Origin of the sequence: Sorangium sp. So ce406 (genome assembly GCF_051474675.1) — a bacterium.
GTDB lineage: Bacteria > Myxococcota_A > Polyangia > Polyangiales > Polyangiaceae > Sorangium > Sorangium cellulosum_G.
Genome location: NZ_CP150340.1, coordinates 3,054,960 through 3,112,630, shown reverse-complemented (window position 1 = coordinate 3,112,630; position 57,671 = coordinate 3,054,960). Strand labels below are relative to the sequence as shown.

Here is a 57,671-nt window from a genome sequence, read left to right as displayed (position 1 = left end):
CCTCGCGTACGTCATCTTCACGTCCGGATCGACCGGCGCGCCCAAGGGGGCGATGGTCGAGAACCGGGGGATGCTCAACCACCTGTTCGCGAAGGTGCGCTCCCTCGGGCTCGGGCCGTCGGACGTCGTGGCGCAGACGGCGCCGATCAGCTTCGACATCTCGGTGTGGCAGCTCCTCTCCGCCCTGCTCGCGGGCGGGGCGTGCCGGCTCGTGCCGGACGAGATCGCGACCGATCCCGTGCGGCTGCTCGACGCCGTGGGGGACCTCGGCATCACCGTCCTCGAGGTCGTCCCGTCGCTGCTGCGCGGCGCGCTCGACGAGCTGGAGTCGCGCCCGGCGTGGCGGCCGCGCCTCGACGGCCTGCGGTGGCTCATGCTCACCGGCGAGGCGCTCGCGCCGGATCTCGCGCGCCGGTGGCTCGCGCTCTACCCGCAGATCCCGCTGATGAACGCGTACGGCCCGACGGAGTGCTCGGACGACGTCGCCCAGCACGTCATCGCCGAGCCCCCGCCGGAGGACGCGGCGTACGTGCCGATCGGGCGCCCGATCCAGAACACGCAGCTCTACGTGCTGGATCGGCGGCGTCAGCCCGTGCCGCTCGGCGTCGCCGGCGAGCTGTACGTGGGAGGCGACGGCGTCGGCCGGGGGTACCTCCACGACCCGGAGCGCACGGAGGCGGCGTTCCTGCCGGATCCGTTCTCCCGCGCGGCGGGGGCGCGCCTCTACCGGACGGGCGATCTGGTGCGGCGCCTGCCCGGCGGCGAGCTCGTGTTCCTGGGTCGGATCGACCACCAGATCAAGCTCCGCGGCTTCCGCATCGAGCTCGGCGAGATCGAGTCGGTCATCGCGCGGTGCGCGGGGATCCGCGACGTCGTTGTCGTCGCGCGCGAGGACGCGCCGGGAGATCCGCGGCTCGTCGCGTACGTCGTGCCCGAGGCCCCCGCGTTCGATCCGGGCGCGCTCAAGGAGCAGCTCGCGTCGCGCCTGCCGGGCTACATGGTCCCGGCGGCGATCGTCCCGCTCGACGCCCTCCCGCTGAGCGCGAACGGCAAGGTGGACCGCAAGGCGCTGCCCGCGCCCGCGTGGACCGCCCCCGGGGAGCTCGCGGCGCAGACGGCGCCGCGCACCGGCCTCGAGCAGGCGATCAGCGACGTGTGGCGCGCCGTCCTCGGGGTCGAGCGCGTCGGCGTGCACGACGACTTCTTCGCGATCGGCGGGCACTCGCTGTCGGCCACGCGCGCGGCGGCCCGCCTGCGCGACGTGCTCGGCGTCGACGTCGCGGTGCGGTCGCTCTTCGAGGCGCCGACCGTCGCCCGGCTCGCCGCGCAGCTCGAGCGAGCGGCGCGGGGGGGCGCGCGCCCGGCGCCGCGGCCGCTCTCTCCGGCGCCGCGCGGCGCGGAGGCGCCGCTGTCCTTCGCGCAGCAGCGGCTCTGGTTCCTCGATCAGCTCGAGCCGGAGAGCGCCACGTACAACGTGCCCGCGGCGCTCCGGCTGCGCGGCGCGCTCGACGTGGAGGCGCTCGCGGCCGCGATCGCGGAGGTGGTCCGGCGGCACGAGGTCCTGCGCGCCACGCTCCACGCCGTCGACGGCCGCCCGGTGCAGCGCTTCCAGGCCGCGCCGGACGCGTGGCCCCTCCCCCTCGTCGACCTCGCGGCGCTCCCCGCGCCCGAGCGCGAGGCGGCCCTGCAGCGCCTCTCGTCGGAGGAGGCCGCGAGGCCGTTCGATCTGGAGAAGGGGCCGCTCCTGCGCGCGTCGCTGTTCAGGCTCGCGCCCGAGGAGCACGCGCTCGTCATCACGCTCCACCACATCGCCTCGGACGGGTGGTCGCTCGGCGTGCTCGCGGGCGAGCTCACCGCGGCGTACGCGGCGTTCGCGCGGCGGGAGGCGCCGCGGCTGGCCCCCCTGCCCGTCCAGTACGCCGACTACGCCGCCTGGCAGCGGCAGGAGCTCACCCCGGACGTGCTCCAGGCCGAGCGGGAGGTGTGGCGGCGCAGGCTCGACGGCGCGCCGCCGCTCGAGCTCCCCACCGACCGCCCCCGCCCCGCGACGCCGTCGCGCCGCGGGCGCACGCACCGGTTCGAGCTGCCGCCCGACCTCGCCGCCGCGCTCCGGCGCCGTAGCCAGGAGCTCGGGGCCACGCTGTTCATGACGCTCCTCGCCGCCTTCGAGGCGCTGCTCCACCGCTACAGCGGCCAGGAGGACTTCTGCGTCGGCACGCCGGTGGCCGGCCGCGGGCGGACCGAGATCGAGCCGCTCATCGGGCTGTTCGTGAACACGCTCGTCCTGCGCGCGCGGCTCGACGGCGAGCCGACGTTCGCGGAGCTCGTCGGCCGCGTGAAGGCCGACGCGCTCGAGGCGTACGCCCACCAGGACCTGCCGTTCGAGGTGGTCGTCGACGCGCTCGCCGTGGAGCGGGACCTCAGCCGGAACCCGCTCTTCCAGGTGATGTTCGCGCTCCAGAACGTGCCCCCGCCCGCGCTCGCGCTGCCGGGCGTCGAGGTGTCGCCCGTCGCGCTGGAGACCGAGCAGGCGCGGTTCGATCTGACGCTCTTCCTCACCGAGTCCGGCGAGGCGATCGAGGGCGCCATCGAGTTCGATCTCGATCTGTTCGACCCCGGGACCGTCGCGCGGCTCGCGGGGCATTACGAGACGATCCTCCGCGCCGCCGCCGCGGATCCGGGCGGCCGCGTCGCCGAGCTCCCGCTCCTCACGCCGCGCGAGCGGCGCGAGGTGCTGATCTCGTGGAACGAGACGAGCACCCCGCCGCCGCCCGCCGCGTGCCTGCACGAGCTGCTCGACGCGCAGGCCGAGCGGTCGCCCGAGGCGGTGGCCGTGGCGTCCGACGGCGGCGAGCTCACCTACAGCGAGCTCCGCCGCCGCGCCGACGCGCTCGCCCTGCGGCTGCGCGCGCGCGGCGTGCGGCCGGAGACGCGCGTCGGCCTGTGCGTGCGGCGGACGCTCGACATGGTCGTGGCCATCTGGGCCATCTTCAAGGCCGGCGGCGTCCACGTGCCGCTCGACCCGGGCTACCCCGCCCAGCGGCTGGCGCTCATTCTCGAGGACGCGGCCGCGCAGCTGCTCATCACCGAGCGCGCGCTCTCGACGCTCGTGCCGGCCGGGTCGGCCGAGGTCCTCCTGCTCGACGAGATCGTCGCCGACGCGGCGCAGGACGAGGCGCCCGCCGCGCTGGAGGCGGGCCGGCCGGACCAGGCGGCGTACCTCATCTACACCTCCGGCTCGACGGGCCGGCCCAAGGCCGTCGTGATCGAGCACCGCCAGGCCGTCGCGCTCGCGTGGTGGGCGCGGCGGGCGTTCTCGGACGAGGAGCTCGCCGGCGTCCTCGCGTCGACGTCCACGTGCTTCGATCTCTCGGTCTTCGAGCTGATCGTGCCGCTCTGCTGGGGCGGCAAGGTCGTCCTCGCGGACAACGCGCTCGCGCTGCCCGCGCTCCGGCGCGCCCGCGAGGTCACGCTCCTCAACACGGTCCCGTCCGCCGCGGCCGCGCTCCTCGCGGTCTCCGGTATCCCCGCGTCCGTGCGGACCGTGTGCCTCGCCGGCGAGCCGCTCCGCGCCTCGCTCGCGCGCGACGTGCTCGCGCTGCCGCACGTCGCGCGGCTCTTGAACCTCTACGGCCCCAGCGAGACCACGACGTACTCGACCGAGGCGACCGTGACCGCCAAGGCGCGCCCGACGATCGGCAGGGCCATCGATCACACGCAGGTCTACGTGCTCGACGCGCGGCGCCAGCCGGTGCCCGTCGGCGTGGCCGGCGAGATCTACATCGCCGGCGCGGGGGTCGCGCGCGGCTACCTGGGGCGCGACGAGCTGACGGCCGAGCGGTTCGTCCCCTGCCCGCTCGACGAGGCCAGGGGCGCGCGGATGTACCGCACCGGCGACCGCGCGCGCTGGCTCTCGACCGGCGAGCTCGAGTACCTCGGCCGGCTGGATCACCAGGTGAAGATCCGCGGCTTCCGCGTCGAGCCGGCGGAGACCGAGGCCGCGCTCGCCGCGCACCCCGACGTCCGCGAGGCGCTCGTGCTCGCGCGGGACGACGGCCCGTCCGGCCCCTGGCTCGTCGCCTACCTCCTCGCCCGGCGGCCGCTGGACGCGCAGGCGCTGCGGGCGTTCATCGCCGAGCGGCTGCCCGAGCCGTTCGTCCCGTCCGCCTTCGTCGAGCTCGACGCCTGGCCGCTCAACGCCAACGGCAAGGTCGACCGCAAGGCGCTCCCGGCGCCCAGCCGGGAGGACGTCGCCGGCGAGGGCCGGCGCGCGCCGTCGACCCCGACCGAGCAGGCCCTCGCGGGCGTGTGGGGCGAGGTCCTTGGCCGCGGCGGGATCGGGGCGACCGACGACTTCTTCGCGCTCGGAGGCCATTCCCTCCTCGCCGTCCAGGTCGTCGCGCGCGCGCGGCGGCTGTTCGGCGTCGAGCTGCCGCTGCGCGCCGCCTTCGACGCGCCGACGGTCGCGGCCCTCGCCGAGCGCATCGATCGCGCGCGGCGGGACGGCGGCCGCGGCGCCCTCCAGCCGCTCGGCCCGGCGCCCCGCGGCGCGGAGGCGCCCCTCTCCCCCGCTCAGCAGCGCCTCTGGTTCATCGAGGAGCTCCAGCCCGGCACGGCGGTCTACAACATGCCGATCGGCCTCCTGCTCCGCGGCCCGCTCGACCGCGCCGCGCTGGCGCGGAGCCTCGATCAGCTCGTCGCGCGCCACGAGGCGCTGCGCACCCGGTTCGAGCTGCGCGGCGGCCAGCCGGTGCAGGTCGTGATCCCCGAGGTGCGCCTCGATCTGCGGCTCGTCGACCTGTCCGGCGTCCCCGAGCGCGAGCGGGAGCGCGCCGCGCGGCGCACCGCCGAGGACGAGGCGCGCCGGCCGTTCGACCTCGCCTCGGGCCCGCCGATCCGCGCGGCGCTGCTCCGCCTCTCCGACGAGGCGCACGTGCTCCTCGTCACGGCGCACCACATCGCCTGCGACGGCGGCTCGATCCCCGTGCTGTTCCGCGACCTGTCCGCGCTCTACGAGGCGGCGCGCGCGGGCCGCGCGCCGGATCTGCCGCCCCTCCCCGTGCAGTACGCCGACGTCGCGATCTGGCAGCGCGCGCAGGCCGACGCCTGGCGAGGGCAGCTCGAGTACTGGAAGCGCGCGCTGTCCGACCTCGAGCCGCTGGAGCTCCCCACCGACAGGCCGCGCGGGAGCGCCCTCTCGCACCGCGGCGACACAGTCCCCGTGAGCCTGCCCGCGCCGCTCGTCGAGGCGCTCCGCGCGCTCGGCAGGCGCGAGGGGGCGACGATGTTCATGCTGCTCCTCGCCGGCTTCGTCGCCCTGCTGCACCGGTACACGGGCCGCGCCGGCGTCGCCGTCGGCTCGCCGACCGGCGGCCGCACGCAGGTCGAGATGGAGCCGCTCGTCGGCTTCTTCGTCAACATGCTCGTCCTGCGCGTCCGCGTCGACGACAACCCCACGTTCCTCGAGCTCGTGCGGCGCGTCCGGCAGGTCACGCTCGAGGCCCAGGAGCACCAGGACGTCCCGTTCGAGCAGGTGGTGGACGCCTTGCAGGTCAAGCGCGACCTCGGGCGCACGCCGCTCTTCCAGGCGGCCTTCGCGTTCCAGGGCGCCCCGGAGCGGCCGCGGGCGCTCGGGGAGCTCGACGCGTCGCCGTTCGCCGTCGACACGGCGACAGCGAAGTTCGACCTCCTGCTCGCGCTGGAGGAGGGCGACAAGGCCGTCTCCGGCGGGATCGAGTTCAGCGCCGACCTGTTCGATCGCGCCACGATCGAGCGCTGGCGAGGCCACCTCGAGGCCCTGCTCGAGGCGAGCGCCGCGCGGCCGGAGCTGCGGGTCGGCGATCTGCCGCTGCTCGGGCGCGAGGAGCGCGATCTCGTGCTGCGCGCCTTCGGCGCCGGCCCCTCGCAGCCCGCCCCCGGGGCCGCGTGCGCGCACCGCCTGTTCGAGGCGCAGGCCGCGCAGGCCCCCGAGCGGACGGCGCTCCTCTTCGAGGGCGCGCCGGTGAGCTACGGCGAGCTGAACCGGCGGGCCAACCAGCTCGCGCACCACCTCCGCGCCCGCGGCGTGGGTCGCGGCGCGCTGGTCGGCGTGTGCATGCCGCGCTCGCCGAACATGATCGTGGCGCTCCTCGCGGTGCTCAAGGCCGGCGGCGCGTACGTCCCGCTCGACCCGACCTACCCGCGCGACCGGCTCGCCTTCATGATCGAGGACGCGCGCCCCGCGCTGCTCATCGCCCAGGCCGAGCTCCTCGCGGCGCTGCCCGCGGCGCTGCCGCCCGTCGTGCGGCTCGGGGAGAGCGAGCCCGCCTTCGCGCACGAGCGGGCCGACGACCCCGACGCCGGGGCGCTCCCCGACGACCTCGCGTACGTCATCTACACCTCCGGCTCGACGGGGCGCCCGAAGGGCGTGCTCATCGAGCACCGCTCGCTCTCCGCGTTCGCCGAGGCGCAGCGCAAGCTGCTCGGCGTCGAGCCGGGGACCCGCGTCCTCCAGTTCACGCGCCTCAGCTTCGACGTCTCGGTGATGGAGATCTTCGTGCCGCTCTTCGCCGGCGGCGTCGTGTGCCTCGCGCGCGCCGAGGCGCTCATGCCCGGGCCCGGGCTCGTCGATCTCCTGCGGCAGCAGCGGATCCAGATGGCGATGCTGACCCCGTCGGCGCTCATGGCGGTGCCGTTCGACGCGCTCCCCGACCTGCGCGTGCTGTGCGTCGCCGGCGAGGTGTGCCCGGCGGAGCTGCCGCGGCGCTGGGCGAGGGGCCGGCGCTTCCTCAACGGCTACGGCCCCACCGAGGCCACGGTGCTCGCGACCTCGGCCGAGTACGCGCCCGACGTCGCGCGGCCCACGATCGGCCGCCCGCTGCCGAACACGCAGGTCTACGTGCTCGACGCCCACGGCCAGCCGGCGCCCATCGGCGTCCCCGGAGAGCTCCACATCGGCGGGATCGGCCTCGCGCGCGGCTACCTCAACCGCGACGACCTGACCGCGTCCCGCTTCGTGCGCGCGGCGTTCCCCGAGGCGCAGGGCGCGCGGCTCTACCGCACCGGCGACCTGGTGCGGTGGCTGCCGGACGGCGAGATCGACTTCCTCGGCCGGCTCGACGAGCAGGTCAAGATCCGGGGCTTCCGCATCGAGCTCGGCGAGATCGAGGCGGTGCTCGCGTCGCACCCCGACGTGGTCGAGGCGGCGGTGGTCACCCGGCAGCACGCCCCGGGCGACGTGCGGCTCGCGGCCTTCTTCATCCCACGCGGCGGGCGCGCCGACGCCGGCGCGCTGCGCAGGTTCCTGTCCGAGCGGCTGCCCGACTACATGGTCCCGCCGGTCCTCGCGCCGCTCGAGCGGTGGCCGCAGACGCCGAGCGGCAAGATCGATCGCCGGGCGCTCGCGGCGTCGGCGCCCGCGGCGCTCGCCGCAGGCGCCGAAGGAGCGCGCGTCCTGCCGAGGACGAGGGTCGAGCTCGAGCTCTGCGCGCTGTTCGAGGAGCTCCTCGACGCGGGCGGCGTCGGCGTGACCGACGACTTCTTCGCGCTCGGAGGGCACTCGCTCCTCGCCGTGCGGCTCATGGCCGAGATCCGCGCCCGCTTCGGCCGCGATCTCCCACTCACCAGCCTGTTCCGCGCGCCCACGGCCGAGGGCCTCGCGGCGCTCCTGCGCGAGCAGCAGGGGGCGCCGCCGGGACGCGCCTCCGTCGTCGTCCCGCTCCACGCGCCCCACGTCGGCGGCGCGCGCGCGCCGCTCTTCTTCGTGCACCCCGTGGGCGGCAACGTCCTCTGTTACGCCGACCTCGCGCGCGCGCTCGGGCGGGATCGCCCCTTCTACGGCATCCAGTCGTTCGGGCTGGAGACCCCGCCGCGCGCGCTCGGCAGCCTCGGCGAGATGGCCGAGGCCTACTGCGACGAGCTCCGCCGCGTCCAGCCCGAGGGGCCCTACCTCCTCGGCGGCTGGTCGATGGGGGGCGCCGTGGCCTTCGAGATGGCCCGCGTCCTCGAGCGCGGCGGGCGGCGCGTCGCCGCCGTCGTCCTGCTCGACGCCTACCTCCCGCCGTTCGACGAGCCCGGCGACGATCTCCCGCCGATCGCGCAGTTCGCCGCCGATCTCGCCGGCATCTCGGGCGCGTCGGCCGCCGCGGAGCTCGCCGGGCTGGGCGACGGCTATCTCCATTCCGCGTGGCTGCTGGAGCGCGCGCAGGAGCTCGGCGCGCTGCCACGCGAGACGACGCTCGGCGAGCTGGAGGCGCTGCTCGACGTGTTCCAGCGGAACGCCGCGCTGCTCGCGCGCTACGCCCCCGGCGCGGTGCAGGCCCGGGTGGAGCTCTTCCGCGCCGAGGGCTCTCCGCGCAGGGATCCGCGGCCTGCCTGGGCCCGGTGGGCCCCCGGCCTGCGGAGCCACGTCGCGCGCGGCGATCACTACACGCTGCTCCGCAGGCCTCACGTCGAGTCGCTGGCGGAGCGCATCCGCGCAGCGCTGCTCGAGGCGGACGGCGGTGACGCCGGGAGCACTCCGCCGCCGGCGTGACCGCCGCGGCTCGCCGCGCGCCGCCGCGCGCCGTCGCGCGCCGCCGTCAACCAAGGTTCTTCAGACGACTCGGCTCGATTCCATCAACCGCATCCAAGAGGAAGTCCCATGCCCAACATCGCCGTGCTCACCAACGACCTTCAGTACGAGTTCATCGACAAGATGCCTGGAGGTCGCGAGCTCCTCGCCCGGGTGGCGCCGCAGTTCAACATGTTCCTCGGCGCCATCCGCGCCCTGGGGCACACCGTCGTCCACCTCCAGCTCATCAACGATCCGTCGGACCCCCAGATCCAGCGCCGCTTCCGCGGCAAGGAGATCCCCGCGATCAAGGGGACCCCCAACGCGGAGCTGATCAAGGACTTCGTCCATCCGACCGACCTCGTGATGGTCAAGCACCGTGACAGCGGGTTCTACGAGACGCCCCTCGACGACAAGCTGAAGGAGCTCGGCGTCAAGACGGTGCTCGTCACGGGCATCCAGACCCAGATCTGCGTGCAGACCACCGCGGCGGACGCGTTCTTCCGCGGCTACAAGGTGTGGGTCCCCGAGGACTGCGTGTTCTCGCTCAAGGAGGAGGACAAGAAGCGCTCCCTCGAGTGGATGGCGTCGTACTGCGCCGCGATCGCGCCCGGCGCGGAGATCATCAAGCGCCTTCGCCAGAGCGACGACCTGCCGAGCCGGGAAGAGCTGCTGGCCTGACGAACCGGGACGACGAGGCCGAGGAGCCGGGCGGCCTCGTCTCCCTCACGCACCCTCACCGAAGACGCTGCGGAGCCACCCCTGGAGCTTCACATGACAAGAGAGCACGCCAACGAGAATGAAGAGGTCGTCCTCGACCACGGGACCGGCGCCCGCCTGAGCCGGGAGCTCGTCGAGCGCATCGCCGCGACGCTCGGCGACACCTACACCGGCGCGATGGAAGACAGCGCGATCCTGGAGGTGCCCGCGGGCCGGATCGCCGTCACAACGGACTCGTTCGTCGTCACGCCGCTGTTCTTCGGCAACGGCGATATCGGGAAGGTCGCTGTCTGCGGCACGGTCAACGATCTCGCGGTCAGCGGCGCGAGGCCGCTGTACCTGACCCTGGGCCTCATCATCGAGGCGGGCTTCCCGATGTCCTCGCTGATCCGCGTCCTCGAGTCGGCGCGCGACGCCGCGAGGGAGGCCGGCGTGAAGATCGTCGCCGGCGACACGAAGGTCGTCGGCAAGGGCGAGGCCGACCGGCTCTTCCTCAACACGACCGGCGTGGGCGTCTTCGAGCGCCCGCCGCTCGTGAGCCGCGCCGTGCGGCCCGGCAACAAGATCATCGTGAGCGGGTATCTCGGCAACCACTCCATTCACCTGCTGTCGGTGCGCGAGGGGCTCGGCTTCGAGAAGCGGGTGCAGAGCGACTGCGCGCCGCTCAACGGGCTCATCGACGCGGTCCTCCGGGGCGTGCCCGGGGGCGCGGTGACGGCGATCCGCGACGTGACCCGCGGGGGCCTCTGCGCCGTCCTCCACGAGTTCGCGCGCGCGTCCGGCGCGGAGCTCTCCTTCGCGCGCGCGGCGCTGCCCGTGCTGCCGGAGGCCGTCATGGCCGCGGACATGCTCGGCATCAACCTCATCCACCTCGCCAACGAGGGGTGCCTCTGCCTGTTCGTGGAGGCGGACAAGGTGGGTGACGTGCTCGGGATCCTCCGCGCGCACCCGTACGGCCGCAACGCGGCGGTCATCGGCGAGGTCAAGAGCGCCCCGGCGCCGGCCGTCTCGATGATCGAGCCCGATGGCACTCAAACCCTGCTCGAGGAGCTCTATGGCGCCGAACTCCCCCGACTCTGCTGACGCCCGGCCGGCCGTGACCCGCCGCTTCCGGGTCTCGGGCATCGTCCAGGGCGTCGGCTTCCGGCCCTTCGTGCACCGGCTCGCGCGCGCCGTCGGGGCGCGCGGCTGGGTCCTCAACGACTCTCAGGGCGTGCTGCTCGAGCTGCAGGCCGGAGACGACGAGATCCAGACGTTCCTGCGCGCGCTGGTCGAGTCGCCGCCGCCGCTCGCGCGGATCACGAGCGTCCGCGAGGAGGCGCTCGCCGAGCCCGCTCCCCGCCACGACGACTTCCATATCCGCGGCAGCGTCGATCTCCGCTACACGGACACGCTCATCCCGCCCGACTCGGACGTCTGCGCCGACTGCCTGCGGGAGCTCCGGGACCCGGCCGACCGCCGGCATCGCTATCCGTTCATCAACTGCACGCACTGCGGGCCGCGCTACTCGATCATCTGCGACATGCCGTATGACCGGTCGCAGACCACGATGCGAACCTTCCCGATGTGCCCCGCCTGCGCGCGCGAATACGAGGACATCGAGGATCGGCGCTACCACGCGCAGCCGAACGCGTGCCCCGCGTGCGGCCCCCGGCTCACGCTCACCGACCGGCTCGGCGCGCCCATCGACGCGGCAGATCCGGTCCGCTTCGCGATCGAGCGGCTGCGCGAGGGCGCGCTCTTCGCCGTCAAGAGCCTCGGCGGGTTCCACCTCGTGGCGGACGCCCGCAACGAGGCGGCGGTGAAGGAGCTGCGCCGGCGCAAGCGCCGCGACGCCAAGCCGTTCGCGATCATGGTGGCCGACTGCGAGGCGGCGAGCCGCCATGTCGAGCTCAGCCCCCCCGAGCGCGCGCTGCTCGAGAGCCGGCAGCGCCCGATCGTGCTCCTGCGCCGGCGACCCGGCTCCCTGCCCGACGCGATCGCCCCCAGGAACCCGAGCTTCGGCGTCATGCTGCCGTCGACGCCGCTGCACCACCTCCTGCTCGAGGACCCGGCGCTCGACGTCCTCGTGATGACGAGCGGCAACCTCTCCGGGCACCCGATCGCGTACGACAACGACACGGCGCTCTCGCAGCTCCGCGACATCGCGGATTACTTCGTGCTGCACGACCGGGATATCCGCACCCGCGTCGACGACTCGGTCGTCCGGCTCACCGAGGCAGAGGGCCTCGACGCGCCGCTCCTCTCGTTCATCCGGCGCTCGCGCGGCTACGCCCCGTACCCGATCCACCTGGCGCAGGGCGTCGGCGCCGTCGTCGCCCTCGGCGGCGAGCTGAAGACCACCGTGGCCGTCGGCAAGGACAACCAGGTGTTCATCAGCCAGCACATCGGCGACCTGAAGAACGACTCGACGTTCAGCGCGCACGTCGACTGCTCGTCGCACGTCCAGCGGCTCCTGTCCGTGCAGACGGACACGGTGGCGTGCGACATGCACCCTGCGTTCCGCTCGACGCGGGCGGCGAAGCACCAGGGCGGCGCGCAGGTCGCCACGGTGCAGCACCACCACGCCCACATGGCCGCCTGCATGGCGGAGAACGGGCTGAACGAGCGCGTGATCGGCGTCATCTTCGACGGCTCGGGCTACGGCCTCGACAACACGATCTGGGGCGGCGAGTTCCTGGTGGGCGACTACCGCGATTTCATGCGCGCCGGGCACCTCCGGCCGATGTACCTCCTCGGCGGCGACAAGGCGGTCAAGGAGCCCATCCGCGTCGCCATCTCGCTGCTCGTGGAGACGTTCGGCGACGAGCTCGGCGGGCTCCGCGTCCCCGCGCTCGCCGACCTCGCGGACGAGCGCCGCGAGGTGTTCGTGAAGATGGCGCAGCGCCGGCTGAACGCGACGCCCACGACGAGCATGGGCCGGCTGTTCGACGGCGTCTCGTCGCTCCTCCGCGTCTGCCACGAGGTCGAGTACGAGGCGCAGGCCGCCATCGAGCTCGAGGCGCTGCTCGATCGGGACTTCCGCACGGCGGCGCCTCTCCGCTACGGCATCGACGAGCGCGACGGCCGCCTCGTCGTCGACTACCGGCCGCTGGTCCGGGACCTCCTTCGCGCGCTCGACGAGCCGGACGCCACGCCGGCGCACCTCAGCCGCCGGTTCCACTCGACGGTGGTGGACGCGATCGCCGCCGTCTGCCTGCGGCTCGCCGAGCGGTACGACGTGCGCCGCGTCGTCATGAGCGGCGGCGTCTTCATGAACGAGTTCGTCCTGATCAACGCGCTCCGGCGCCTGAAGCAGGAGGGCCTCACGCCGTATTGCCACCGGCTGGTCCCGCCGAACGACGGCGGGATCTCGCTCGGTCAGATCCTCGTCGCGGCCGCCCGCGTCCCGTCGGACCGGGGGCAGCGCCCCGCCACCACCGAGCATCCATGAAGCTGCTCTCCTTCGTCGCCGGATATTCCCGGCGGATCCTCGTCCTCGCGGTCCTCGCGGGGGCGCTCTGCGGCGCCTGCAACACGGCGGCGCTCGTGCTGATCAACCGGTCGCTGCAGGGCGACCGCGGCGCGGTGATGTGGTCCTTCGCCGCGGTGTGCCTGCTGCTCCCGTTCGCGCGCTACCACTCGGAGGTCCTGCTCACGCGCCTCAGCCAGGGGGCGCTCTTCGATCTCCGGGTGCGGATCTGCCGGAAGATCCTCGGCGCGCCGCTCCGCCAGCTCGAGGAGATCGGCACGCCGCGGATGCTCACGGTGCTCACGGACGACGTCCCCGTCATCACCACGGCGCTGCAGCAGATCCCGATCATCTGCATCAACCTCGTCGTCGTGGTCGGCGGCCTCCTCTACATGGGGTGGCTGTCGCCCGTCATGCTGGCCTCGGTGGTCGCGCTCATCGCCCTCGGCGTCATCGGGTATCAGCTCCCGATGGGCCGGGCGACGCGCCATTTCCGCCGCGCGCGCGAGGCGACCGACGAGCTGATGAAGACCTTCCGCGGGCTCACGCGCGGCGTGAAGGAGCTGAAGCTCCACGCCCGGCGCCGCGAGGCGTTCCTCGCGACGTCGCTCGAAGGGGAGGCCGGGGCCGTCCAGGAGAGCAACGTGCGCGGCATGGTCGCGCTCACCGCCGCGAACGGGTGGGGACAGGGGGTGGTGTTCACCATCATCGGCGTGACGCTCTTCGTCTTGCCGCTCTTCCAGGTGGCGAGCCCCGAGGCGCTGATCGGCTATTCCCTCATCCTGCTCTACCTGATGACGCCCATGCAGGTCCTCATCGGCGCGCTCCCGGCCCTGAGCCGGGCGGGCATCGCCGTGAAGAAGGTCGAGGACCTCGGCGCGAGCCTCAAGGTCGACGCCGGCGAGGCGCAGGCGACGGCCCCGCTCCCCGAGAAATGGAAGCGGCTGGAGCTCGCCGGCGTGACGCACGCGTACCGATCCGACGGGAAGGACGACACCTTCACGCTCGGCCCCATCGACCTCGGCGTGCGCCGCGGCGAGATGATCTTCATCGTGGGCGGCAACGGCAGCGGCAAGACGACCCTCGCGAAGCTGCTCACCGGCCTTTACGAGCCAGAGGCCGGCGAGATCCGGCTCGACGGCGAGGCGATCACGGACCGGAACCGGCACGCGTACCGGCAGCTCTTCTCGGTGGTGTTCTTCGACTTCCACCTGTTCGAGCGCCTGATCGGGCTCGACGCTCCCGAGCTGAACGTCCGGGCGCGCGCTTACCTCTCTCGCCTTCAGCTCGATCACAAGGTGTCTGTCGAGGGGGGCGTCCTCTCCACGACGTCGCTGTCGCAAGGCCAGCGGAAGCGCCTCGCGCTGCTCACGGCGTACCTCGAAGACCGGCCGGTCCTCTTGTTCGACGAGTGGGCGGCGGACCAGGATCCCGTCTTCAAGGACGTCTTTTACCGCCAGATCCTCCCGGAGCTCAGGGCCAGCGGCAAGACGATCATCGTCATCAGCCACGATGACAGGTACTTCGGGGTGGCGGATCGCGTCCTCAAGATGGACTTCGGTCAGCTCGTCGGCGAGGCGCCGGTTACAGCGCGAATGGACGAGACACGTGCCAGCGCCTGAACTAGAACCCGGCGCGTTCGTCATCTGACGGCGAGCCCCCGGGAGGTGTGATGGAACCGCTGGTCTTGTATCTAGGTACGAAGACGTACTCGACGTGGTCGCTCCGCGCCTGGCTCGCGCTGAGGCACACCGGCGCTCCGTTCTCCGAGGAGGTCATCGCCCTGTACCAGCCGGGGTCGCGCGAGGCGCTCCTCCGGCGCTCCCCCTCGGGGCGGGTGCCGGCGCTGCGGCACGGCGACCTCGTCCTCTGGGACTCCCTCGCGATCTGCGAGTACGTCGCCGAGCTCTTCCCCGAGGCGCGGCTCTGGCCGGACAATCGCGCCGCGCGCGCGCTCGCGCGGTCGGTGTCGAGCGAGATGCACTCCGGGTTCACCGCGCTCCGCAACGCGATGTCCATGGATCTGCGCCGGGAGATCGCCCCGATCGCGCCGGACGACGCGGTCGAGGCGGACATCGCCCGCGTGACGGCGATCTGGGCCGAGTGCCGGCGAGCGCACGGCGACAAGGGCGAGTACCTCTTCGGCCATTTCACGATCGCCGACGCGATGTTCGCGCCGGTGGTCACGCGGTTCCGCACGTACGCGGTCCCGCTCGCGGGCGCCGCGGCGGAGTACGCCGAGGTGATGTGGCGCCACCCGGGCCTCGCGGAGTGGGTCGCCGCGGCGCAGGCGGAGCCGCTGCCCGGCTAGAGCCCCCCTCGCTCAGGCTCCTCCCTGCTCCGCGCCGCCGCGGGCCCCCGGGCGAGGGCACCTCGCCGGGGGCCGGGCCGCCCCGGAGGACCCGGGCGACGGCTACAAGGCCTTGCGCGACTTCGGCGCCTTGCTGCTGACCTTCTTCTTCGTGTTCGTGCCCTTGCGATCGAGGAGCCGCAGCACCGCCACGGAGCGGTCGACGAGCAGGTAGCGCTCTCCCCCTGCCCTGGCCGGCACCGTGCGCGCCGGCTCCCCGGCGGTGCGCGTGTCGACGAGCACCTCCCAGCGCTCGCCGAGCTCGATCGCGGGCAGCACGAACTCGAGCGGCGAGTGGTTCGCGTTGATGAGCACGAGCAGCGTGTCGCCCGTGATCATCTCGCCGCGCGCGTCGGGCGTGCAGATCGCGTCGCCCCCGAGCAGGTAGCCGATCGCCCGCGCGTTCGGGTGCGTCCAGTCCTCCGGCGTCATCTCGCCGCCGTCGGGGCGGAACCACACGATGTCCTTGAGCCCGCTGCCGTGCACGTAGCCGCCCGAGAAGAACGTCCGCCGGCGCAGGACCGGCTGGCTGCGCCGGAGGGCGATGAGGCGGCACGTGAACTCGAGGAGCTGCTTGCGCCGCTCGTCGAGGTCCCAGTCGTGCCACGACATCTCGTTGTCCTGGCAGTAGGCGTTGTTGTTGCCGTTCTGCGTCTTGCCGATCTCGTCGCCCGCGTTGATCATCGGCACCCCCTGCGAGAGCAGCAGCGTCGCGAGGAGGTTGCGCTTCTGCCGCTCGCGCAGCTCGACCACCGCCGGGTCGTTCGAGGGCCCCTCGACGCCGTGGTTGTAGCTGTGGTTGTTGTTCGTGCCGTCCCGGTTCCCCTCGCCGTTCGCCTCGTTGTGCTTCTCGTTGTACGAGACGAGGTCGTTCAGCGTGAACCCGTCGTGCGCCGTCACGAAGTTGACGCTGGCGTACGGCCTCCGCCCGCTCGACGCGTAGAGATCGCTCGACCCGGTGAGCCGGTAGCCGAGGTCGGCCGCGAGCAGGTCCCCCTTCCAGAAGCGGCGCACCGAGTCGCGGTAGCGATCGTTCCACTCCGTCCAGAGGACGGGGAAGTTGGCGACCTGGTAGCCGCCCTCGCCCACGTCCCACGGCTCCGCGATGAGCTTCGTGCGCGAGAGGACCGGGTCCTGGTGGATGATGTCGAAGAACGAGCTCAGGCGGTCGAAGTCGTGGTGCCCGCGCGCGAGGGCCGACGCGAGGTCGAAGCGGAAGCCGTCGACGTGCATCTCGGTCACCCAGTAGCGCAGGCTGTCCATCACGAGCTGGAGCGTCTGGTAGTGGCGCGTGTTCACCGTGTTCCCGCAGCCCGTGAAGTCCATGTAGTAGCGCGGGTTGTGCGGGACGAGCCGGTAGTAGGTCCAGTTGTCGATCCCCTTCAGCGAGAGCGTCGGGCCGAGGTGGTTCCCCTCCGCGGTGTGGTTGTAGACCACGTCGAGGATCACCTCGATCCCGGCGGCGTGGAGCGCCTTCACCATCGCCTTGAACTCGGTCACCTGCTGGCCGAGCCGCCCGCTCGACGAGTACCGGCCGGCGGGCGCGAAGTACGAGAGCGTGTTGTAGCCCCAGTAGTTGATGTGCCCGCGCTCCCAGATCTCGCGCTCGCTCGCCATCTCGTGCACGGGGAGCAGCTCGAGCGCCGTGACGCCGAGCTTCTTGAAGTGGGCGATCGCCGCCTCGGACGCGAGCCCCGCGTACGTGCCGCGCAGGTTGGCGGGGACGCCCGGGTGCCGCTGGGTGAAGCCCTTGACGTGCACCTCGTAGATGACCGTGTCCTGCCAGCGCGTCGCCGGCGGCCGGTCGCCGTCCCACGCGAAGCGGTGGTCGACGACCACGGACTTCGGCGCGCCCCACGCGCTGTCGTGGTGGCAGATCTCGAGGTCGTCGAGCGCCGCCGGCGCCGGCGGCGGCGGCGGCGGCGCGACGCTCTCCTTCGCGCGCGCGTCCGCGGCGCGGCGGTCGCTCGCCGTCTTGCCCGCGCGCCCGCCCTCTCCCGCGGCGCCGTCGCCCTTCGCGGCCTTGCCCGGCACGCTCTCGGGCGGGTGCTCCCCGCGGTCGTACGCGTAGAGCGGCGCCTTCCAGTTCGGCTCGCTGGAGAGCGCGTACGCGTACGGATCGACGAGCAGCTTCGCCGGGTTGAAGCGGTGCCCCGAGCGCGGGTCGTACGGCCCGTGCACCCGGTAGCCGTAGAGCTGGCCGGGCTTGAGCCCCGGCACGTACCCGTGGAAGACGTGGGCCGTGCGCTCGGAGAGCTCGATGCGCACGCGCTCCACGACGTCGTCGACGGCCTCGAAGAGGCAGAGCTCCACCTTCGTGGCGGACTGCGAGAACAGCGCGAAGTTCACCCCTTCGCCGTCGTAGGAGGCGCCGAGGGGGGTCGGCGCGCCGGGCCATATGCGTCTGGTCATCGGAAAATCCTGTGGAGCCGCGTATTCGCGAATTTGGCGCCGCTGTCGAGACACAAGCGCGTCCGGCGCGGTTTTTTCGCGCGCCGGGGGCGCGTCCAGGGCCGCCCGTCCGCTCGGGCGGCGCCCGGCCGACGGTCGGGCGGCGCCCGTGTGGCCTCCGGTCGCGCTCCGAGCGCGCGCGCGATCGCCACACTGCGCGCGCGGCTCGGCGCGCGATCGCCCCGCGATCGCGGGCGTTTCCGCGATGATCGCGCGGAAGGAGCATCGCGAAGCCGCGCGACCCGGGATAGACTCCGCCCCCGAACGCCTGGAGCCAAGTCAAGAACGCACATGTCTTCCCCCTCTGCTGAAAACCAGTCCCAGGGCTCGTCCCAGAGCTCACCCTCTCCTTCCGGCGCGCGCCGTCGCATCTCCGGCGTGACGGTGCCGCTCTTCTCGCTGCGCAGCGATCGCTCGTGGGGCATCGGCGAGATCGGCGATCTCCCCGAGTTCGCCGCGTGGATGCAGCGCGTGGGGCTGCGCCTCGTGCAGCTCCTGCCGCTCGGCGAGGTGTCGGGCGGCGAGACGTCGCCGTACATGGCGCTCTCCGCCTTCGGGATCGATCCGATGTACATCTCGCTCTCGGCCGTGCCCGAGCTCCCGCCGGAGCTGGTGGGCGAGGCGCTCGGCGAGGACGTCGAGGCGCTCGAGCGCGCGAAGCAGAGCCCGCGCGTCGACTACGATCTCGTGCGCCGCGTGAAGGGGCGGGCGCTCCGCTTCGCCTTCGACAGGTTCGAGCGGGAGCACCACGCGAAGCAGACGCCGCGCGCGGCCGAGCTGGCCGCGTTCGTGAAGCGGCAGTCGGACTGGCTGCCCGACTACGCGCAGTTCCGCGCGTTCAAGGACGGCTTCCAGGGCATCGCGTGGTGGGACTGGCCCGAGGAGATCCGCCAGCGCAGGCCCGAGGCGATGGAGGGGCTGCGGCGCGAGCGCGCGCGCGACATCCTCTATTACGAGTACGTCCAGTGGCTCGCGCACACGCAGTGGGAGGCGGCGCGCGCGGCGCTCCGGGACAAGGGGATGGAGATCATGGGCGATCTCCCGTTCATGGTGTCGCGCGACAGCGCCGACGTGTGGGCGCACCAGGACGAGTTCCGGCACGACATGTCGGTCGGCGCGCCGCCGGACCAGTTCAACACGGAGGGGCAGAACTGGGGTCTCCCGCCGTATTTCTGGGCCAGGATGCGGGAGAACGACTTCGCGTGGCTCCGGCGGCGGTGCCGCTACACGGGGCTCTTGTACGATCGGTTCCGGATCGATCACCTGGTGGGCTTCTACCGGACGTACATCTTCCCGGAGAACAAGGGCCAGGGGGGCGAGCGGCCGAAGGCGACGTTCGATCCGGCGGAGGAGCCGGCGCAGCGCGAGCACGGCGATCGCGTGATGCGGGCGATGCTCGAGGGGGCTGCGGAGACGGGGGCGCAGCTCATCGCCGAGGATCTCGGCGCGGTGCCGCCGTGGGTGCGGGCGTCGCTGACGGCGCTCGGCGTGCCGGGCTACAAGGTGCTGATCTGGGAGAAGGACGACGTGGTGTTCCGCGATCCGGCGGAGTACCCGGAGCTGTCGGTGGCGTGCTTCGGGACGCACGACACGGACTCGGTGGTGGTGTGGTGGGAGTCGCGGGACGAGCGGGAGCGCGCGGGGGTGCTCGATCTGCCGCAGCTCGCGCCGCGTCGGCAGGAGTTCGGCCGGGAGTTCACGAACGAGACGCACCGCGCGCTGCTGGACCTGATCCACGGGTCGAAGAGCGAGCTCGTGCTGCTGCTCGTGCAGGACGTGCTCGCGACGCGGGAGCGGGTCAACACGCCGGGGACGGTGGGGCCGGAGAACTGGTCGCTGCGGCTCGCGGCGCCGCCGGCGGAGATGGAGCGGGATCCCCAGGTGCAGGGGGCGCTCGAGCGGGTGCGGGAGAGCATCAAGGCCAGCGGGCGCGGCTGAGAACTGCCCGGCCCGAGGCGGGGGGGTTCGTGGGGCGGTGCGGGGGCCCCGCCGAACTCGCCTGAGCCATGAGCCATCCGGCTTCGCCGGATAACTCATGGCTCAGGCTCAAACATCGGCCCATCCCCCGCACCGCCCCACGAACCCCCCCGCCTCGGGCCTACCCACGTTCCACGTTGGGACGTGAGCTGGAACGGACATCGGTCCACGAACACGCCTCGGGCTTGCCGTCCTGACGGGCGACCTCGCCTGGCTTGACATGCAACCGATTGGTTGCATAATGCTCCGGTGAGCGCCGGCTCGATGGACAAGGTCTTCAAGGCGCTCGCCGATCGGAGCCGGAGGAAGCTGCTCGACCGGCTGCATGCCGAGAGCGGGCAGACGCTCGGGCAGCTCTGCGAAGGGCTCGAGATGACGCGGCAGGCGGTGAGCAAGCACCTGGCCGTGCTCGAGGAGGCGAACCTCGTCGCCGTCGCGTGGCAGGGGCGGGAGAAGCTCCACTACCTCAACCCCGCGCCGATCGGAGAGATCTACGACCGCTGGATAGGCAAGTACGACCGCGAGCGCGTGCGCGCGCTCGACGCGCTCAAGCGCGCGCTGGAGGGAGAGAGCAACGATGAGTAAGCCAGAGTTCGTCTACGTGACGTACATCGCCTCGACGCTCGAGAAGGTGTGGGAGGCGCTGACAACCGGAGAGTTCACCAGGCAATACTGGGGCGGCAGGACCATCGAGTCCGAGTGGAAGCCCGGGTCGGCCGTGAAGCACATCAAGGAAGACGGCTCCTTCGACTGGCAAGGCGAGATCCTCGCGGCCGAACGGCCGAAGCTCCTCTCCTACACCTTCGGCAACGTCCACGGCGAACGCCCGTCGCGCGTCACCTTCGAGCTCGCCCAGTTCGGCGCGCACGTGAAGCTCACCCTCACCCACGACCAGTTCGACGAGGGCAGCAAGGTGCTCCCGGCCATCAGCAACGGATGGCCCGCCATCCTGTCCAGCATGAAGAGCCTCCTCGAGACAGGGAAGGCCCTCTACCCCGAGTGGCGGTGACGTGGCGGTGCCCCGGGCCCGCATCGACATGTAGCTTCACTGCAAATCCGTCGACCCGCTGTAAACCCCGGTCCGTGACGCGCTCGGGTGGTTGGCGGGCTCACGGGCGCTGACTCGCCGCGTCGGGTGGCAGATTTCACGAGTTCGTGAAGTACATGCCGGCGAAACATTCCGGAAAACTGCCTTCTCTTACCTTCGCGGTCGAGGAGGCCACCAGTGAACGAAATCAACGCCTCGGACACCACCTGGCTCCTGGTCTCGTCGGCAATGGTCCTGCTGATGACGCCAGCGCTGGCCCTGTTTTACGGGGGCATGGTCCGAACAAAGAACACGCTCAGCACTTTCATGCACAGCTTCTTCGCCATGGGTCTCGTGACCCTGGCGTGGGTGACCATCGGATACTCGATGGCGTTCGCCGAATCCAAGGGCGGGTTGATTGGCGGCCTTGATTACGCGTTCCTGAACGGCGTCGGCACCGAGCCGCGCGCCGGGACGACGGTCCCTCACCTCCTGTTCATGGCGTTCCAGATGATGTTCGCCATCATCACGCCGGCGCTGATCTCCGGCGCCTACGCGGAGCGCATCAAGTTCTCGTCGTATGTCGTCTTCACGCTCCTCTGGTCGCTCGCTGTCTACAGCCCCATCTGCCACTGGGTCTGGAACCCGGGCGGGTGGCTCCTCGCGCGCGGCGCGCTCGACTTCGCGGGCGGCACCGTCGTGCACCTCGCCTCGGGCGCGAGCGCGCTCGTGATGGCGATCGTGATCGGCAAGCGCAAGGGGTACCCGACGCGCAAGATCGTCCCGCACAACCTCACCATGACGCTGCTCGGCGCCGGCCTGCTGTGGTTCGGCTGGTTCGGCTTCAACGGCGGCTCGTCGCTGGCCGCGAACGGGCTCGCGTCGGTGGCGTTCGTGAACACGCACATCGCCGCCGCGATCGGCGCGCTCGCGTGGGCGCTCATCGAGGGCGTGCGCTTCGGCAAGCCGTCGCTCCTCGGCGTCGCGTCGGGGCTCGTCGCGGGCCTCGTCGCCATCACGCCGGCCGCCGGCTTCGTCGGGCCGATGGCCTCCGTCGCGATCGGGCTCGCGGCGGGCGCGGTGTGCTACGGCGCCGTGATGCTGAAGGGCAAGCTGGGCTATGACGACAGCCTCGACGCGTTCGGCATCCACGGCGTGGGCGGCCTGCTCGGCGCGCTGCTTACCGGCGTGTTCGCCTCCAAGGTGTGGAATCCGGCCGGCCAGGACGGCCTGATCAAGGGCAACTCGGCGCTGCTCACCGAGCAGGCCATCGCGGCCGTCGTCGCGGCCGCCTACGCGGCGGTGGTCACCCTCGTGCTCGTGAAGGGCATCAACGCGGTGATGGGCTTCCGGGTCAACGACGAGACGGAAGACGAGGGCCTCGACGGCGCCCTCCACGGCGAGGAGGCCTACTCGCTCGGCGAGGGCGGCGCTCACGCCGTCGAGTCGGTGCCCCCGGCCTCGCCCGTGCACTCTCCGTCGCCGGTCCTCGCGCGCGAGACCGCCTGATCGAGCGCAGCAGCAGCTCGCCCGCGGGGGTCGCCTGGCATCGCCGGGCGGCCCTCGCCGCTTTTTGTATCCCCTGCGCCAGGATCGCGTCGGCCCCCGACGAGCGTGTCGTGTGAGGCTGAGAAGAGAGAATGAACCACAGAGGCACAGAGGGCACAGAGGAAGAGAGAGAGAGAGAGAGAGCTCAGACAAGCTCGGACAGAGCTGAGAATCTTTGTTCTCTCCCCTCTGTGCCCTCTGTGCCTCTGTGGTTCGTCTTCTCTCTCCTCCACGAGCCTCGCGCGCCCCGGCGCGAGCCGCGTCACCTGCACGCGAAGGAAGGCTCGCCGGTCTCCCCGCAGCCCTGCTCGCACGCGACCCTGGCGCACCCGCAGCGGCGGAGCGCGCCGCGGTCGTCGGCGCGCTGATCGCAGTCGGCGCCGAGGCTGTGGCAGTCGTCGTTGCAGCGCGCGATCTGCGCCGGCGACGGCGCGCAATCGACGCGATCCGGGCCGGCGGGGCCGGCGCCGCTGCACAGGTCGACCGACGCGACCTGCTCGAGCAACGGAATGCGCCCTCCGCTCAGGCACTGCGCGTGCGGCTCGCAGACATGATCCCGCAGCACGGCCAGCACGCGGACGCGCTGCCCGCGCAGCGCGCGCCAGTCGGGGCCGAGCCAGCGCTCGGCGTCCTCGCGCGACATGATCCTCCCGGCGATCATCGGCTGCGCGCCCTTCGTCAGCTCCAGCGTGCCGACCCACCGCTCGCGCGGAGGCGCCTCGCCCGATCGCCCGGGCTCCGCCGGCGGAGACGCGGGCGGCGCGCCTGCAGGCGCGGCGCTCGCCGCCGTCGCCGCCGACGCACCCCGCCCCGCCGACGCCCCTTGCGCGGCCGACGCTCCCGGCGCGTCCGGCGCCGTCGACGCGCCCCGCGCCGCGCTCGCCGGCGCAGGGCGCGCGCCCTCCGCGCAGCCCGCCGCCCCGGCGCAGCACGCGCCCGCCAGCGCCGCGCAAAGCCACGACCGAGCTCCCGCCGCGACGAGAGCGCCCCGAGGTGCGCGCACCGTCACGCCCTCCCCTGCCGCCGCCCCGGCCGCGGATCGGGCGGCGGCGAGCCCGCGCCGCCCCGCCCCTCGCGGAGCGCGCGGAGACCCGCGGGCGCGACCGCTTCGAGCGCCGACGACAGCGATCGATGCGTGGCGAGGTCCCCGAGATCGACGTCGAGCGCCACGAGGCGCGCCGCGATCTCGGGACGCACGCCGACAAGGACGACGCGCGCGCCGAGCAGGGCCGCGGCGCGGTGGGTCTGCTGGAGCGCGTGGGCCACCTGGGCGTCCACGAGCGGGACGCCCGTGATGTCGAGCAGCACGCAGCGCGCCCGGTTCCGGCTCACCCCCTCGGCCACCGTGTCGAGCACCTGACGGGCGCGGTCGCCGTCGAGCTCGCCGATGAGCGGGACGAGCAGCACGCCCTCGAGCAGCGGGATGAGCGGACAGCCCAGCGCGCGCACGGCCGCCGAGAGCGCCAGCTCCCGCTGGTAGGCGTCCTGGAGGCTCGCGTGCTGCGCCGACAGCGACTGCATGAGCGCGTCGCGCTCGAGGGCCGCGCTGAGGAGCGCCCCCCAGATCGCGACCGTGCCCTCGTCGCCGGCGATCTCCAGCGAGCCCGGGCCGACGGTCACGAGCACACCCCAATCGCGCTGGGGCGTGCGGATCGGCAGCAGCGTCACCATGAACGGACCACCCACGGTCGAGGGCGGCAGCAGCTCGGCGGGCGGGAAGGCCTCCCGCGGCACGACGCCGCCGATGGGGGGAGTCGGGCTGCCATCGCGGCTGTAGCCGCCGGCGATGACGAGGCGCGCGCGCGTCTCCGGATCTTCCCAGAGCCCGAGGCAGCTCCAGACCACGGTGGTCGAGTCGAGCCAGGAGAGCGAGCGCGACGCGTCGTGGGTGCCGCCGAGCAGCGTGAGGCTCACCTCGTGATCGGACCGGACGAGCTCCCCGAGCTGCGCGACGAACTCCCGCTCTGCGTCGAGCCGGGCCAGCATGAGCGAGAGGCGCAGTCGCTCCAGGAACTCGTCGACGCGCTCCTCGGCCGCGCCGTCGTCGGCCGCCCCCTCGGCCGTCCGCGCGCGGCGCCGCCTGGAGGCTCGGCCGAGCCAGCGGACCATCCCCATCAGGCTCTCGACGTCGGGCGTGAGGCGCACGGCCTGCTGGCAGGCGGCGTCGATATCCGCCGCGGGAGTGGGCGTCGCGCCCTCGATCGCCGCGGTGAGCCCCTCGATGACGCGGGTGACGCCGGGCCAAACGGACGCCGGCGGCGTGCCGGGCGGGAGCGGGGTGAGCAGCTCGACCATCTGCCGGGCCAGGAGGTCGCCGGCGTCGTCCTCGGGCGCCGCGCCTTCCGCGCGGAGGAAGCCCTGGAGCGTGCTGCACCCGCACGTCCGCCGCCGGACGAAGGTGGTCGGCGCGAGCACGGGGCCGGGCGCGACGACCTCGCCGGCGAGCTGCGCCAGCACGAGCTCGTACGCGAGCCTTCCCAGCGCGTCGAACCGCTGGCGCACCGTCGTCAGCGGCGGGGTGGCCCATTGCGCCTCGACGATGTCGTCGAAGCCGATGATCGCCAGGTCCTCGGGGACGCGGTATCCCGCCGCCTGGAGGGCCGGGATCAACCCGAGCGCGTTCTTGTCCGTGGCGACGACCGCTGCCGTGAGCTCTGCCCGCCGCGCGATGATCGCCTCGGCGACGTTCTGCCCCCCGGAATACCAGTTGTTCTCGGTCTCGAACACGAGCCCTGGATCGAAGGGGACGCCGTGCTCGGCGAGCGTCGCCTTGTAGCCCTCGAAGCGGACGCGGATGTCGTCCTGCTCGATGGAGCCGACGAACGCGATGCGCCGGTGTCCGTGGTCGATCAGGTGGCGCACCGCGCTCCGGATGCCCGTGGCGTTGTCCGGCATCGCGGTCGGGCAGCCCGCCTCGGGCGCGCAGGTGCTGACGGTGACGAGCGGGACCCGCGCCCGCGCGAGCCGCTCGACGCCCTCGGTGGAGAGGACGACGATCCACCCATCCACCTGATCCCCGGCGAGCGACGGGGCCTGGACGTCCTCGGGGGTGGCGCGAATCACCACGACACGGTGCCCGCGCTGCTGCGCCGCCTCGTGGACGCCTCGGAGGACGGCGTTGAAGTAGAAGCCGTCCAGGAAGGGCGTGAGGACGCCGATGGTCGTCGGGCGAGAGTGCATGGTGGGCGCGCCTCGGGGGAGGGCCGATGCTACCCGAACCGGGCGCCGCGAGGGGGCGCGCGGTTGACGGGGAACAGGAGCGCGCCGCGCGGCGGGATGGAGGGACACAGGGAGAGCGGCAGCGACGTCACGGATCTCCCGCCCACCCACGGAACAAAGGGAGAAGGGCTCGACGCCCACAGCCGAGAAACCAGGTGCAACCGTCTTGTCTCGCGTTCGGCACCTCTATGCAGCCGCTCGGGGCTCCATCGCCTGCACGCGTCGCTCGGCCGCCCACGAAAGAAGCTCGATCACGTTGCTCTTGGGCGGAGCGCTCGCCGCCACCGCGCCGAGCCCGGCGAGGTAGAGCGCATCGAACGTCGGATCCTGTCCTGCGAGGAGGCTGTCGAGGATGAGCTGAGTCGCATGGAGCTCCCTTCTCAGCTCCTCGGAGCGGGCCTGAACCAGCCCGACACTGGTCGCCTCTCGCGCCCGGATCCACCGCGGCCGTGCGCTGGCCGCCCTCGCCAGCTCGATCTCCGCGAGGGCGTACATGAGGCAAACCTCCGCTCCGGCCCTGTCGAGCGACGATCTCGCCCGGCCGAGGTGCTCGTCGGCATCCGCGGCGGACAGAGCACGCGCTGCCACGAGGAGGCCCATCGCGGTGAACTGCCGGTTGTCGGGCTCGAGCCGGTGGGCCCTGGAGAGCGCGCTCCACGCCGCCTCGAGGTCCCCCCCAGCCTCGCTGAGGCGGTAAGCCGCCCACCAGAAGCCCGGAATCCCGGGGAACTTCGACAGGACGACGTTCACCTCGCGAAGCGCGCGCGCCCGCTCGGCCGCCGACGTGGGCACGAGCGCGCCAGCGGTCCTGAGCTGCCGCAGCGTCGTGCAGCCCCCGATGAGCTTCGCAAAGCTACGGCGGCTCGCCTCGTAGCGCGGCGTGAGTCGCGCGAGCAGCGCCTCTGCCGTACCGCCGTCCACCTCGCTCTTCTCGCGCAGGATCCGCCCCCAGACCTCGCCCGCCCCCGGAGGATTTCGTCCCTCGACGAGGCAGAAGCACTCCTCCACGGACGCCCCGAGGCGGGCCGCCGCGGGGCAGGACGGCAGGACCTCGACGGCCCGCCGCTCGATGCGCGCCGCTTCGTGCAGCAGGACGCAGGCCTCGAACGTCGCGTCGGGCCCCCCCTCCGCGAGGCGAGCCGTCGCGCGCAGCTTGAGCTTGCCGCTGCTCGCCAGGCCGAACTCATACAACTCCGACACGCTCGTCACGGTTTGACCTGCTCCATCATGCTGACCCGAGGCGAGGCGCACCAGAGGGAAAGATGGACCTCGGCGATGTCGCGCCGGGCGCGCAGCTCCGAGGCCTTTCCGCTCCTCGTCCGCGCCTTGCTCCCCGAAGCCATGCCATCCCGGACCATCAGCAGCGCGCTACGGCCACCGGTGGCGCGCCCCGCTGCCTCGATGCCGCGGAGGGCGCCCGGCGTGACGTCGAACAGGATGTCCGGCGCAGAGCCCTTCCGCATGGTCTTGACGCGCCGGCCGGGCATCAGCGTGGAGATCGCCACAAAGGTCAGCCCGTACGCCGCCAGTTCGGTCACATGTTCTCGAGGTCCTTGGCAGACGTCCCGCTCCCCCGGCGGGCAAGCGGCGCCGCCGCGCTTCAGCTCGCCGCGTGCGAGCTCGCCAGGCCCTCGCCGCTTGCGGCGCGATCGTGGCGGGCAGCCTCGGAGAACGCACCAGCGGACCGGATCCCCGGCAGCATGCACCGGATGAGCGAAGGAGCATCCCAGGGGAGCCACGCACCGCAGCTCCCGTCCACCATCAAGGTCCGCTGATGGTTGATGTCGTACACGATCATGTGATCGATGGGCCCGGCGTAGAAATGGAGCGTGACGAGCGGCTCGCGCTCGCCGGCGTCTCCCATGGAGTGGACGAGGCCGGACTTGACCTCGAGCACGTCGCCGGCCTTCACCCGCTCCTCGCGGACGAGGCACAGGCCATTATGCCGCACCTGCCATTGCCAGTGGATCGCGGCGCCGCGCACGACGCGCACGGCCCCCTCCGAGCCGCCGTGATCGTGGGGCGCGCACGGCGTCCCGCGCGTCCAGGTCGCCAGCATGACCTCCGCGTGCTCGGTCTGGAGGAGAACCCGACGCCCATAAGGGTGCGTCGGGTCCTCGGTACAGAGCGGGTCCACCTCGTCGCTCGGAAACTCGTCGCCTGTCATGACCCTCCGGAGCAGATCCATCGAGGGCCGCGTCCTCGCGAGCTCCTGATACCGCGCAACAAAATGCTCGTTCAGCGACATAACAACTCCGTTCACAGTAGACAAGTCAGCCCACCCAAGAATCGCCCCCAACTGCTGCTATGGACGGGACGTCGTGTGCCGCAACTCTCATGCGGTCCCCTGGCGCACGCAACACGGTTAACACTAAAATACAGACGATACTTATTCGCAGCAGCGCAGCGACTTCACGATTCTTAACCTTTCGCCATCAACGCACTTTTCAGCCACAAGAAAACGATAGCTTCGATCCTCGCGCGGTCAGGCGCGATCACGCGGACATGGCCTCCTGCGACCACAAAAGCGTGGACAAGGGTGGCTGAGCTCAGTAGGGTTCTCTCGCCCTGTCGTGAGGCGCCGTCTCTTCGACGCACGGCCACACGGCGCTTCGATTCACCATGACTTCCGTGTCGCTACCCTGCGTGTCGCGCGAGGCTGAACAGGAACCTGGCATGTCAGCACCCACCGTCCGACAGCCGGCAGGCGCGAGCGCTCGTCCCCTGATCACCGCGCTCGCGTCGGCGCTCGGTTACGGCCTGTGGGCGGCCGCGTGCAACTGGCCGCACGGCGGGACTCCGGCGGTCCGGGCCGGCCTCACCCAGGGGTGTCTGAGCTTCGCGGCGACGCTCTCGATGGTCCTCCTCCTCGAACGGCTCTTTCGCCTGGGGAGGACCCCGCTGCAGGGCTTCTTCGCGGCGTCCCTCGGCACCACGCTGATCGGCGCCTCGGCCATGTGGGGAGTCCACGCCCTCACGGGGACGCCGAACATCCTCGCGACGGTCGCGCCGTCGGTGTCGATCGGGACGATCTTCTTCGTGTCCTACGCCTGGGGCCTGCTCGTCTCTGCCAGGAGAGAAGCGGCTCCACGGCCGGACCGGCGGGCAGCGTAGGAAAGGGGGCAGGACGTGGCGACCATCCGAAAGGCGCAGCCAGGCGACGTCGACGCGATGACCGGCATCTACAACGAGGCGATCCGCGCGCGCGAGCTCACCTACCACACAGGCGAGCAGGCGGCGGAGCAGGTCCGCCGCTGGCTGTTCACGACCGAGGCGTACCCCGCCTGCGTCGTCGAGGAGGACGCCCGCGTCGTGGGGTGGTCCGCGCTGGTCCGGTTCCACGAGCGGGCGGCGTACGCGCCGACCGTCGAGATGTTCACGTACGTCGCGCCGGCGCACCGGCGCCGCGGGCACGGGAAGGCGCTCGTCGCGCGGATGATCGACGCCGCGAGGCGCAACGGCTTTCACTCGGTCGTCGCGCTCGCCCTGTCGAGCGATCCCCTCGTCCCCTGCTGGATCGAGCGCGCCGGCTTCACGAAGGCCGGGTACCTGCGGCTCCCGTCAACGTCGTCAGATCGCCTCGCGGAGGTCACGGTACTCCAGGCGATGGTGTCCTGAAGAGGAGCATCGAAGATGATCCGGCAGGCGTCCACGGAAGACGCAGAGGCGATCGCCCGTATCTACAACCAGAACCTCGACGAGCAGGGCTTCGCCAACTGCGATCTGACCCCTCAGACGGCGGAGTACCGGCTCAAGGCGATGCGGGAGGGCGGGGATCGGTACCCCACCTTCGTCTCGACGTCCGACGACGGCCGCGTCCTCGGCTGGTCGTCGCTGAAGCGGTGGTCCACCAGGCCCGATATCGCCGACGTCGCCGAGATCGCGGTCTACGTCGACCGATCGAGGCGCGGGAACATCGTCGGGGCGCAGCTCCTTTGCCACCTGCTGGGCGCGGCGCGCGAGCGCGGCTTCCGCTCGCTCATCTCCATCGTGCTCGGCAGGAACGTGACGAGCTTGCGGGGCGTGCTCGCGGCGGGCTTCGCGGAGGTGGCGCGCCTGCGCGAGGCGGCCTTCCTGCGCGAGCAGTGGGTCGACATCGTGTGGCTTGAGAAGGATCTCACGGTCCCCGACAGCGCGGAGCTGGCGCGTCACCTGGCGCGCTTCGCGCCGCGCAAGGGGCAGGAGGGCGGAGGAATCATGATGCAGAATGGCGAGACGGGGTCGTACGAATTCGGGGCGTTTCGCGACAATGACGTCGAGCTCGGGCGCCTCAAGCATCAGGCGCGCGTGGGGATGGCCCTCGAGCGCGCCGTCTGGGCGAAGCTCGGCATCAAGCCAGGCATGAGGGTGCTCGACCTGGCGTCCGGGCCCGGGGTGGTGAGCTGTGAGCTGGCGAGGGCGGTCGCCCCCGGCCACGTCGTGGGCGTCGACGCGAACGATCGATTCATCGCGATCGCCCGCGCCGTGCAGCAGGAGGAGCAGGTCGAGAACCTCGAGTTCCGCCGGGGGAACGCGTACGAGCTGCACTTCGAGGCCGGCTCGTTCGACGTCGTCTATGCGCGCTTCCTGTTCCAGCACCTCGACCAGCCGCAGCGGGCGCTCTCGGAGATCTTCCGCGTCCTCCGGCCCGGCGGCATGGTGTGCGTGGGAGACATCGACGACGGGTGGCTCATGCTGCACCCGGAGCCGGCGCGGTTCCCGGCCTTCGTCGCGAAGGCCGCCGCCGCGCAGCGCGCCAAGGGAGGAGACCGGGCGATCGGGCGCAAGCTCCACGGCCTCTTCAAGGCCGCCGGGTTCGCGGACGTGCGAAGCAGCGTGCTCCCGGTGACGAGCCAGGATCTCGGGCTCAAGAACCTCCTCGACATCATCACGGGCTTCAAGCGGGAGCTCATCCCGGCGAGCCAGATCGAGGAGGCGGAGCAGGACCTCGCGAACGTGTACGCGGTCGCGAGCGACCCGGATGCCTGGGGCGCCGTGGGCGTGTTCTACGCGGTAGGCAAGAAGCCGTAGAACGGAGCGGCCGGGTGAGGCGCTCCCGAGGGCGAGGCCCGGCGCCGTCATGGCCGATGGCCTCACGGGTCCCCCCGAGAGAAACATAGTTGTAAAATTCCAGCACCCCATCGGCGAGCGGGTGCCGCGGGGCCCGGGCGTCGGCATCGCCAGCGCCCACCGAGACGCACCTACCCGATGCGACCTGCGCGCGCGAGGAGCGCGCCGAGACGGGATGAGGAGCCCCGCCCGTCGAGCCTTCTCCACCCCGCGCTTCTCGTGTACACGCGAGGAAGGCAGCCAGCAATGGCAGCGTAAATTGGTGTGACTTGCCGCCCCCCCGGGTGTACACGACCGCGCTCCGATTGGCACGTGAGCTAACATCTCCGTCATGACGCGCCGCTCCGCACGAAGTCGCTCCGTCGCCCGAAGGACCGCCGAACAGCCGGCGAGGAGCACGCGATGACGAGCGCGGGGGGCGCGCGCGCGCTGGTCGCGGTCGTCCTCGCGGGCGCGGCGATGGCGCCGGCCGGGGCGCGCGCGGAGGAGTGCGACCTCGCGGCCGCGGACGTATCGTGGGCGCGCCTCGAGGGGGCGGAGGCCCAGTGCCCCTCGGCGTCCCAGGTCCGCGCCGAGGTCTCGCGCCGGCTCGGGCGGGAGCTCGTCACGACGGGCAAGGTCACCTCGATCGAGGCCGTGGTGCGCGGGCAGCCCGGGGCGTGGTCGGCCCAGGTCCGGACCGAGGGGTGCGACGGCGCCCCCCCGACCGTCCGCACGATCGCCGATCACGGGATGAGCTGCGACGGGATCACGGCCGCGGTGACGCAGATCATCGTCCTCGCTGTCGATCCCGACGCCAAGCTCACCTCCCCCGACCCGCCGCCGCCGCCCGCCGAGCCGCCGCCGCGCCCCCCACCCCCGCCGGCGCCGCCCCCGGCGACCGGGAAGACGCCGGAGCCGCCGTTCCCCTGGCCGGCGGAGACCCGTGCGACCCCGCCGCCGCCCCCGCCGCCCCCGCCGCCCGTCGGGGTCTCGATCACCTGGCGCGGGCTCGCGTCCGTGGGCCTCGTCCCCTCCCCCGGCGCCGGCGTCGCCCTGACGGGCGCGTGGTCCGTCCTGCCGCGATGGACGGTGGAGACCGGGGCCCTGTGGCTCCCGGAGCAGCACGCGACCGACGCGACCTTCGCCTTCGGCCTCAGCGCGGGCTGGCTCGGCGCGTGCGTCGAGGCGGTCCACAGCGACGCCGTCGCCCTCGGCCTCTGCGGCCGCGTGCTCGCGGGCGCCGTCTACGCCGTCATCGACGAGGACGAGCGGTACGTCCCAACCGATCCCGGCGCGCGCGGGTGGGTCAGCGCCGGGGCGGGCGCGCGCCTCGGGATCCGCGTGGTCGGACCGCTGCGGATCGAGACGGGCGTCGACCTCTTCGCCCCCATGACGCGGTACAGCTTCCGGCTCGAGGGCGAGCAGCCGCCGCCCTTCGAGCAGCCGGCCGTCGGCGGCGCGGCGTTCGTGGGGGTCGGCGTCACCTTTTGATGAAGGATCCCCCGCCTGCCGGCATTCATCGAGCCGTGGAGCAATGCATGACCGCGGAGGTCCTCGGCAGCGCCAGGCAGCCGCCGCAGAACCTCGTCGCCCTGCACGCCGAGCACAGCGGCTTCGTGTGGGCCACCCTGCAAAGGTTCGGCATCCACCAGCCCGATCTGGAAGACGCTTTCCAGGACGTCTTCATCGTCGTCCAGCGGCGGCTCCCCTCGTTCGACTGGGCGTGCCCCGTCACGACCTGGCTGTTCGCCATCTGCCGGCGGGTCGCCGCCTCGCACCGCCGCCGCGCCCACACCCGGCGCGAGCGGCTCGGCGAGGTGGTCGACGACGTCCCGGACTCGGCGAGAGGCCCCGAAGAGATCACCTCCCAACAACAGGCGAGATTGCACCTCGAGGCGATCCTCGAGGCCATGGATCTCGACCGGCGAGCCGTGTTTGTCATGTTCGAGATCGAAGAGATGCCCTGCAACGAGATCGCGAGCCTGATCGGCGTCCCCGTCGGAACGGTCTACTCGCGGCTCCATGCGGCGCGCAAAGAGTTCGCGAATCTGTTAAAGAAGGCCGAAGCCGAGCGGGCGCGCAGGGGGAGGACATGAGCGATCCGAAGCGATGGATCCTGGACAGTGGGAGCGCCCCCGAGGGGGCGCGCGAGCTTCTCCTGGCCGCGTCGCGCCCTCGGCCGATGACGTCCGCCGAGTTCGCGCGCACCGCGGCCCGCGTGGCGCCGCTCGGGACGGCGAGCGCGGGCGCCGGGGCGACGCTGCCGATGTGGGTCAAGGGGATCTTCGTCGCGGTGGGCCTCGGGATCGGCGGCGCCGGGCTCTACCTCGCCCTCGACGACGGCCAGCGCGCCGGCGCCCCGGCGACCGCGGCGCAGCTCGCGGACCTGCCGCTGGAGGAGCTGCTCTCGCGCCCGAGCCGCGGCCTGTCCGCGCCGGCGCCCGCCAAGGCGGACCCCGCGCCGGCGCCGGAGGCGCCGCGCCCGGCCGCGTCCGTCCCGCGCCGAGAGCTGCCGAAGAACACCCGGCCGGCCGCGCCCGCGCCGGCGGAGGCCGCGGCGATCGACAGCGACGAGCTGCTCCGGGAGTCGAACCTCATCGACAGGGCCAGGGCGGCGGCGGCGCAGGACCCGGACGCCGCGCTCGCGGCGGTGAGCGAGCACCAGCGCGAGTTCCCGGCCGGGCGGCTCGCGGAGGAGCGGGAGTACGTCGCCATCCGCGCGCTGATGCGCCTCGGGCGCGTCGACGAGGCGCGGGCGCGCGCGGCGTCGTTCCTCGCGCGGTACCCGTCGACCTCCTACGCCGATCGGGTGAACCGGGCGGTCAGCGCCGCTCCCTGAAGAAAAGATGAGCCCGCCCGCGATCCTGTGAAGGATGGCGGGCTCAGCCGCATTCAGGGGGCGTGAGCCGATCGTCGACGCCCCTGCCCCGGCGCCCCGCGCCGCCCGGACGAGGATGTCCGCCCGCGCTCTGGGTCCTGCTCGCGGCGACGTCGACGCTCCCGCTCGCCGGGTGCTCGACCGACGTGGCCACGATCGGCCGCATCCCGCTCGGGGACGGCCAGCAAGACGGCATGTCGGTCGGCGGCGGCGCCGAGGCCAGCTCCGGGATCGGCAGCGTCGCGTCGAGCTCCGGCGGCGGCGGCGCCGAGGCGAGCTCCGGCGGCGGCGGCGCCGAGGCGAGCTCCGGCGTCAGCGTCGGTGCGACAAGCTCCGGCGTCAGCGTCGCGTCGAGCTCCGGCGGCGGCGCGCGCTGCGAGCGGCGGTTCGAGGGGAGGATCCGCGACTTCAGGAGCGCCGAGCGCGGCGGACACCCGGACTTCGAGGCGTTCGAGGATCGCGGGGGGCCGGGCCAGTCCGGCCTTGTCGAGGCGCGGCTCGGCCCCGACAGGAAGCCGGTCTATCGCAGCAACGGCACGCCGGACGTCCTCTCCGGGCCGGAGCGCTTCGATGAATGGTTCCGTGACGTGCCGGGGGTCAACGTCCCGATCCCGTACGCCGCCCCCGTCCAGGTGACGGAGCGCGGGATCGGCGTCCTCAGCGACGAGACGTTCTTCCCCATCGACGGCGAAGGCTGGGACGCCGCGTCGCGCGACGACGCGCGCCACAACTACGGCTTCACGTACGAGCTCCACATGACGTTCGAGTACCAGGCGGGAGATTTCCTCGTCTTCGCGAGCGACGACGATCTGTGGGTGTTCATCAACGATCGCCTGGTGGTCGACCTCGGCGGGGTCCACGAGCCCACCGGGACCACCCTCATGCTCGACGACCTGGCCAGGAAGCTGGAGCTCGAGATCGGGCAGCAGTACCCGCTCGACGTGTTTCACGCGGAGCGCCGCAGCCCCGTGTCGGCGCTGTCGTTCGCCACGCTGCTCTCGTTCACCAACTGCGATCCTATCGTGATTCCCGGCTGACGCCGCGCCGCCCGGGCTCGTCCCTCGCTCCGTGATGGGAAAGAAGTGAAACCCGATCGAGATCCAGAGGACACACAGCATCTTCGTTCTCTCCGCTGGTGACTCTGCGGTTCCCTCTCTCATGGAGCCGGGGACGAACCCGGGCGGCGCGGCGCCGCGGGCGCGCGAGGCGATCTCGCGCGCAGGACGCCCCCAGCGCGCGAATCGCGCAAAAGATGCTGGCCGGCGCGCCGCGGAGCGAACCATGAATAGAAAAGTCCAGATCGCTTGATTTGATCGCAAACCAGACTACCATCGCTGCTCGTGATCGCGCCCGGGGCGTCGCCGAAGAGAACGGCGCGCGGAGAGGCGCTCACAGGATCGTCCATCCCATGAATCGATGAGGCCATGCTGCCGTGGCAGCGTGGCCAGCGGCGATGCACGCCCGGATCGGGCGCGCGCGTCTCCTCGCTCCTGGAGCAGGGTCGCGGCGCGCTCGCGCGCTCGCCGCCATGGAAGCCGCTCCTTCGTCGCGCGCGCCGCGCAGCGCGGCTGCGCTCTCATCGTGGTCATTCTCAGGAGGTCTCATGTTCTCCAGGTCGTCGCGTTCGAGCAGTTCAGTGCGCACTCACTCCGATGATGCCTCCGCCGGCGCGTGGCGGAGGTCGCGGCACGCCGCGCTGATCGCGCTCGCGCTCTTGCCCGTCGCGTGCTCGGACGTCGGGCCGGACGGCGGGCCGGCGGATGTCCCGGAGGGCGACACCACCGAGGCCGCCCAGGCGCTCGCGCTGGACTTCGACATCGATCCGCGGAAGTCGCTCCTCGTCACGGAGACCGACGTCGTGGGCGCGTTCACGCTGGAGGAGGTGCTCCAGCAGCTCATCGATCAGGCGGGCGCGAGCGTCACCACGACGCCGCTCACGCTGTTCCGGCAGCTCATGAACAACCAGCGGCCGGGATCGAGCGACCCGAACAACATCGGCCCGAACTGCGATGATGAGCCGCCGAACGCCGCCGATCTGGAGCCTGTGGACGATCCTCCGGTCGGCTTGCCCCCCCTCGCGCCCGAGGAGAAGACCCAGACCGGCTCGATCAACGGCTGGCCCGTGTTCTGCCCCCGGACCGCGGACGACATCGACAGCGATCCGTTCGCCGATCCGGGCAGCGACAGCGCCTACATGGCCACGACGCTGGCGAACCGCTTCGACCTCGCGCCGCCGGACGGCGCCCATTGCGGCGAGTACCGCATCGTGTTCGCGAAGCGGTCGGGCATCACCAACGGCCTGAACCGCAACTTCATCATCTTCGAGGCGCAGCTCCCCAACCCGAACCCGAGCCAGGGGCGGCTCGGGTGCCTCCCGGTCGTCCAGTTCTGGGCCGACCAGTCGGACCCCGCGAAGAGCCCGGCGACGAGGGCGGCGGAGCTGCACGACTTCTACTTCGATGGCCTGAGCGGGTTCGAGCCCGTCGTTCACATCGATCACTACGGCCCCGAGGGAGGCCAGATCCGCACCAACGAGTTCGTGAGGCCGGGCGGCCTCCCGCTGAGCTCCTGGTCGCTCCGGCAGTTCGAGACGACGCACGCCGGTCCGACCGGCGGCTGGCTGCTCATCGCGCCCTCGTTCGTGTCGGACAACCCGGCCGGGAAGCTCTTCACGAGCGCGTCGGGCGATCAGCGCGTCACCGCCTTCCAGGGCACGTTCTTCCCCGGCGTGGTGGAGCGGCTCGCGGCCGCGGACGACATCAACCGCTTCGCGTACGGGGCGGCCGTGCCCAGCCAGCACGAGGCGGGCGAGAGCCTGATGATCCCGCTCCACAACAACTACCTGAACAAGTTCACCACGGCGCCGGCTGCCTTCAGGAACGGCATCCAGGCGAAGCTCACCGCGATGGGGAGCAGCTTGACCCCGGAGCAGCTCGTGGGGCGCGCGCAGTCGCTCGCCTGCGCGGGGTGCCATGAGCCCGTGAACGTCGACAACGAGTTCTTCAAGACGAAGCTGGACGAGAACGGCCAGCCCGTGCCCGACTTCGACGATCCCGAGAGCCCCCTCGACGTCGGCTTGCCCGAGAATCCTCTCCGGACGCTGGGGTTCACCCACACCTCCGAGCAGACCGAGCCGGTCGACGAGACGACGACCCGGGAGCGCTTCCGCATCTCGAAGATGCTCAGCGACGTGTTCCTGCCGTTCCGCAAGAAGGTGATGGAGCAGTTCCTCGTCAACAACCCGATCCTCGGGTTCGAGAAGCCGGGAGCGTGGACCTCGCCGCAGGCCCAGCTCTCGGTCCACACGGGCCGGGTCGAGGAGGGCATCGCCTCGCTCCAGGTGAAGACGCCGGCCTCGTTCAACGCGATCGTCAGCCCGAGCTTCAGCGCCGCGGGGCTCACGATCGGCGACAAGATCACGGTCGATCTCTTCGTGTCGCCCGCGCAGCCGAACCCGAGCTGGGTCGGTAACCTCGAGGTGCTGATCTCGATCCCGTCGGCCGGCATCAACAACCAGTGGGCCGGCAATGTCGCGCTAACGCCGCTCACGCGGGGGTCGTTCCAGAGGATCCAGTTCGCCTCGCTGCCGACGGGCACCAAGAACGCGCTGATCGCGGGGGCCAGCGACGTGAAGCTGCAGTTCAACTTCAACGTGACCAGCAATTCGGGGCCGTACTACCTGGACAACGTCCGGTTCGAGAACTGACCGCGGGCGGGCGCTCCTCGGAGCGCGCGCTCATGAAGAGGGCGCCGGCTCCCCCCGGCCGGCGTCCTCTTCCTTTTATTTTGTTCTGCAGGGGATCCCCCTTTCCGGCGCGGGTGCGCCCGGGCCCGACCGTTCGAGCTGCCTCGGCGATGGCCGCTCCGCACGGTAGGGCCGGGGGAGGCTATACTCCCCCCATGCAACGCGCCGCGCACGCGCGTCGTCTCCGTCACGTTCGCGCGCCCTCCCCGCTCCACTTCCCGGAACAGGCCCTCCTGCCGGAGACCAAGCGCCACCTCGAGATCAGGACCCTGCTCTACGTCGTGCTCAAGACCTTCTCGGATCGAGCGGCGATCGGCTCCGACCAGTTCGTCTACTGGTCCGCGTCGGATCCGAGCCGGTGCCTTGCGCCGGACGCCTTCGTCCGGCTCGGCACCCCGGACACGCCGTTCGGTTCGTGGAAGACGTGGGAGCGCGGGGCCCCCGAGCTCGCCGTCGAGATCGTGAGCGAGCACGACGCGGATCCGCAGACCTGGGCGGAGAAGCTCGGCAAGTACCACGAGCTCGGTGTGCTGGAGCTCGTCGCGTTCGACCCTGAGGCCGCGCCCGGGGAGCGGTTGCGGGTCTGGGATCGCATCGACGGCGATCTGGTCGAGCGGGTCGTCGAGGGGGAGCGCAGCCCGTGCACCGTGCTCGATCTGCACTGGGTCGTCGTCCCGGCCGCAGGCCTGCCGGCCGCGCTCCGTCTCGCCCGCACCCCCGACGGGGCCGAGCTCGTCCTCACCCCCGAGGAGGCGGAGCGCCGGCGCGCAGAGGCCGAGCGCCGACGCGCAGAGGCCGAGCAGACCGCCCGCGCGTCGGCGGAGCGGCGCATCGCCGAGCTCGAGGCCGAGCTGCGCCGGCGGGGCGGCTGACCGCGCGGACCGCTGGCCCGGCCCCGCGATCGGTGGTCGAGGCGACCGCGACTCCTACCAGTTCGCGTTCTATATGGATATCTTGTTCTTTCCGGGGCCGCCGCTCCTGGATCGCCGACATTCATCCGGTGAGCAGTCGTCTCTCCCCGCGCGTCCTCGCCTCTCGCTGCGCGGCACGTCCGATGTTCGCGCGGTGAGGCGCGGGGGGAGCAGGACCTCTCGCGCGACCTCGGCGCCTGCCATCCTTTTGAGGAGCAGCCGGACCGCTTCGCGTCCGATCGCGCCGACGTCCTGATCGACGGTCGCGACCGGATAGCGCAAGAGATCGGCCATCAGGATGTCATCGAATCCGACGACGTCGATCTCGTCGGGCACGGAGAGGCCGGCGGCGCGGATGCCCCGCAGGGTCCCGACAGTGGTGCAGAAATTTGCCGCGTAGACGGCCAGAGGTCGACGCAGCCGCTGGAGAAGCTCGACCATGCGCGTCTCGGCCTCTTCCGGGGTGGCCTCCTTCAACTCCTCGACGGCCGCCGCCTTGGCGCCGCTCCGCGTCAACTCCGCCCGGAACCCGTCGAGACGATGTCGGTAGGTGGGGATGTCGAGCGGGCCGCCGATGTAGACGAGCGACCGATCCTTGTGCCTGAGAAGGTGGCGGAGCGCCAGCGCCGACCCGGCGGCGTGATCGGTGCGCACGCACGGCACGTCGAGGTCCGGGACCGCCCGGTCGATCTGCACAAAGGGAAGTCCCTGCTCGTGCGCCGCGATGAGATCGCAATCCCCTCCGGAAACCGGGGACACGATGAGCCCATCCACCCGGGACTCGTGCACGAGCTGCAACGCGCGACGCTGGCGCCCCGCGTTACCGGCCAGGTGGCTCACCACGAGGGTGTAGCCGTGGAGCTCGGCCTCGCGCTCGGCGCCGACGGCTATCCCGGCCCAGACCGGGTTCGACAGGTCCTCGACGGCGAGGGAGATCGCGTACGATTTCTGCTCCCGGAACGCCTGGGCCATGGCGTTGGTCCGATAACCCAGCTCCTGGGCCAGCATCCGGACCCGCTCCACCGTGGCGGCGCTGATGCGAAATTTCGCATGCTTGCCCGTCAGGACGTGAGACACCGTGGTCTGGGACAACCCCAGGTGTTCGGCGATGTCCTTCATCCGGACCGGACGCAGACCGGGCACGTGCGGGGGGGCGGGGTCGTGGGGATCGCTCAAGCTCGGGCTCCCTTCAGCTAATTCGGATTAGCTGTTGACGCTAGCACGGACATGCATAGTCTTGAAGCGGAATACGCGGTCGGTGTTCGCGGTCCCCCGCGCGCGAGGGAGCCATGGCAGCGATTCCATGGATCCAGCGGGACTTTTGGCGAGGAGGCGCTCACTGCGTGAGTGAGCGCCGATCCGACAACACCTTGACGTTCACCGGCGGGCTGGAGCGGCCAGGTCATTCTGGCTCAAGCCCGTCTGCTGCAGGAGACGACAATGGCACGGAGGGAACCGGTGATCTTGGGCTTCATGGGCAACCGGGGCTTCTTTCCAACGGAGTTTGCGGAGGAGGGAGCGAAGGCCACCCGATCGGCTGTGGGCCGTGTGCTCGGCGAGCGCGTGCGCTACGTCGATCTCGGCAACGTGGAGACCTACGCCGACGCGCGCGCGGCCGCGGGCGTCGCCCAGCAGTACCGCCGCGCTCCCGACGGCGGCGGGGCCATTGGCGTCATCTGCTCGATGTACAATTTCTCCGATGAAAACGGGATCCGAGACTTTCTGCGGCTGGCCGACCTCGACGTGCCGGTGCTGCTGCACACCGAGCCTGACGCGCGCGGTCTGGGACGCATGGGACAGAATGGTCGGCGCGACGGGGCGTGCGGGCGCTTTTCGGCCGCCAACGCGCTCCGCCACATCGGCTACCCGTACACCCTCACGTCCAGGCATTGCGAAGCCGTGAGCTCGGCAGCCTTCGCGGACGATCTCCACGCCTTCTACGCGAGCTGCGTCCTGGCGTCGAAGTTCCGTCGCCGGGGCCGCGGCGTGCGCCTCGGGCTGGTGGGCTCGGGGCCCGACGCGTTCCAGACGGTCACCAACGTCTCCACCGAGCTGCTGGGGCACATGGGCCTGAGCACGGTCGGCCTGGAGTTGATCGCGCTCGATCGACAGATGCGCAAGGTCTCGCCGCGCGAGCTATCCGCTCAGCTGGAAGCGGTCTCCGGCTACATGGCAGCGGCCGACGTTCCGCGCGCCTCGCTGGAAGCGATCGCCCGGATGGGCGTCGTCTTCGATCGCTTCGTGAAAGAGAATGACCTCGACGGCATCGCGGTGCGCTGCTGGACGGAAATGCAGAAGTACCAGATTGGCGGTGAGGTGGGCGTGATGCCCTGCACCTGCATGAGCATGCTCTCGGACAAGCTCATTCCCGCCGCCTGCGAGACCGACATCGCGGGCTGGATGGGGATGTACATGCTCCAGTGCGCTTCCGGGCTCGTGCCGCTGCTGGGCGACTGGAACAACATGTACGATGACGCGCGTGAGGAGGTGGATCTCTTCCACTGCGGCGTCTGGGCCAGGAGCGTGATGCGCCCCGGCGCCCGCATCACCCGCCAGGAGATCCTGGCCACCCAGGCCGACATCGGCGCGGAGAACACCTGGGGCGCCGTCGACGGCGAGCTCAAGGCGGGCACCTGCGCTTTTCTGAGACCTTGCACCAACGCGCGAGAAGGCAGCGTGTTCCTCTACGGCGGGGTGGGCCGGGTCAGCGAAGAAGGCATCGACACGTTCGGCACGCGCGGCCGCATCCAGATACCGCGCATCCAGGAGCTCTTTCGCTATCTGACGCAGCCCGAGCGCGCGGTGGAGCACCACACCGCCCTCGTGGTCGGGACGCACAAGAACATCGAGCTGACGATGAAGGCGATTCGAGACGCGGTGCCCTACATCAATGCCCAGGCGGGCCTCAGCCGCAGCGGCCGAGCGCTGATCGATTTCTACGAGCACAGCCAGGTGGGCGAGCTCTGAGGCCGCGCCGCCCGGCGGCCCCCTGCCGAGGCCGACGCGCGTCAGCCCTCCTGTAGCGACGCCAGCAGTCCCCGGAGGTAATCCTTCACCGCCTCGTCGGTGGTGAGGCCGATGGCGATGGTCAGCGCCTCGGCGGCCGGGGCGGCGTCGCCGGCGCGGGAGAGCAGGTGACCCTTCGCGGCCCAGTAGGGCTGGTAGGAGAGCATGCGTTTGTCGGCCTCGAGCGGCGTCAGATCGGCGAGCGCCGCGCGCGGGCCGTCGACCTCGGCGCGCGCGACCGCGCGGTTGAGGATGACGACCGGCGAGCCCGTGCGCGCGAGCAGCTGGTCGTAGAGCGCGACCACCGCCCGCCAGCTGGAGATGCCGGTCAGGCGGCGGGCGACATGCGCGGACTGGATCGCCGCCTCGATCTGGTAGCGGCCGCTCGGGCCCGCCGCGTTCGCGCGACGCATGAGGCTCTCGGCGAGCGCGATCATCGAGTCATCCCAGAGACTCGTGTCCTGGTGTTCGAGCGGCACATAGGCGCGGGCCGCGTCGCGCCGGGCCGCGCGGCGGGCGGTGGTGTAGAGCATCAGCGCCAGCATGCCCTTGGCTTCGGGCTCGTCGGGGAGCAGGGAGACGACCAGCCGACCCAGCCAGATCGCCTCGTCGGCGAGCTCGGGTACGGCGTCATCGCCCATCTCGTTCCAGCCCTTGGTGTAGGCGGCATAGATCGCGTCGAGCACGGCGGCGAGGCGCTCGGGCAGCTCCTCCGGGTCGGGCACGCGAAAGGGAATGCCCGCGTCGCGGATGCGGGTCTTGGCCCGGACCAGCCGCTGTCCCATCGTGCCGGCCGGGACAAGGAAGGCAGCGGCGATGTCCTCGGCGGTCAGGCCGAGGATGGTCTGGAGGATCAGCGGCGTGCGCATGCCTTGCTCGATCGCCGGGTGCGCGCAGGCGAACATCAGGGCGAGCCGGCGGTCGGGGATCGCGTCCCGCTCGTCCGCCATCGCGTCGAGCTCGTCGCCGATGAGCTGCACCTGCTCGTCCCCGGCCTTGCGGGTCTGCCTTCGGCGGGCGGCGTCGGTCTGCCGCCGGCGCGCCGCGGTCAGCAGCCAGGCATCCGGGTTGTCCGGTACGCCGTCCACCGGCCACATCCGCAGGGCTGCCGCGAAGGCTTCGCCGAGGGCGTCCTCGGCGCCCGCCACATCGCGGGTGCGAGCGGCGAGGAAGGCGACGAGGCGGCCGTAGCTCTCGCGCGCCGCGCGCTCGGCGGCTCGGGCGGCTTCGTCCGCGACCATCAAACCGGACTTCTCCCTTCAGGCGGCGGTCGACGATGTGCCCGAGGCCAGGCTCCAGCGCGAAGCGACCGATGCATCGCGGCAGAGCTTCCGGCTCGCCGGTCGAAGCGCCCACGAGGCGACCGCAAGAGCCGCGAAGCCGAGCGTCACCGCGACGTGCCACGCGGCGCTGTGGCAAACCAGGTGGGACACGGCGGCGCCCGTCATGTTGAAGACGATGCCGGCGTAGGCCCACTCCTTGACCCTCGGGAGTCCAGGCGCCAGCAGCGCCAGCGACCCGAGCAGCTTCCATACGCCGAGGATCATCACGAAGTACACGGGGTAACCGAGCTGCTTCATGCCGTCGATCGTCTCCGGCCGTTGCGCGAGCTCCGAGAGGCCTCCGCTGGACATCGCGAACACGAGGATCCCCGTCGTCATCCAGTACGCGATCGACTTCGCTGTCGCCTTCATGGTTCACCTCTCGTTTGAACGTCGCCGCGCTCGCGCGCCGCGGGGCGCCGCGCGCGAGGCGGAGCTGCCTCGTCCGCGACCATCAGCGCTTCCAGCCCGCCTGGGCGTCCACGATCGGCCGGATCTCGATCGAGCCGTACTTGCTCGAGGGGCAGCGCTTGGCCCAGACGATCGCCTCGTCGAGGCTCGGAGCTTCGATGATGAAGTAGCCGGCGAACTGCTCCTTCGTGTCGGCATAGGGGCCGTCGAGCACCTCGGTCTTGCCGTCGTGCCGGCGCACGGTGGTCGCTGCGGAGCTCGGCTGCAGCCGCTCGCCTGCGGAGCAACCTTCGGCCTTATCGAGCGCCTCCTTGAACGCGCCGTACTCGGCCCCGAGCTCCTTCTGAGGGGCCGCGGCGAGGGCGGCTTCGTCGTGGTGGATCAGCATCATGAATCGCATGTCCTTCGCTCCTTGACGGAACTTCATGTCCCGATGCCCCCATGACGCGCGAGCCTCGACGATTTCTACCGGCCCCCAAAAAAAATCGCCCGCCGCACCTGGGCCACGCGGGAAGCCCGTGCCGGGCGCGCTCGGGTGCCGTGGGAAGCCCGATACCGCTGTTGGCTCCATCACAATGCCGTCCTGCCGGTGAGGTCAAGGATCGCGCGGGGCCGGTGTCTTCAGAGCGCTCGGGACGTCGGCACGTCCCACGCGACGTGCAGCGCGGTCGGACCGCGGTGCACGAGGTTGGGCACGTACGAGGGCGGCGCGTCGCCGGCGAGGCGCGCGCCCCGCAGGCGTCGCGTCAGCTCGTCGAGCGCGATCGAGCCTTCCATGCGCGCGAGCTGCGCGCCGACGCAGAAGTGCGGGCCGCGCCCGAACGCGAGGTGCGGCCCGGCCGCGCGCTCGAGATCGAACCGCTCGGGGTCCTTCACCCCGGGCAGGTCCCGGTTGGCGGATCCGAACAGCACGAACACCCGCGCGCCGCGCGGCAGGGCCACCCCGCGGATCCGGCAGTCCTCGCTCACGGTGCGCGTCATTCCCTGCACGGGCGCGTCGAAGCGCATGGCCTCCTCGAGCACGCCGGGGATCACCTCCGGCCGATCGCGCAGCGCCTGCCAGGCGCCAGGCGCGCGCAGGATCGACACGAGCGCGTTGCCGATCATGTTCGTCGTGGTCAGGTGCGCCGCGAAGATCAGCACGCACAGCGTGCCCACCAGCTCCTGCGTGTCGAGCGGGCTCTCGCCCTCCGCGCGCGCCTCGATGAGCTCGGTCACCAGATCATGGCGAGGGTTCGCCCGGTGGTCCTCGACGAGCGCGCGCAGAAAGTCGCGGTATGCGACGATGCTGCGCGCCAGCTCCGCGCGCTGCTCCTCGGGCAGGAAGCCCATGAGGAACATGGTCTCGTCGTCGCACCACCGCTTGACCTGCTCCATCTCCGAGAGCGGGATCCCGAAGAGCTGGCTGGTCACACGGATCGGCAGCGGCGTGGCGAGGCGCGCCATCAACTCCGCGCGCCCGTCCTGCTCGAACCCGCCCACCAGCTCGCTCGTGATCGCGCGGATGAACGGCTCCATCCTCGCCGCGAGGCGCGGCCCCGCGAGCGCCTTGCTCACGAGGCCGCGCACCCGCGTGTGGACCGGCGGATCGCTCGACAGGAGCGGATAGACGCCGCTCCGGTCCTTGCCCAGGATCGCCAGCAGCTCGGGCGAGGGCTCCTGCATCGGCGCGAGGACCTGCGCCGAGCTGAAACGCACCGGATCCTTGACCACGGCCGCGACGTCCTCGTGACGCGACACGAACCACATCCCGAAGCTCGGGTTGAACACCACCGGCGCATCGCGCCGGAGCTCCTCGAAGAGTGGATAAGGGTCCTCCAGGTGCGGGGGAACGAGGTGGTTGAAGGCGCGGGTGGTCTCGTTCGACATGTCGCGGTGCTCCGGGCAGCGGCTGCTTCTGTCGGCCTGCGTCAAATTACGCTGTATCAGCAATCTAACACCGATACTACCCGAGGGGTGGGCTGCATACTCCAAACGATCGGGCGCGATGGCGACGACGACTGGACCGCGCGCCGCGCCGGTGTATACCCCCCCTCGACATGGTGCATTTGGACGAGAAAGTTGAGCTACTCTTCGCGCAAATCGTTCGCCGCAACCCCGGCGAGTCGGAGTTCCACCAGGCGGTCCGTGAGGTCCTCGAGTCCCTCGGCCCGGTGCTCTCCAAGCATCCCGAGCTGACGCGCCACAAGATCATCGAGCGCATCTGTGAGCCCGAGCGCCAGGTGATCTTCCGCGTGCCGTGGGTCGACGACCGCGGCGAGGTGCAGCTGAACCGCGGCTTCCGTGTGCAGGTGAACAGCGCGCTCGGTCCCTACAAGGGCGGCATCCGCTTCCACCCCACGGTCTACCTCGGGACCATCAAGTTCCTCGGCTTCGAGCAGGTCTTCAAGAACGCGCTCACCGGGATGCCGATCGGCGGCGCCAAGGGCGGCGCGGACTTCGACCCCAAGGGGAAGTCCGAGGGCGAGATCATGCGCTTCTGCCAGAGCTTCATGACCGAGCTCCACCGCCACCTCGGCGAGTACACCGACGTGCCGGCGGGCGACATCGGCGTGGGCGAGCGCGAGCTCGGGTACATGTTCGGGCAGTACAAGCGCCTCACGAACCGCTACGAGTCGGGCGTGCTCACCGGCAAGGGCCTCGCGTGGGGCGGCTCGCTGGTGCGCAAGGAGGCGACCGGCTTTGGCGCCGTCTACTTCGTCGCCGACATGCTGCGGGTGCGCGGCGAGAAGCTCGCAGACAAGACGTGCGTCGTGTCGGGCTCGGGCAACGTCGCGCTCTACGCCGGCCAGAAGCTGGAGCAGCTCGGGGCCCACGTCGTTGCGTGCTCGGACTCGAGCGGCTACGTGCACGACCCCGACGGCATCGATCTCGCGCTGCTCAAGCAGGTGAAGGAGGTCGAGCGCGCTCGCATCAGCGAGTACGCGACGCGGCGCGGCCGGCGCTCGCGCTTCGTGCCGGGCGGCAACGTCTGGGAGGTGCCGTGTCAGATCGCCCTCCCCTGCGCGACGCAGAACGAGCTGAACGCGCGCGACGCGGCGCTGCTGGTGAAGAACGGATGCCGCGCCGTCGCCGAGGGCGCGAACATGCCCACCACGCCCGAGGGCGTGCGCGTCTTCCTCGAGTCCGGGGTGGCGTTCGGCCCCGGCAAGGCGGCGAACGCCGGCGGCGTGGCGACCTCGGCGCTCGAGATGCAGCAGAACGCGAGCCGCGACTCGTGGTCGTTCGAGCACACCGAGAAGCGGCTCGCCGAGATCATGACGAACATCCATCGCACGTGTTACGACACGGCGGAGGAGCTCGGCGTGCCGGGCAACTATGTGGTGGGCGCGAACGTCGCGGGGTTCCTGCGGGTCGCGCGCGCCATGATCGCGCTCGGCGTGATCTGACGGCGGGCCGCGGAGGCGGCCAGTCGGGATTCCCCACCACCTGCTACTGACGTCCCGTCGACAGCGCGCTCGACTGCTCGCCAGGGTCGGCGCGCTCGACCACCTCGCGCCGAGCGAGGACATCCGCTCGGCCGCGTGGCAGAGGGCAGGCTCTCTGTGACGCCTGGTGCGCGGCGGCCGAGCGCTCCCCGGCGAGCGGGCGAGCGGGCGAGCGGCGGGACGGACCTGCGTCCGCCGTGGGCCCCCGGAGGCCGGCTGGACCATACTGCGCTCCGAGAAGCAGGTGCGCATGGACTTCGACGTCGACTTCGCGATCGTGGGCTCCGGCTTCGGGGGCAGCGTCTCCGCGCTGCGCCTCACCGAGAAGGGCTACAAGGTCACGGTGCTCGAGTGCGGCAAGCGCTGGAGCAAGGAGGACTTCCCCAGGACCAACTGGAATGTACGGAAGTTCCTCTGGGCGCCCAGGCTGCTGTGTCACGGCATCCAGCGGCTGACCTTGCTCCGGGACACGCTCATCCTGTCGGGCGCGGGCGTGGGCGGCGGGTCGCTCGTCTACGCCAGCACCCTCCTCGTGCCTCCCCTCGAGGCCTTCTCGGGCCCGGGCTGGCCCGCCGGCACGGACTGGCGCGGCGAGCTGATGCCCTTCTACGAGACCGCGAAGCGCATGCTCGGCGTGACAGCGAACCCGAAGCTCTGGCCGGCGGACCGGCAGCTCCGGCAGATCGCCGACGAGATGGGCCGCGGGGACACGTTTCACGTCACGAACGTGGCCGTGCTCTTCGCGAAGGAAGGCGAGCAGGAGGGGCAGCGCGTGCCCGACCCGTTCTTCGGCGGCGAGGGGCCGGAGCGCGCCACGTGCGTCCACTGCGGCGGATGCATGGTGGGCTGCCGCTTCGGCGCCAAGAACACCCTCGATCTCAACTACCTTTACCTGGCCGAGAAGAAGGGCTGCACCATCCAGCCCGAGACCATGGTCACCGCCATCGACGCCCTCCCGGGCGGCGGCTACGAGCTCACCCTGGAGCGCTCCACCGCGCTGCTCCACAAGCGGCGCCGCCGGCTGCGGGCGCGGGGGGTGGTGCTCAGCGCCGGCGTGCTGGGCACGGTGAAGCTCCTGCTCCGGGCGCGCGCCGAGGGTCGTTTACCTCATCTCTCCGCGCAGCTCGGCAATTACGTGCGCACCAACAGCGAGGTCATCCTCGGGGTGACCGCGCGGGACGACCGGATCGACTACTCCCGCGGCATCGCGATCACGAGCGGCATCTACCCGGACGCGCGCACGCACATCGAGCCGGTGCGCTACCCGGCCGGCTCCGACGTGATGGGCGCGCTCGGCACGGTGCTCACCGACGACAGGCCGGGATTGCCGCGCTGGCTGCGCTGGCTGGGCCGGCGGCTGCTCCACCCGATCGACCTGATCTCCGGGCTCCTGCCGTTCAAGTTCGCGAGGCGCTCCACGATCCTCCTCGTGATGCAGACGGTGGACAACTACATGCAGCTCGTCTGGAAGCGCGGCGGCATGACCACCCACAGGCCGCCCGGGCAGCCGAAGCCGCCGGCGTACATCCCCATCGCCAACGAGGTGGGCAAGCGGCTCGGCGTGCTGATGAACGGCACCCCGCGCAACGCCATCAACGAGGCCGTGCTCAACGTCCCGACCACCGCGCACATCCTCGGCGGCTGCGCCATCGCCGACAGCCCGAACCGCGGGGTGATCGATCAGCACAACCAGGTGTTCGGCCACGAGAACCTGTATGTGGTCGACGGCTCGATGGTGCCCTCGAACCTGGGCGTGAACCCGTCCCTCACGATCACCGCCATGGCCGAACGGGCGATGAGCAAGATGCCCCTCAGGAGCGACAACCCCGCCTTCACCGGGGCATCCCGGCTGCTCGAGGCGGCGGCATCCTCGACGCACGACCACCTCGGAGCGGGCGTCGGGTCTCCCGAGGACGAAGCTCGGGTGCCGGACGTGGTTTGATCGACGCATGAGACCCCGGTCAGGGGCGCCCCGCCGCGACGCGCCGAACTAGCCGCTAGGGGGCGCGGCGCTGGGCGCGGCGCCGGGCCATTTCGGTTGACGCCGTCCATGTGAACGTTCACAATCGGCTCTCTAACGATCCTTTCGCCTGGTCCAGGACAGGCCGCTCGGTGCCTCGACGTCGACCGCGGGCAGACGGCGGACAGCGCCGCAATTCTGACCCGGGAGTGCAACGGTCAGCGGAACCAGCAGTGGGCCAGGATGTCATCCCGCGCTCCGGAGCACCACACGCCAGCGTCCATCGGCGAAGCAACCACGCGCAACATCGAGGAGCGATATGGCACGTCCGGGAAGCAGTTCGAGAGCACGATTCTTGGTGGCGCTCTTGTGGACTTCCGGGTGCAGCGACCCGGGGACGACGACCGGCGGAGATGCAGGACCCGATGCCGAGCCTCGCGCGTGCTCCGAGGGCGCCTGGGATCATGATGGCGACAGCGCGACGAGCTGCGTCGCATGGACAGGCTGCACCCCAGGCACCTTCGCGAGCGCCGAGGGCTCGCCCACGGCGGACCGGCGGTGCACGCCGTGCCCGGAGGACACCTTCAGCGACACGATGAACGCGCCGAGCTGCAGGATGCACACGCCCTGCGCGCCTGGGACGAGGCAGACAGCGCCGGGGACGAGCGCCACGCCCGCGCAGTGTGACGCCTGCTCGCCGGGCACGTACTGCGCAGGCGGGACCGCCGCGCTCGTCGATTGCGCGGACGGCACCTGGGACGACGACGCCGATCCCGCGACGACATGCGTCGCGTGGACCGACTGCGTGCCAGGGAAGCACGTCGGCACGGAGGGGAGCAGCACCATGGACCGCAGCTGCCTCGAGTGTACGAACGGCGAGCACTCGGCCACGATGAACGCAACCAGCTGCTCCCCGGGTGCCTGGGTGCTGAGCTACTTCGGGCCGCAACAGGACGTGCCGAGCGATTCGCTGCACCTCGCCTACAGCACCGACGGGCTCCGCTGGTCGGCCCTCGCCAACGGACGGCCTGCGTACCAGCTCACCGGGATGGGCACGAATCACATCCGAGATCCGTTCCTGTTCCGCAAGAACGATGGAACGTACGTCTATATCGCCACGGACTGGACGCTCGCGGAGAACGACGCGAACTACTGGAACCGTCCGAGCTCCAAGATCTTCGTGGCGGACTCGACCGACCTCATCACCTTCACGAATCCCCGGTTGATCACGCTCACGAACCTCCCGGGCCCTGGAGCGACCCCGATGCACGCCTGGGCCCCGGAGGCGTACTACGACCCCGATCGCAAGCTCTACGCGATCATCTGGTCCGGAAACGACGCCACGGGCGCGAACCGCATCTACGTCAGCTACACCGAGGACTTCGTCACCATCGTCAACCCGACGCCCGACGTGCTCTTCGATCCGGGCTACAGCGTCATCGACGCGACGATCACGCAATGGAATGACCGCAACTACCTCTTCTTCAAGGACGAGACGGACAGCAGCGGGAGCGCGCTCACCGGGTCGGGCAAGGACATCCAGATCGCGCGCTCCTCGACGCTCGCGCTCGATCCGGCGACGTTCACGCGCTGGAGCCCGGACTACATCACGCGCGGGTCGACCCAGAGCAGGAGACGAGCGACGGAGGGCCCGTTCGTCATCAAGGATCCGCGGCAGGATCGATGGTACCTGTTCGCCGACTACTACCTGAACGGCGGTGTGTTCGGGTGCTGGAGCACGACGGATCTCGACACGGATCCGGGCTCCTGGGCGGAGCTCCCGAGCGCGCAGTACAGCTTTCCATCCGGCGTGCGCCACGCGAACGCGGTCCGGGTCACGCAGGCGGAGCTCGACGCGATCATCGCCCACTACTGAACAGGGTCTCACCTTCCATGCGCGTACCGAGATCTCCCCACCCAGAGCGCCCTTCCCTCTCTGCGCCATGCGTCGCGCTCACGGCGGCAGCTGGCGCCTTCGCCGCGCTGCTCGTCGTCGTCGGGTGCTCGGATCGGCCCTCGACCGATGCGCCGGGCGCGTCGACCGGATCACCGAGCAATTCATTGCGGATCGTGACGACGGGCACGGCGCTCAGCACCTCCGAGTCCGGCGGGCGGGTGACCGTGAGCGTGGCGCTCGACGCCGCGCCGAGCGGGCCTGTCACGGTGCCGGTCTCGAGCTCGGATGCGACCGAAGGAACGGCCTCACCGACGACCGTCTCCTTCACGGCAGAGGATTGGAGCGTCCCTCGAGAGATCACGGTCACGGGCGTGGACGATGCGGAGCGCGACGGGGATCAGATCTTCCGCGTCCGCCTCGGGCCCTCGGTCTCTGCAGACCCGGCGTGGGACGGCCTCGTCGCGGAGTCCGCTGACATCACGAACACGGACGACGACGGTCCAGGGACGCCAGCGATCGTCGTCAGCGACCCGTCGGGGCCCCTCGCCGAGCGCGGCGCGCCCGTGACATTCACCGTGCGCCTCGCATCGCAGCCGAGCGCGCCCGTGACGATCGCCCTCAGCGTCAGCGACACGACCGAGGCGACGCTGAGCCATGCGGACCTGACGTTCACCGAGGCGAGCTGGAGCACGGCGCAGACCGTGACCTTGAGCAGCGTCGATGACTGGCAGGCCGACGGAGCTCAGCCCGTACGTGTCGTCTTCGGCTCACCGGCCAGCGAGGACCCCGAGTACGCGGCCCTCGCCGCCCCCGCTGATCTCGAGCTCTCCAATCTCGACGACGACGTCGGAGGGGGTTACCAGATTCGCACGACGCACATGGAGGACGCCCCGCTCTACGTCGCGCACTCCTATTATCATGGGATGATCACCGATCTCGACGACAGGGCGAACAACCAGCTTCCTGCCGACTTCCAGTGGAGAGTGGTGCCCGGCCTCGCGAACCCGGATGATCCGGCGCTGGTGTCGTTCGAAGCCGTGGGGTTCGGCGGTCACTACCTGCACGTCGACAGCTTGAATCCGACCCGGTACCCGCCGCAGAGTGAGACGTCCAACCGGGCCGGCGGGCTCTGGCAGACGCCCCCCGAAGAGAGGAGTCACCTTCTCTGGATCGACGAGCTCACGGATACCACCACGTTCCGGAGGGACGCCACGTTCCGGATCGTGCCCGCGCTGAACGGGGATCCGGCGATGGTCTCGCTGCAGTGGTACGCGGACGCGACGCGTCATCTCCGGCACCTGAACTACCAGATCCACGCGCACGTGCTCGACGGCACGGCGGGCGAGAGCTCGGAGGCGTCGTTCGCGCTCGAGCCGCTCGGCTATCTGATCTCGCAGCGCGCTGATCCCCACATCAAGCGGCATACGGACGGTTACTACTACTTCACGGCGAGCGTGCCGACATACGATCGCATCGAGATCAGGCGCGCGGCCACGATACGAGGCCTGGCCAGCGCGACCCCGAAGGTCGTCTGGACGAAGCACGCGACCGGCCCGATGGCGGCGCACATCTGGGCGCCCGAGCTACATTTCATCGACGGCAAGTGGTACATCTACTTCGCCGCCGGAAGCTCGACCGACGTCTGGGCCATTCGCATGTATGCGCTCGAGAGCTCATCGGCCAACCCGATGGATGGCACGTGGATCGAGCGAGGGCAGATCGTGACGGACTCGGACACCTTCGCGCTCGACGCGACGACGTTCGAGCGCGACGGGAAGCGCTATCTCGTGTGGGCGCAGGAGGACCCCGGCGTCGGGGGCGACAACAGCAGCTTGTTCATCGCGGCCATGGTGAACCCGTGGACGCTGGCCAGCCCCAACGTGCGGATCGCCAGACCCGAGCACGCCTGGGAGACGGCGGGGTTCGCGGTCAACGAAGGTGCTGCCGTGCTCGAGCGGAACGGGCGGGTCTTCATCAGCTACTCGGCGAGCGCGACGGACGACCGCTACTGCCTCGGCCTGCTCACGGCGAGCGCGACGGACGACCTGCTGAGCGCAAGATCGTGGACGAAGAACGAGAATCCAGTGTTCGTCAGCGCGAACGGGCTGTACGGCCCGGGCCACAACTCGTTCACGACCTCGTCGGATGGATCGATCGACGTGCTCGTGTACCACGCGCGCAACTACAAGAAGATCACGGGAGACCCGCTCTACGACCCGAACCGTCACACGCGCGTCCAGCGGCTCGAATGGAACGCAGACGGAACGCCGAACTTCGGCGTACCGCTCCTGAACGGCGCGAACACGATCGGCGACTGACCGCTTCGAGGAAGAATCGAGCACAGGGGGCGCGGCGCTGGGCGCGGTGCCGGAGCCGGCGCGGCCGCCCAGCCAGACGGGGCGGCGGCGGGACAGCCGCAGCAGGTGCGCGTACCAGGCGGCGAGCGCGTGGGGGATGGCCGTGCAGACCCACGCCTGGCAGCAGCACGTCGACGGCCCGGCCGGCAGTATCTCGCCGACCGGCTCGCCGCCGCTCGGGGCGCAGCCGCCGGGGTCGACGGCCACGACCTCGGCCGACTTGCTGCCGAGGCGGGAGCCATGAACGCGGCGGGCAGACAAATTCAGATCTGCCGCACCTGGCGCCGCGCCCAACCGGGCCGGCCTCTGGTAGCCTCCGCCGCGCCGCCGACCGACCGGCGGAAACGAACGGAGAAAGAGACACCACCATGGCCATCGTTCTTTACCACCACCCGTTTTCGCGCGCCGCCAACACTGTGTGGATGCTCGAGGAAGTCGGCGTCAAGTACGAGCTCAAGTTCGTCGACATCATGGCCGGCGACCAGAAGAAGGAGGACGTCACGAAGCTCAATCCGATGGGCAAGCTGCCCGTGCTCGTCGACGGCGCCACCGTCGTCACCGAATCCGCGGCGATCGGCCTCTATCTCGCGGATCGTTATGCCCCGGGCCGCCTCGCGCCGAAGCTCGACGACGCGGCGCGCGGCACGTATTTTCGCTGGTCGCTCTTCGCCCCCTCGGTCATCGAGCCCGGCTCGATGGCCAAGGCCAGCAACTGGGAGTTCCGCGCCGGCTCCGCCGGTTGGGGCAACTACGACGACATGATCGCGACGATGGAATCGGCCATCGCGGGCCGTGACTTCGTCCTCGGCAAGGAGTTCTCGATGGCCGACGTCATCTTCGGCGGCACCATCGCGTACATGCTCGACTTCAAGATGCTCGAGCCGCGCCCGAGCTTCACCGGATATGCCGAGCGGGTCAGAGCCCGCCCGGCGTACGCGAAGAGCGAGGCGCGCAACAAAGCCGTGATGGACGAGCGCGGCATCAAGATGCCTGGGGCCTAGAGCCCCCTGGAGGAGCAGGCTCGAGCTCCTTCTTCGCGTGCTCGGGTATCCGGACGGCGAGGGCGCCGTCGTCGACGGCCCCGGACGTTAATTCTGCCACACCGTCAAGTTGGAGCTGCCGCTGCTCGAGGGGTTGAACACCTCTGTTGCCATCACCTGGTAATTGTGAGTACCAAGGTTCCACCCCTTTGACTTCCAAGCATTCACGTGATTGGAAAACGTGATGGTGCTGTTGGTCCCGGTGGGCCTCTTCGACGTTCGGACACTCCAGTACTGATAGAACGTCGCGTTGCCTATGATCGAGGGCGCGTTGACTCGCTGCATCCTGTACAGGTCGTAGGTGCCCCCGTCCGTGGTGACTGAGCCCGCCGGCGTTCCGCCCGGCGGTCTCCAGCTGCCCCAGCTGTCAACGACGTAGTATTCCACGAGTGGGTTTGTCGTCCACCCATAGAGAGTCAGATATGCATTGCTGCTGCCCGTCGACCAGACGCCGGCATTGTAGCCAATGCTCCTGCTCGATGACCCAGTGTTCCAGCCCTTGCCGCCAACGAAATTATAGTTGCCGTTTGCCCAATTGACAGCGTAGTTGCCGCCGCCGTTCAAGTTCATGCTGACCGACCCGCCATCTTTCCAGAACGTGTACCACTGGCCGTCCGTTCCGGTTCGATTCGAGCTTATCGTGAGAGCGCTTTGATCGGCGGTCAGATCGGTCTCGTCCATGTCCGTTTCTGCGCCATCCATGACGCAGTTGGTCAGTAGGAGTCCAAGAGCGGAGCACACGCCGAGCCGGGTGATTTTGTTCATGGCGATCGCCTTTCTTGGCCTATCTATTGTTCGTGACTGACAGTTGCGTCAAGCCGATTGTGCATCGCAACCGAGCCTGATCATCAAGAAGGTGCGATATTACCAGATGTGGAGTGACGATGGTGGCTGCAGGGCTGCACAAGCCCCCTCCCGGCGTGAAGCGACTCGATCTGCTCGAAGCCGAGCGGCCACGCGAGAAATGCACAGCGGCCCTGTCGTGGAGGCCTGTCGGCTCGACGCTGAGCGGCCACGCGAGAAATGCACAGCGACCCTGTCGTGGAGGCCTGTCGGCTCGACGCTGAGCGGCCACGCGAGAAATGCACAGCGGTCCTGTCGTGGAGGCCTGTGCGCGGCGCCTGCGAATGCGCCGTCGCATGTGTCCACGACGACCGAACAATGGGAGCCGGTGAAGAGATCGATCCCGATCCCGATGACGGAGGTCCCGGTGCTCATGACGGCCCGCTTCGGGGGAAAGCGTAAGGATGAGGTCTCATTGTGAACGTTCACGTCGCGGATGTCAACGCCGATCCGCCAGCTCGACCACCCCCGAGCTCCGTGCGCCGGGCGCTCGTCACCGGGCGTCGGCGGACGCTCGGCGTGACCGGGGCGGCGGGTCGGGCGAGTCGGCGTTCGACGACCTCGCGCTGGCGTCTCTGCTGGATCCGCGTAGGGTGGGCGCGTTGCGAGACCGACCGGATGGCGCCCATCGTTCCCGACAAGAGCAGGATCAAGAGCTCCCCGGAGAGGCGCGATCGCAGCGCTGCAGGGAGATGCTGCCAGGGGGCAATCCGGCGGTCGAGGAGGGGCGCAGCTCTTCAAACTCCATGAGCTCGCCCGTGCGCCGGGTGGCTCCATCTGGGTTGCGATCTCGTCTGGAGAGTGATGCAGGAGCAAAGCGTCGGTCTGGGCGCCGCGCTACATGAAGGTGAACTATGCGTTTTCGGCGACATGGAACAGATGTTACGGATGTGACCATTCACATATCGAGCACCGAAGGGAACTCTTCGGCCAGCATCCAGCTCGCCGATGTTCCACGCGCGGATGGTTTACCCACAATAACGAGCAGTGATCCTGATGTGGTCAGCGTGGATGGGACACCTCGCATACGCGCCGTTGGCAATTTTTCGTTTCACCTCAACGCGCTTGCTACAACGTCAGGCAGTGGCGCTGTAACGGTGACTGCGTCGACACGGTCCGGAATCCAGGCGACACTGAGGGTTGTGGTCGACGCGGCGATAGAGTTGCCGGATCCTGCTACTGAAGCTGGAGCTGTCGCCAGACTGTTGATGTCGGAGGCCCGCGGCCCTTCCCACGCAGACTACGTGGCGGCAGACACATTGGATAGTATGGGGTGGATGCAACGGGTCCTGGAGAACCGCTTGGCGAACGATCCTTCTCGATTCGGCGCACGCGGGGCGAGGAACTTGATCGACATCATTCGCGCCCCCGATCAGTTTGATGGGTTTTCCGATTACCCGAACTACGATCAGGGGATTCGTCGTCGGCTGCAGCAGATGGTCAACATCGCGAACAACGACAACGATCGAATGCAGGCGGATTTTCAAAATTTCATACAAAATTCCATTGATGTGGCTCGGTTGCGGGTCGCCATCCGGGACCCAAGCTCAACAGGCCTGTTCGGGTGGAGAGCCGCAGGGACTGGAAGTCCAGGTCCCAGATTCGCGAGATTCCGCACGCTGGCTGGAAACACGTTCTTCACGTTGCTGCCATGATTGAAACCGTGACATGATCTGAGATTTTTGCCATGCATGGGCGCGCTCCGGCTGTGGCCAGCAGCGAGCCGCGCCAGGAAGCAGGGGCATGGTGCAGTCGCATGCAGCGCTGTCGAGGCATCGATGTGCCGTCTCGCATCGGAGTGACCTCGGCCGACATCGGCGGCGACCAGACCGTGACGGCGTGCGGGATCAGACGCTCGCTGTCCGCGGCTATCGACACCGCGGCCTATCACGCGCGAAGCCGCTCGAGGCAACCGCTACGACGACAGATCCCCCGCGCGCTCGGTCGAGAGCGGCAGCTCGACCCAGAAGGTCGAGCCCCGGCCGACCTCGCTCGACACGCGGATCCGGCCGCCGTGCGCCTCGACGATGGTGCGGGCGATGTAGAGGCCGAGCCCGAGCCCCCCGAAATGCTTCGACGAGACGCCGCGGCGAAATCGTTCGAAGAGCTGCGCCTGCACTTCGGCCGGGATCCCGATCCCACGGTCCGTCACCGAGAGCCGCGCGACCCGATCTTCCCGGGTGATGGCGATGTCGATCGGCCGGCGTTCCCCGAACTTGATCGCGTTGGTGAGGAGGTTGGTCACGACCTCCTCCAGGCGGTGCGAGTCCCACCGGCCGATGACCGGCTGCTCCGCGCGCACGGCGACCGCGCTGCCTGACTGCGCGATCTGATGGCCGAGGAGGGCGACGACCTCGTCCACGAGCGCGCGCAGATCGACGGGCGCCGTGTACAGCTCGAGCCTCCCCGCCTGGATCCGGGAGACGTCGAGGAGCATATCGATGAGGTCGGTGAGGCGCTTGACCTGGCGGCCAGAGAGGGCGACCGCGGCTCGCACGCGCTCGACGTCCATCCCCCGCGCGAGCCTTTGCCCCAGCGATTGAATGGCGAGCTGCAGGCTGGTGAGCGGGGTGCGGAGCTCGTGCGAGGCGATAGAAAGGAACTCATCCCGCAGGTGCACGGCCTCCTCCGCTGCCGTGCGCGCCCGCCGCTCGTCCAGGAGGAGCTGATCGCGCTGCTGCTCGGCGCGCACACGCGCGGTGATGTCGCGGAAGCTCCAGACCCGCCCCACCACGCGCCCGCCGAGGCGCTGGGGCTGCGAATAACGCTCGAAGACGCGCCCGTCTGCGAACGGGATGGTCTCGAAGCTGGACTCCTCGGGCGAGGCGTAGAGAGCGCGGATCCTTTGCAGGAACGCCTCGGGATCGAGGACCTGGTCGGAGACGAACGTACGGAACGTGGCGTCCGAGCCGGTGGAGAGGATCTCGTCCGGGATGCGCCACATCGCCGCGAACCTGTGATTCTGACGTACGACGCGCTGCTCGTCGTCGACGGCGAGGATGCCGTCCGCCGTCGATTCGAGCGTGGCCTCGAGGAGCGAGTAGGAATGGCGGAGCACCTCCTCGGCGCGCCGTCGCTCCGCGTTCTCCTGCTGCAGATCCGCGTAGAGGCGCGCATTCTCGATGGAGCTGGCCGCCTGGGCCGAAAGGAGCCGGATCACCTCGACGCGATCGGGGGTGAAGGCAGAGCGGGTGAGGTCGTTCTCGAGATAGATCACGCCGGCGAGGCGGCCCTTGTAGACGATGGGCGCGGCGAGCGAGGAGCGCGGCGCACCGCCGGCGAAGCAGGGATCGCGCCCGAACGGCCCGTCGATCACGAGATCGCCGAGCAGGACGGTCTCGCGCGTCCGCGCCACGTACGTGACGACGCTGGCCGGCAGGTCCTCGCGGCCCTCGAGGGGCGCCGCGCCGAGCACGTGGACCGACCCATCCCGGATGTGGTGCTCGGCCTCGACGACGAGCCGTCCGTCACGCAAGAGCAGGAGGACGCCGCGCCGCGCGCCGGCGTTCTCGACCATGATGCGCATGAGCGCGTCGAGCAGGCGGTCGAGGACGATCTCGCCCGAGATG

At 70.8% G+C, this 57,671-nt stretch carries 42 protein-coding genes (2 of these 42 cut by a window edge); 27 read left to right on the top strand and 15 right to left on the bottom strand.

Translation table 11 applies throughout. The annotated features are described in order from the left end of the window. From WME96_RS11720 to WME96_RS11695, 6 genes are all read left to right on the top strand, one after another. Nucleotides 1–8,512: the 3' portion of an amino acid adenylation domain-containing protein gene (locus WME96_RS11720; protein WP_437290235.1), read on the top strand. Its footprint begins 3,962 nt before the window's first position; only the last 8,512 of its 12,474 coding nucleotides appear in the window; the start codon falls outside the window, past its left edge; the stop codon is at nt 8,510–8,512. Nucleotides 8,513–8,620: 108 nt separating this feature from the next. Next, nucleotides 8,621–9,211 carry a cysteine hydrolase family protein gene (locus WME96_RS11715; protein WP_437290234.1) on the top strand — a complete coding sequence of 197 codons (591 nt, stop codon included), beginning with the start codon at nt 8,621–8,623 and terminating at the stop codon, nt 9,209–9,211. Between the two features lie 93 nt (nt 9,212–9,304). Continuing rightward, nucleotides 9,305–10,333, top strand: a complete 1,029-nt coding sequence (gene hypE / locus WME96_RS11710; protein WP_061614031.1) for a hydrogenase expression/formation protein HypE — start codon at nt 9,305–9,307, stop codon at nt 10,331–10,333. Beyond that, on the top strand, nt 10,305–12,683 hold the full coding sequence (gene hypF / locus WME96_RS11705) for a carbamoyltransferase HypF (protein ID WP_437290233.1): 2,379 nt from the start codon (nt 10,305–10,307) through the stop codon (nt 12,681–12,683). The genes hypE and hypF overlap by 29 nt, the downstream gene beginning before the upstream one ends. Beyond that, nucleotides 12,680–14,323, top strand: a complete 1,644-nt coding sequence (locus WME96_RS11700; RefSeq protein ID WP_437290232.1) for a cyclic peptide export ABC transporter — start codon at nt 12,680–12,682, stop codon at nt 14,321–14,323. The genes hypF and WME96_RS11700 overlap by 4 nt, the downstream gene beginning before the upstream one ends. Nucleotides 14,324–14,373: 50 nt before the next feature. Next, nucleotides 14,374–15,012 carry a glutathione S-transferase family protein gene (locus tag WME96_RS11695; protein ID WP_437290231.1) on the top strand — a complete coding sequence of 213 codons (639 nt, stop codon included), beginning with the start codon at nt 14,374–14,376 and terminating at the stop codon, nt 15,010–15,012. A 102-nt stretch (nt 15,013–15,114) separates the two neighbouring features. Here the strand turns inward: WME96_RS11695 and glgX are convergent, their stop codons facing one another. Continuing rightward, nucleotides 15,115–17,463 (bottom strand): glycogen debranching protein GlgX, encoded by a 2,349-nt coding sequence (gene glgX / locus WME96_RS11690; RefSeq protein ID WP_437290230.1) that lies wholly within the window; start codon nt 17,461–17,463, stop codon nt 15,115–15,117. Between the two features lie 330 nt (nt 17,464–17,793). Between glgX and WME96_RS11685 the strand changes: the two genes are divergently transcribed. The 4 genes from WME96_RS11685 to WME96_RS11670 all read left to right on the top strand — a co-directional run bounded on the left by WME96_RS11685 (nt 17,794) and on the right by WME96_RS11670 (nt 22,015). Then, nucleotides 17,794–19,440, top strand: coding sequence for a 4-alpha-glucanotransferase (locus WME96_RS11685; protein WP_437290229.1), 1,647 nt, complete (start codon nt 17,794–17,796; stop codon nt 19,438–19,440). Nucleotides 19,441–19,743: 303 nt separating this feature from the next. Then, nucleotides 19,744–20,064, top strand: a complete 321-nt coding sequence (locus tag WME96_RS11680) for an ArsR/SmtB family transcription factor (RefSeq protein ID WP_437292306.1) — start codon at nt 19,744–19,746, stop codon at nt 20,062–20,064. Continuing rightward, nucleotides 20,057–20,488: an SRPBCC family protein gene (locus tag WME96_RS11675; RefSeq protein WP_437290228.1), complete on the top strand. Its 432-nt coding sequence runs from the start codon at nt 20,057–20,059 to the stop codon at nt 20,486–20,488. Before WME96_RS11680 ends, WME96_RS11675 begins: the two co-directional genes overlap by 8 nt. A gap of 216 nt (nt 20,489–20,704) precedes the next feature. Continuing rightward, nucleotides 20,705–22,015 carry an ammonium transporter gene (locus WME96_RS11670; protein ID WP_437290227.1) on the top strand — a complete coding sequence of 437 codons (1,311 nt, stop codon included), beginning with the start codon at nt 20,705–20,707 and terminating at the stop codon, nt 22,013–22,015. A 301-nt stretch (nt 22,016–22,316) separates the two neighbouring features. On the opposite strand, the gene WME96_RS11665 is transcribed toward WME96_RS11670, so the two are convergent. From WME96_RS11665 to WME96_RS11645, 5 genes are all read right to left on the bottom strand, one after another. Then, nucleotides 22,317–23,057: a hypothetical protein gene (locus WME96_RS11665; protein ID WP_437290226.1), complete on the bottom strand. Its 741-nt coding sequence runs from the start codon at nt 23,055–23,057 to the stop codon at nt 22,317–22,319. A gap of 2 nt (nt 23,058–23,059) precedes the next feature. Continuing rightward, nucleotides 23,060–25,234: a substrate-binding domain-containing protein gene (locus tag WME96_RS11660; RefSeq protein ID WP_437290225.1), complete on the bottom strand. Its 2,175-nt coding sequence runs from the start codon at nt 25,232–25,234 to the stop codon at nt 23,060–23,062. Between the two features lie 225 nt (nt 25,235–25,459). After that, the gene (locus WME96_RS11655; protein ID WP_437290224.1) at nt 25,460–26,482 is read right to left on the bottom strand and encodes a hypothetical protein; all 1,023 of its coding nucleotides are present in this window, start codon (nt 26,480–26,482) and stop codon (nt 25,460–25,462) included. Beyond that, a complete protein-coding gene (locus tag WME96_RS11650; RefSeq protein WP_437290223.1) occupies nt 26,479–26,811 on the bottom strand; it encodes a hypothetical protein in 333 nt (110 codons plus the stop codon). The genes WME96_RS11655 and WME96_RS11650 overlap by 4 nt, the downstream gene beginning before the upstream one ends. Nucleotides 26,812–26,873: 62 nt before the next feature. After that, the gene (locus WME96_RS11645; RefSeq protein ID WP_437290222.1) at nt 26,874–27,521 is read right to left on the bottom strand and encodes a cysteine dioxygenase; all 648 of its coding nucleotides are present in this window, start codon (nt 27,519–27,521) and stop codon (nt 26,874–26,876) included. A 428-nt stretch (nt 27,522–27,949) separates the two neighbouring features. Between WME96_RS11645 and WME96_RS11640 the strand changes: the two genes are divergently transcribed. From WME96_RS11640 to WME96_RS11600, 9 genes are all read left to right on the top strand, one after another. Continuing rightward, a complete protein-coding gene (locus tag WME96_RS11640) occupies nt 27,950–28,387 on the top strand; it encodes a hypothetical protein (RefSeq protein ID WP_437290221.1) in 438 nt (145 codons plus the stop codon). A gap of 15 nt (nt 28,388–28,402) precedes the next feature. Then, a complete protein-coding gene (locus WME96_RS11635) occupies nt 28,403–28,891 on the top strand; it encodes an N-acetyltransferase family protein (protein ID WP_437290220.1) in 489 nt (162 codons plus the stop codon). A gap of 15 nt (nt 28,892–28,906) precedes the next feature. Next, nucleotides 28,907–30,283 carry a GNAT family N-acetyltransferase gene (locus WME96_RS11630; RefSeq protein ID WP_437290219.1) on the top strand — a complete coding sequence of 459 codons (1,377 nt, stop codon included), beginning with the start codon at nt 28,907–28,909 and terminating at the stop codon, nt 30,281–30,283. A gap of 441 nt (nt 30,284–30,724) precedes the next feature. Continuing rightward, nucleotides 30,725–31,795, top strand: coding sequence for a hypothetical protein (locus WME96_RS11625; protein WP_437290218.1), 1,071 nt, complete (start codon nt 30,725–30,727; stop codon nt 31,793–31,795). A 47-nt stretch (nt 31,796–31,842) separates the two neighbouring features. Further along, the gene (locus WME96_RS11620) at nt 31,843–32,400 is read left to right on the top strand and encodes an RNA polymerase sigma factor (RefSeq protein ID WP_437290217.1); all 558 of its coding nucleotides are present in this window, start codon (nt 31,843–31,845) and stop codon (nt 32,398–32,400) included. After that, nucleotides 32,397–33,143: a hypothetical protein gene (locus WME96_RS11615; protein WP_437290216.1), complete on the top strand. Its 747-nt coding sequence runs from the start codon at nt 32,397–32,399 to the stop codon at nt 33,141–33,143. Before WME96_RS11620 ends, WME96_RS11615 begins: the two co-directional genes overlap by 4 nt. Nucleotides 33,144–33,205: 62 nt before the next feature. After that, nucleotides 33,206–34,219 (top strand): fibro-slime domain-containing protein, encoded by a 1,014-nt coding sequence (locus WME96_RS11610; protein WP_437290215.1) that lies wholly within the window; start codon nt 33,206–33,208, stop codon nt 34,217–34,219. A 599-nt stretch (nt 34,220–34,818) separates the two neighbouring features. Continuing rightward, nucleotides 34,819–36,888 carry a hypothetical protein gene (locus WME96_RS11605; protein ID WP_437290214.1) on the top strand — a complete coding sequence of 690 codons (2,070 nt, stop codon included), beginning with the start codon at nt 34,819–34,821 and terminating at the stop codon, nt 36,886–36,888. 194 nt (nt 36,889–37,082) lie between these two features. Then, on the top strand, nt 37,083–37,799 hold the full coding sequence (locus tag WME96_RS11600; RefSeq protein ID WP_437290213.1) for a Uma2 family endonuclease: 717 nt from the start codon (nt 37,083–37,085) through the stop codon (nt 37,797–37,799). A 69-nt stretch (nt 37,800–37,868) separates the two neighbouring features. Here the strand turns inward: WME96_RS11600 and WME96_RS11595 are convergent, their stop codons facing one another. Beyond that, nucleotides 37,869–39,014, bottom strand: coding sequence for a LacI family DNA-binding transcriptional regulator (locus WME96_RS11595; RefSeq protein WP_437290212.1), 1,146 nt, complete (start codon nt 39,012–39,014; stop codon nt 37,869–37,871). Between the two features lie 282 nt (nt 39,015–39,296). Between WME96_RS11595 and WME96_RS11590 the strand changes: the two genes are divergently transcribed. Continuing rightward, the gene (locus WME96_RS11590; protein WP_437290211.1) at nt 39,297–40,805 is read left to right on the top strand and encodes an L-fucose/L-arabinose isomerase family protein; all 1,509 of its coding nucleotides are present in this window, start codon (nt 39,297–39,299) and stop codon (nt 40,803–40,805) included. Between the two features lie 41 nt (nt 40,806–40,846). On the opposite strand, the gene WME96_RS11585 is transcribed toward WME96_RS11590, so the two are convergent. The 4 genes from WME96_RS11585 to WME96_RS11570 all read right to left on the bottom strand — a co-directional run bounded on the left by WME96_RS11585 (nt 40,847) and on the right by WME96_RS11570 (nt 44,446). Next, on the bottom strand, nt 40,847–42,085 hold the full coding sequence (locus WME96_RS11585) for an RNA polymerase sigma factor (protein WP_437290210.1): 1,239 nt from the start codon (nt 42,083–42,085) through the stop codon (nt 40,847–40,849). Between the two features lie 18 nt (nt 42,086–42,103). Next, nucleotides 42,104–42,538, bottom strand: a complete 435-nt coding sequence (locus WME96_RS11580) for a DoxX family protein (RefSeq protein WP_437290209.1) — start codon at nt 42,536–42,538, stop codon at nt 42,104–42,106. A gap of 82 nt (nt 42,539–42,620) precedes the next feature. Continuing rightward, entirely contained in the window at nt 42,621–42,977 is a 357-nt protein-coding gene (locus WME96_RS11575; RefSeq protein WP_437290208.1) for a YciI family protein, read from the bottom strand. Between the two features lie 221 nt (nt 42,978–43,198). Beyond that, entirely contained in the window at nt 43,199–44,446 is a 1,248-nt protein-coding gene (locus WME96_RS11570; protein WP_437290207.1) for a cytochrome P450, read from the bottom strand. Nucleotides 44,447–44,616: 170 nt separating this feature from the next. Between WME96_RS11570 and gdhA the strand changes: the two genes are divergently transcribed. Then, on the top strand, nt 44,617–45,966 hold the full coding sequence (gene gdhA / locus WME96_RS11565) for an NADP-specific glutamate dehydrogenase (RefSeq protein ID WP_437290206.1): 1,350 nt from the start codon (nt 44,617–44,619) through the stop codon (nt 45,964–45,966). Between the two features lie 289 nt (nt 45,967–46,255). Then, on the top strand, nt 46,256–47,947 hold the full coding sequence (locus WME96_RS11560) for a GMC oxidoreductase (RefSeq protein WP_437290205.1): 1,692 nt from the start codon (nt 46,256–46,258) through the stop codon (nt 47,945–47,947). A 480-nt stretch (nt 47,948–48,427) separates the two neighbouring features. On the opposite strand, the gene WME96_RS11555 is transcribed toward WME96_RS11560, so the two are convergent. Further along, nucleotides 48,428–48,811 carry a hypothetical protein gene (locus tag WME96_RS11555; protein WP_437290204.1) on the bottom strand — a complete coding sequence of 128 codons (384 nt, stop codon included), beginning with the start codon at nt 48,809–48,811 and terminating at the stop codon, nt 48,428–48,430. Here WME96_RS11555 and WME96_RS11550 point away from each other — a divergent pair. Further along, nucleotides 48,810–49,841 (top strand): glycoside hydrolase family 43 protein, encoded by a 1,032-nt coding sequence (locus WME96_RS11550; protein WP_437290203.1) that lies wholly within the window; start codon nt 48,810–48,812, stop codon nt 49,839–49,841. The two genes, WME96_RS11555 and WME96_RS11550, sit on opposite strands and share 2 nt — an antisense overlap. Here the strand turns inward: WME96_RS11550 and WME96_RS11545 are convergent. Then, nucleotides 49,825–50,190 (bottom strand): hypothetical protein, encoded by a 366-nt coding sequence (locus WME96_RS11545; protein WP_437290202.1) that lies wholly within the window; start codon nt 50,188–50,190, stop codon nt 49,825–49,827. The two genes, WME96_RS11550 and WME96_RS11545, sit on opposite strands and share 17 nt — an antisense overlap. A 43-nt stretch (nt 50,191–50,233) precedes the next feature. On the opposite strand from WME96_RS11545, the gene WME96_RS11540 reads away from it, so the two are divergent. The 3 genes from WME96_RS11540 (at nt 50,234) to WME96_RS11530 (ending at nt 53,220) form a co-directional block, all read left to right on the top strand. Then, the gene (locus tag WME96_RS11540) at nt 50,234–52,180 is read left to right on the top strand and encodes a family 43 glycosylhydrolase (RefSeq protein ID WP_437290201.1); all 1,947 of its coding nucleotides are present in this window, start codon (nt 50,234–50,236) and stop codon (nt 52,178–52,180) included. A gap of 136 nt (nt 52,181–52,316) precedes the next feature. Continuing rightward, the gene (locus tag WME96_RS11535) at nt 52,317–52,463 is read left to right on the top strand and encodes a hypothetical protein (protein ID WP_437290200.1); all 147 of its coding nucleotides are present in this window, start codon (nt 52,317–52,319) and stop codon (nt 52,461–52,463) included. A gap of 124 nt (nt 52,464–52,587) precedes the next feature. Then, on the top strand, nt 52,588–53,220 hold the full coding sequence (locus WME96_RS11530) for a glutathione S-transferase family protein (RefSeq protein ID WP_437290199.1): 633 nt from the start codon (nt 52,588–52,590) through the stop codon (nt 53,218–53,220). Between the two features lie 87 nt (nt 53,221–53,307). Here the strand turns inward: WME96_RS11530 and WME96_RS11525 are convergent, their stop codons facing one another. Continuing rightward, the gene (locus tag WME96_RS11525) at nt 53,308–53,961 is read right to left on the bottom strand and encodes a glycoside hydrolase family 11 protein (protein ID WP_437292305.1); all 654 of its coding nucleotides are present in this window, start codon (nt 53,959–53,961) and stop codon (nt 53,308–53,310) included. Nucleotides 53,962–54,992: 1,031 nt separating this feature from the next. On the opposite strand from WME96_RS11525, the gene WME96_RS11520 reads away from it, so the two are divergent. Beyond that, nucleotides 54,993–55,757: a hypothetical protein gene (locus WME96_RS11520; protein WP_437290198.1), complete on the top strand. Its 765-nt coding sequence runs from the start codon at nt 54,993–54,995 to the stop codon at nt 55,755–55,757. A gap of 260 nt (nt 55,758–56,017) precedes the next feature. Here WME96_RS11520 and WME96_RS11515 read toward each other — a convergent pair whose 3' ends face one another. Beyond that, a protein-coding gene (locus WME96_RS11515; RefSeq protein ID WP_437290197.1) for an AAA family ATPase crosses the window boundary here: on the bottom strand, nt 56,018–57,671 show its end. It continues 3,899 nt past the right edge of the window; 1,654 of the gene's 5,553 nt are visible here — the last part of the coding sequence; the start codon falls outside the window, past its right edge — the gene reads right to left on this strand; it ends in the stop codon at nt 56,018–56,020.

Coding starts and splice junctions, on each gene's coding strand:
- WME96_RS11715 (WP_437290234.1), top strand. CDS start 8,621: ATGCCCAACATCGCCGTGCTCACCAACGACCTTCAGTACGAGTTCATC.
- hypE (WP_061614031.1), top strand. CDS start 9,305: ATGACAAGAGAGCACGCCAACGAGAATGAAGAGGTCGTCCTCGACCAC.
- hypF (WP_437290233.1), top strand. CDS start 10,305: ATGGCGCCGAACTCCCCCGACTCTGCTGACGCCCGGCCGGCCGTGACC.
- WME96_RS11700 (WP_437290232.1), top strand. CDS start 12,680: ATGAAGCTGCTCTCCTTCGTCGCCGGATATTCCCGGCGGATCCTCGTC.
- WME96_RS11695 (WP_437290231.1), top strand. CDS start 14,374: ATGGAACCGCTGGTCTTGTATCTAGGTACGAAGACGTACTCGACGTGG.
- glgX (WP_437290230.1), bottom strand. CDS start 17,463: ATGACCAGACGCATATGGCCCGGCGCGCCGACCCCCCTCGGCGCCTCC.
- WME96_RS11685 (WP_437290229.1), top strand. CDS start 17,794: ATGTCTTCCCCCTCTGCTGAAAACCAGTCCCAGGGCTCGTCCCAGAGC.
- WME96_RS11680 (WP_437292306.1), top strand. CDS start 19,744: ATGGACAAGGTCTTCAAGGCGCTCGCCGATCGGAGCCGGAGGAAGCTG.
- WME96_RS11675 (WP_437290228.1), top strand. CDS start 20,057: ATGAGTAAGCCAGAGTTCGTCTACGTGACGTACATCGCCTCGACGCTC.
- WME96_RS11660 (WP_437290225.1), bottom strand. CDS start 25,234: ATGCACTCTCGCCCGACGACCATCGGCGTCCTCACGCCCTTCCTGGAC.
- WME96_RS11645 (WP_437290222.1), bottom strand. CDS start 27,521: ATGTCGCTGAACGAGCATTTTGTTGCGCGGTATCAGGAGCTCGCGAGG.
- WME96_RS11640 (WP_437290221.1), top strand. CDS start 27,950: ATGTCAGCACCCACCGTCCGACAGCCGGCAGGCGCGAGCGCTCGTCCC.
- WME96_RS11630 (WP_437290219.1), top strand. CDS start 28,907: ATGATCCGGCAGGCGTCCACGGAAGACGCAGAGGCGATCGCCCGTATC.
- WME96_RS11625 (WP_437290218.1), top strand. CDS start 30,725: ATGACGAGCGCGGGGGGCGCGCGCGCGCTGGTCGCGGTCGTCCTCGCG.
- WME96_RS11620 (WP_437290217.1), top strand. CDS start 31,843: ATGACCGCGGAGGTCCTCGGCAGCGCCAGGCAGCCGCCGCAGAACCTC.
- WME96_RS11615 (WP_437290216.1), top strand. CDS start 32,397: ATGAGCGATCCGAAGCGATGGATCCTGGACAGTGGGAGCGCCCCCGAG.
- WME96_RS11600 (WP_437290213.1), top strand. CDS start 37,083: ATGCAACGCGCCGCGCACGCGCGTCGTCTCCGTCACGTTCGCGCGCCC.
- WME96_RS11585 (WP_437290210.1), bottom strand. CDS start 42,085: ATGGTCGCGGACGAAGCCGCCCGAGCCGCCGAGCGCGCGGCGCGCGAG.
- WME96_RS11580 (WP_437290209.1), bottom strand. CDS start 42,538: ATGAAGGCGACAGCGAAGTCGATCGCGTACTGGATGACGACGGGGATC.
- WME96_RS11575 (WP_437290208.1), bottom strand. CDS start 42,977: ATGCGATTCATGATGCTGATCCACCACGACGAAGCCGCCCTCGCCGCG.
- WME96_RS11570 (WP_437290207.1), bottom strand. CDS start 44,446: ATGTCGAACGAGACCACCCGCGCCTTCAACCACCTCGTTCCCCCGCAC.
- gdhA (WP_437290206.1), top strand. CDS start 44,617: ATGGTGCATTTGGACGAGAAAGTTGAGCTACTCTTCGCGCAAATCGTT.
- WME96_RS11560 (WP_437290205.1), top strand. CDS start 46,256: ATGGACTTCGACGTCGACTTCGCGATCGTGGGCTCCGGCTTCGGGGGC.
- WME96_RS11550 (WP_437290203.1), top strand. CDS start 48,810: ATGGACCGCAGCTGCCTCGAGTGTACGAACGGCGAGCACTCGGCCACG.
- WME96_RS11555 (WP_437290204.1), bottom strand. CDS start 48,811: ATGGTGCTGCTCCCCTCCGTGCCGACGTGCTTCCCTGGCACGCAGTCG.
- WME96_RS11535 (WP_437290200.1), top strand. CDS start 52,317: ATGGCCGTGCAGACCCACGCCTGGCAGCAGCACGTCGACGGCCCGGCC.
- WME96_RS11530 (WP_437290199.1), top strand. CDS start 52,588: ATGGCCATCGTTCTTTACCACCACCCGTTTTCGCGCGCCGCCAACACT.
- WME96_RS11525 (WP_437292305.1), bottom strand. CDS start 53,961: ATGGATGGCGCAGAAACGGACATGGACGAGACCGATCTGACCGCCGAT.